Genomic DNA, 46,140 nt, shown 5'->3' on the forward strand with positions numbered 1-46,140 from the left:
ACCGCGCTGGTCATCGGCGCGGCGGTGTACGGCGCGTTCCTGCTGTCCGGTTCGGTCGTGGTGGCGCTGTTCGCCATCGCGCTGGCGGGCTGCGGGCTGCTGACCACGGTCGGCGTGATCGTCGCCATGGACACCTTCGGGCCGGTGTCGGACAACGCCCAGGGCATCGCGGAGATGTCCGGCGACGTGACCGACGAGGGCGCGAAGATCCTCACCGAGCTGGACGCGGTCGGCAACACCACCAAGGCCATCACCAAGGGCATCGCCATCGCCACCGCGGTGCTGGCGGCGACCGCCCTGTTCGGCTCCTACCAGGACGCCATCGGCAAGGCGCTGGTCAAGGCCGGGGAGACGTTCGACCCGACCGCGTTCCTGGTGTTCAGCCCGGACGTGCTGGTCGGCGTGCTGATCGGCGCGGCGGTGGTGTTCATGTTCTCCGGCCTGGCGATCAACGCGGTGACCAGGGCGGCGGGCGCGATCGTGTTCGAGGTGCGCCGCCAGTTCCGGGAGATCCCGGGGATCATGGAGGGCACCGGCAAGCCGGAGTACGGCAGGGTCGTGGACATCTGCACCCGCGACTCGCTGCGCGAGCTGGCCACCCCGGGCCTGCTGGCGGTGCTGGCGCCGATCGCGGTCGGGTTCGGCCTCGGGGTCGGGCCGCTGGCCGGGTACCTGGGCGGCGCGATCGCCACCGGCACGCTGATGGCGGTGTTCCTGGCCAACTCCGGTGGCGCCTGGGACAACGCGAAGAAGCTGGTCGAGGACGGCAACCACGGCGGCAAGGGGTCCGAGGCGCACGCCGCCACGGTCATCGGCGACACCGTCGGCGACCCGTTCAAGGACACCGCCGGTCCGGCGATCAACCCGCTGATCAAGGTGATGAACCTGGTCTCGGTGCTGATCGCGCCCGCCATCGTGGGCTGGTCGGTCGGCGCGGACGCCTCGACCGGGCTGCGGGTGAGCATCGCGGTGGTCGCCCTGGTGCTGATCGTGGTGGCCGTGGTGATCTCCAAGCGGCGCGGCACGGCCATCGCCGACGCGCCCGCGGAGGCGGCCAACCGGCCCTGATCCGCCGCACCCGACCGGGGCTCGACCGGCGCACGCCGGTCGAGCCCCGGTCGGCGTTCCCGGTGCGCGCGTGCGAGCATCGGAGCGATTTCCGGCGCCCCCGGCTGAGGAGTGCTCAATGTCACGTCGCCCCGTTGTCGCCCTGGAACCGGCATCCGCCGCCCCGGGGTCCTGAGCGCCGGGGCCGCCGCGGTGGGGCTGGTCCTCGCCGCCGTGGTCGGGTGCACCGGGACGACCGGCGACGACCCGGCGGCCAAGATCGCCTGGTCGGGTGAACTGTGCGCGGCGGTGACCTCGGCGTCCGCCGTGCTGGCCACCCCGCCCCCGGTTGCCGACCCCGCCGACCCGGCCTCGGTGCGAAGCGCGGTGGAGACCTACCTCACGTCCGTCACCCGGGGTCTGACCGAGGCCGTGGACACCACGACCAGGCTGCGCTCCTCCCCCGTGACCGGCGGTGATGCCGTGGCCGCGGGCGCGGCGACCGCCTACGACGCCGTGCGCGCTCCCCTCGACGCGGCGTTGATCACCCTGCGGGGTGATCCGAGCCCGGGTGCGGCGCTGACCGCGCTGGCCGAGGTGGTGCCCCGGATCACGTCGGCGGTGCCACCGGAACCGCTCCGGGTCGAACCCGATTCGGAATTCACCCGATGGGCGCAGCAGGCACCGCAGTGTGCCGACGTGCCCGCGCTGCGTCGCTGAACCGATTCCGGGCGCTTCCGCCAGTCGAACCCTTGTTCTATTCTGCCTGTCGTGGCGCAGCAGATGTCGATCTTCTCCGCGGAGGTCAGCCACCCCGGCGTCGCCGACCTCGCGGGGCTGCTGTGCGGGCCGGGGCGCACGGCCGTCTTCGCCCGCGCCACCGCCCGGCTCCTCCTCCCCGTCGACGACCAGTGGCGGGCGAACGCCCTGGTCAAAGCCTGCGCCGAGCGCGGGGTGGCGGCCGAGGTCCGAACCTGCGAGGAGTCCGGCGGCCCGCGGTTGAGCACCGCCTTCCGCCGCGACCTGGCCCCGCTGGCGAGCGCCTGGACCGACCCCGCGGGCGGCAAGGCCGTCCCCGACTGCTTCCTCCCCGACGGCGCCGCGCTGCGCATGTGGGTGCTCGCGGCCGGGCGCTGGACCGACGGGGGCTACCTGCTGCCCCTCGACCCGACCGCCCCGCACACCCACGCCCCGCTGGCCGAGGCCCTGCTGCGCTGCGGCCTCCCGGCGACCGCCCCGACCGCGAAGGGCGAGGTCCCGGGCCTGCGCGTGGTCGGCAGGCGCAGGCTGGCCCGGCTGCTGGAACTGGTCGGCCCGCCCACCGGACCGGGGTGCGCCGACCAGTGGCCCGCCGTTTCCCGGATGCGCGCCGTGTCCTGAGCGTGCTACTGGTGGAAAGGGGGTCATACTCGGTCGGCCGATCTCCAGCGCTGGGCAACCTGGAATAGGGCTTTTCCTCATCAGCGTGCACACTGACTGGCTGACGCAGGCTTGGTACGGGGTTCACAGGAAGCGGGACAGCGTGGCAGCGACGAAGAAAAGCGCAGGTACCGGCGGTGCCGAACTGCGGCGGCTGGTGATCGTCGAATCACCCGCCAAGGCCCGCAAGATCGCCTCCTACCTCGGCCGCAACTTCGTCGTCGAGTCCTCCCGGGGCCACATCCGCGACCTGCCGCGCAAGGCCGCGGAGGTGCCGGAGAAGTACAAGGGCGAGTCCTGGTCCAACCTCGGCGTCAACGTCGACCACGGCTTCGAGCCGATCTACATCGTCACCCCGGACAAGAAGTCCACGGTGACCGAGCTCAAGAGCCTGCTCAAGGACGTCGACGAGCTGTACCTGGCCACGGACGGCGACCGCGAGGGCGAGGCCATCGCCTGGCACCTGCTGGAGGCGCTCAAGCCCAAGGTGCCGGTGCGCCGGATGGTCTTCCACGAGATCACCGAGCCCGCCATCATCGCCGCCGCGCAGAACACCCGCGACCTCGACCGCGACCTGGTCGACGCCCAGGAGACCCGGCGCATCCTCGACCGCCTCTACGGCTACGAGGTCAGCCCGGTGCTGTGGAAGAAGGTCATGCCGCGGCTGTCGGCGGGCCGCGTGCAGTCGGTGGCCACCCGGATCGTGGTGCAGCGCGAGCGCGAGCGGATGGCGTTCGTCGCGGCCAACTACTGGGACATCGCCGCGACCATGGACGCGGGCAAGGAGGCCGAGCCGCCCACCTTCGGCTCCCGGCTGCTCTCCGTCGACGGCGTGCGGCTGGCCACCGGCCGCGACTTCGGCCAGGACGGCAAGCTCAAGGCAGGCGCCGAGGTGCTGCTGCTCGCCGAACCCGAGGCCCAGCGGCTCACCCAGGCCCTGGCCGGTGCGCACCTCACCGTCTCCAGCGTCGAGGAGAAGCCCTACACCCGCAAGCCGTACGCGCCGTTCATGACCTCGACGCTGCAGCAGGAGGCGGGCCGCAAGCTGCGCTTCGGCTCGGACCGGACCATGCGCACCGCCCAGCGGCTGTACGAGAACGGCTACATCACCTACATGCGAACCGACAGCACCACGCTGTCGGAGACGGCGATCGACGCGGCCCGCTCGCAGGCCACCGACCTCTACGGCGCCCAGTTCGTGCACCCGACCCCCCGGCAGTACACCCGGAAGGTCAAGAACGCCCAGGAGGCGCACGAGGCCATCCGCCCCGCCGGTGAGGTGTTCCGCACCCCCGGGCAGGTGGCCGGTGAGCTGGAGACCGACGAGTTCCGCCTCTACGAGCTGATCTGGCAGCGCACCATCGCCTCCCAGATGGCCGACGTGCGCGGCACCACCATGACCGTGCGGATCACCGGCAACGCCTCCAGCGGCGAGGAGTGCGTGTTCTCCTCCTCGGGTCGCACCATCACCTTCCCCGGCTTCCTGCGCGCCTACGTCGAGGCGGTCGACTCCGAGGAGGGCGGCGAGGCCGACGACTCCGAGCGCAGGCTGCCGCTGCTGACCAAGGGCCACGCGGTCACCGCGACCGACCTGTCCGCCGACGGGCACAGCACCAGCCCGCCGCCGCGCTACTCCGAGCCCAGCCTGGTCAAGGCGCTCGAGGAGCTGGGCATCGGCCGCCCGTCGACCTACGCCTCCATCATCAACACCATCCAGGACCGCGGCTACGTGTGGAAGAAGGGCTCCGCCCTGGTCCCGTCGTGGATCGCGTTCTCCGTGGTGGGCCTGCTCGAGCAGCACTTCGAGCGGCTGGTCGACTACGACTTCACCGCCGCCATGGAGGAGGAGCTCGACGGCATCGCCGCGGGCACCCAGCAGCGCACCGACTGGCTGTCCGGGTTCTACTTCGGCGGCACCGTCGGCCCGGAGGGCTCGGTGGGCCGCTCCGGCGGGCTCAAGCAGCTCGTCGGCTCCGGTGTGGACAACATCGACGCCAAGGTCGTGAACTCGATCCCGGTGTTCTCCGACGCCGAGGACCGCCCCATCGTCGTCCGGGTCGGCCGCTACGGGCCGTACCTGGAGCGCGAGGTCGAGGGCGAGGCCCAGCCGCAGCGGGCGAACCTGCCCGAGGACCTGCCGCCGGACGAGCTGGACCTGGAACTGGCCGAGAAGCTGTTCGCCACCCCGATGGAGGGGCGCAGCCTGGGCACCGACCCGGTCACCGGGCACGAGGTCGTGGCCAAGGAGGGCCGGTTCGGCCCCTACGTCACCGAGGTCCTGCCCGAGCCGGAGGAACCCCCGGCCCCGGTCGAGGGCGCCAAGAAGACCCGCGCCAAGGCCCCGGCGAAGCCCAAGCCGCGCACCGGCTCGCTGTTCAAGTCGATGTCGCTGGACACCGTCACCCTCGACGACGCGCTCAAGCTGCTCTCCCTGCCGCGGGTGGTGGGCACCGACCCGACCTCCGGCGAGGAGATCACCGCGCAGAACGGCCGGTACGGGCCCTACCTCAAGAAGGGCACCGACTCCCGGTCGCTGACCGGCGAGGACCAGATCTTCTCGGTGACCCTGGACGAGGCGCTCAAGATCTACGCCGAGCCCAAGAAGCGCGGCAGGCAGGCCGCCGCGTCGGCCCCGCCGCTGCGCGAGATGGGCGAGGACCCGGTCTCGAAGAAGCCGATGGTGGTCAAGGACGGCCGGTTCGGCCCGTACGTCACCGACGGCGAGACCAACGCCTCGCTGCGCAAGGCCGACAACGTCGAGACCCTCACCGACGAGCGGGCCAGCGAACTGCTCGCGGAGAAGCGCGCCAAGGGCCCCGCCCCCAAGCGCACCCCCGCGCGCCGCACGACGACCGCCGCGAAGAAGCCCGCCGCGAAGAAGGCCCCGGCCAAGTCCAAGGGCTGACAGACCGCGGCACCCGGGGGTGGACGGTCATGTCCACCTCCGGGATGACCCGGGACCCGGCGCACCCCGGCTACCCTGGGCGCGTCTACGGCGTGGAAAGAGGGTGGCTGTCATCAGCGGCGACGGGGACACCGGGGACGGCAAGCCCCCGGTCGGCGGCGAGGGCTCGATGGCTTACCGGGCGCGCAGCGTGCTGTCCATCCGCCCCTTCCGCAGGCTCTGGGGCGTCACCTACCTGTGCAGCATGGGCGACTGGCTGGCGCTGCTGGCGCTGAGCGGGCTGGCCAGCCAGTTCACCCAGGGCTACAAGGCGCAGAGCTTCGCCTTCGCCGGTGTCGTGCTGACCCAGTTGCTGCCCGGGCTGCTGTTCGCCCCGCTCGGCGGGCTGTTCGCCGACCGGTTCGACCGGCGCAAGGTGATGGCCTTCGCCGACGTCGGCCGGTTCGGGCTGCTGCTGTCGATCGCCCTCGTCGGCTCGACGCTGTGGCTGTTCATCGGCAACTTCCTGGTCGGCTGCTGCGCGCTGCTGTGGATTCCGTCGAAGGACGCCGCGGTGCCCAACCTGCTGCGCAGACCGGACCAGGTGGAGACGGCCAACCAGCTCGGGCTGGTGATGACCTACGGCATCTCGGTGATCAGCGGCGCGGGCCTCTACGCGCTGATCAACGGGGTCAGCACCAACCTCAACCTGCGCTTCGACGACACCGGCCTCGGCATCGTCAAGGTCATCCTGATCCTCACCGCGCTGTTCTACCTGACCAGCGCCCTGCTCATCGCCACCCGCATCCCCGAGCTGTCGCGCCGGGTGGTGGCCAAGCCGGTCGAGCGGGCCGCGGAGGAGACCGCGCCGGAGGTCAAGTCCGGCTTCCTGGCCATGGTCCGCGACGCGGGCCGGTTCGTGCGGAGCACCCCGCTGGTGCGCGGGCTGCTCATCGGCATGGTCGGCGCGTTCGCCGCGGCCGGTGCCCTGGTGGGCTCCGCGCAGCTCTACGGCAAGAGCCTCGGCGGTGGCGAGTCGACGTTCGGCCTGCTGTTCGTCGCGCTGTTCGTGGGCCTGGTGCTGGGCATGACCGGGTCGCCGAAGCTGGCCCGCAGGCTGCCGCGCAACCGGATGTTCGGCATCGCCATCGTGATCGCGGGCCTGTCGCAGCTCATGCTGGCGATCTCGCCGCACCCGGTCGTGACGCTGCCGTTCGTGGTGCTGCTCGGCGCGTGCGCGGGCGCGGCCTTCCTGACCGGGGTGACGATCATCGGCACCGAGGTCGAGGACGCCATCCGCGGCCGGATCAACGCCATCTACCAGTCCATGATGAAGCTCATCCTGGCCGGTTCGATGGCGCTGACACCGCTCCTGGTCGGCCTGGTCCGGCCGCACACGATCACCGTGTTCGGCCGGGACATGGTGGTCGACGGCACCCGGCCGGTGCTGCTCGGCGCGGGGATCATCGCCGCACTGGTCGGCGTGATCGCCTACCGGCAGATGGACGACCGGCGCTCGGAGAGCATCCTGTCCGACCTGCTCTCGGCGGTGCGCGGCAAACCGCGGCGCAGCACCGGGCTGCTGATCGCCGTCGAGGGCAACACGCACTTCGACACCTCCACCCAGGCGCACCGGCTCGCCGACTGGCTGCGCGGGCCCGGCCGCAAGGAGGTCCTGCTCGCCACGGACCCGGTGCTCGACGACGCGAAGCTGCGCGCGGTGCTGTCCGGGGCGCAGCTCTCCAGCGCCCGCGCGCACGCGCTGGTGGCCGCCGCCGTGCGCGCCGACCTGGTGGAACGGGAAATCCGGCCCGCCCTGGACCGCGGCGCGCTGGTGGTCATGGAGCGCTTCGTCGACAGCCCGCTGGCGCACCTGTCCGCCGCGGCCGACCTCGACTCCGCCGAGCTGGAGGGGCTGGCCGACTGGGCCACCTCGCGGCTGCGGCCGGACATCACGATCCTGCTCGACCGCGACCCGGCCGCGCTGCCGCCGCGGCCCGGCAGCGTCGAGCACCACTGGCACGTCCGGGGCGTGCTCACCGACATGGCCGCCGCGGACCCCGACCGGTACGTCGTGGTCGACGGCGACGGCTCGGCCGACGAGGTCGCCGCCCGGGTCGCCGCGGCGGTCTACGTGGCGCTGGTGACCAGGAACGTGCCCGGTTTCGCCGAGGACGAGCCGGTGAAGACACCGGTCGACGCGGGTTGACGCCGGTCGAGGCGGGATGACCCACTGGATTCGTGAGGTGATGGGCTGATGGGCGTCTGGTCCCAGGTCGTCGGGCAGCCGGACGCGGTGCGGGTCCTCGGGACCGCCGCGGTGGCCGCGCGCGGGTTGGTCGACGGCACCGGGACGGCGGCGGGCATGACGCACGCCTGGCTGTTCACCGGGCCCCCCGGGTCGGGCCGGTCGGTGGCGGCGCGGGCGTTCGCGGCGGCGCTGCAGTGCACCACCCCGGGGGAACCGGGGTGCGGGGAGTGCCAGGGCTGCCACACCAGCATGTCCGGCACCCACGCCGACGTGCGGATGGTCGTCCCGGAGGGGCTGTCGATCTCGGTGGCCGAGATGCGCGCCCTGGTGCAGACCTCGGCCAGGCGGCCCACCGGCGGGCGCTGGCAGGTCGTGATCATCACCGACGCCGACCGGCTCACCGAGGGCGCGGCCAACGCCCTGCTCAAAGCGGTCGAGGAACCCCCGGCGCGGACCGTCTTCCTGCTCTGCGCACCGTCGGACCACCCGGACGACGTGTCCGTGACCATCCGCTCGCGCTGCCGGGCCATCGCCCTGCGCACCCCCGCCGCCCCGGCCATCGCCGAGGTGCTCCGGCTGCGCGACGGGGTGGACACCGACACCGCGGCGTGGGCGGCCTCGGTGTCCGGCGGGCACGTCGGCCGCGCCCGCCGCCTCGCCACCGACCCGGCGGCCAGGGACCGGCGGGCCAAGGTGCTGCGCATCCCCCTGCACCTGCGCAGACTCTCCGACGTCTTCGACTGCGCCGACGACCTGGTCAAAGCCGCCGAAACCGACGCCAGCGAAGTCAGCGGCACCCGCGACGAAGCAGAGCGGGACGCCCTCAAGACCGCCCTCGGCCACGGCGGCACCGGCAAGGGAGCGGCGTCGGCCACCCGCGGCAGCGCGGGCGCCATCAAGGAACTGGAGAAGCGCCAGAAGTCCCGCGCCACCCGGACCCAGCGCGACGCCCTCGACCTGGCCCTGGTCGACCTGGCGGGCTTCTACCGGGACGTCCTGGTCACCCACGCGGGCGCCTCGGTCGCGCTCAACCACCCGGACCACGCCGAGGGCTCCGCCCAGGCCGCGGGCTCCTGGACGCCGGAGTCGACGCTGCGCAGGCTCGAAGCGGTGCTCGCGTGCCGGGAGGCGCTGGAGCAGAACGTGAAGCCGCGCATCGCCATCGAGGCCATGGTCTCCGCGATGCACTTCGGCTGACCCTGGCCCGTGTGGACTTAAGGACTTAAGGACTTAAGGACTTAAGGATGTAAGGGCGTACGGAGCGGCGGGCTCCGGCTGGCTGGGCGGTTCGGGTCGCCGATCGGGATGGGCGCGGCTTTGCGGGGAACCAGCGGCACCGCAGAACCGCCGCGGCTGGGGCGTGCCCCGCAAGGCTCATCGGAGCCGGAGGTTGATCGCGGCGAGGTGGGTCGGCCTGGTGGCAGGCGGATCGCTCCGCGCAGCGGGGGCGACATCCCGAACTGCCCGAACCGGTTGAAGCACCACCCAACCACATCGCGCCGCTCGCAGCCCCCTGATCACCAGCTCGCAGGGCACGCCCTGGCCGGAACAAGCTCAGCCGCTGCTTTTCCTCGCGCGCGCGTCACCATCCACAACCCCCACCCTCCCGAGGGGATTCGCGGCCCTTGGGGCCATTCTACCTGCGGGGATGTGGTTTTGGGGTGGTGTGGATCTTGGCTGTGGACAACTCGGGGGCGTGTCCACAGGTGGGGTGGACGGGTTGCGGTCGGTGGGGGCCGTGTGCGGGGTGGGGGACGGGGAGGACCGGGCCGGGGCGCCCCGAACGCGCCCCGGCCCGGGGGCGCTAGTCGGTCGTCTTCCGGCGGCGGGTGGGGAGGGCGGCGACGAGGACGACGCCGAACAGCAGCATGGCCGTGCCGGTCCAGAACAGCGGGACCGAGTGGTAGGCGGCGTTCGTGTAGGCGAGTTGCGGGGTCGCCGAGCCCTGCGGGGCGGGGGCGGGCGGGGCCTGGGGGGCCGACGCGGTGCCGCAGACGACGCCGCCCTCGGGGGCGTAGGCCCTGGCGACCTGCTCGCCGAGGGAGACCTGGGCCAGGGCCGAGGGCAGGTTGGGCAGGCCCAGCGCCTCCGTGGGCAGGACCTGGAGGTCGACCATGCGGGCGGTGGCGCCGAGCTGGTAGCCCTTGAACGGCTGGGTGGCCGCCGCGCCGGTCTGGTTCAGGCCCGCGACCGCCAGGCGGAGGACGCCCAGGTCGAGCTTCTGCAGGTCCTTCGACAGCGCGTCCCGCAGCGGTGAGCCGTCGCCCAGCAGGTTGCCGACGATCGGCAGCTTGCCGAGGTCGCCGAGGCCGGGGAGGTCGTCGGCGCCGGGCAGCGGCAGGCTGATCGGGATGTCGAGCTTGGGGTTGGCCGCGTCGAGCCTGCCCAGGCTCTTGCCGCCCTGGGTGACCTCCAGCACCGGGGCGGTGTACTGCACCGCCGAGGTCGCCGCGTCGCCGGTCGAGGTGACCTGGAGGGTCGGCTGGCTGACCACGTTGATGGAGATCTCGAACGGCGTGCCCGCCAGCAGCTTCAACGCCGCCACCTGGAGGGTCGAGGTCGACTGGACGGCCTTGTTGGGGGAGCCGGGGATGTCGACCAGCTTGACCACGGAACGGGCGGAGAGGGTGTTCGGGAGGCTCAGGACCGAGCCGCCGCCCGCGCTGCCCTGGCCGCCGAGGATGCCGCCCAGGGTGCTCAGCGGACCCGCCAGGTTCTTGAGCTGCTCGACGACGGCGTTGTCCGCGGCCTCGTCGAGGTTCGGGGCGTCGAACGCACCGGTGAGGTCCTTGCCGCCGGGCAGGGTCGGGATGGCGTTCAGGGCGGAGATGCTCGCGATGCTGGTGGAGGCGTCGGAGATCGTGTCGACGCACGGGCCGAGCGCGTCGCTCCAGTTGGCGGAGACCGAGCCGTTGAGCGCGCCGACCTTCACCAGGGTGTCCAGCGGGGTGGACGGCGGGTTGATGCCACCGGTCAGCGGGGCCTCGTTGTTCGGCGGTGCCGTCTGCGCCAGCGAGCCGGGGGCCTGCGGGCTCGACCCCTGCACGGCGATGCCGCCGGGGGAGGCCTGCGCGATGGACTTCTCGTAGGCCAGGTACGCCTCGGAGTTCGCCTGGGCGCTGGCCAGCCCGAAGCCCAGCTCCACCGCGGCCTGCTTCGGCAGCTTGTCCGCGGCACCCGGCAGGATCGCCTTGGTCGGGGTCGAGTTCGGCAGCACCCGGATCACCGCCAGCCCGGTCCCGGCGTCGCCCACCGCGTGCCCGAGGGGCTGCGGCGAGGCGGGCGCGGACGCGGGCGGGGCGCCGGGGTTGCCCGGCGCGGGCACCGGCGTCGTCTCCACCTGGGCCGCGGCGGGCCCCGCGGCCAGAGCGAGTACCGACGCGGCCACCGGCAGGGCCAGGACCGCGGGCAGACGTCGACGCATGGTGCCGTTCCTCCTACGAGCGGGTTCTGCTGTCACCCGGGTCGCCGGGCGCACACCCGGTAAACGACGGATACCCCTGCTGGTGACGCGGCAGGGTGCCGGTATAGTGGGTCACGAGCACGCCGCCTTAGCTCAGTCGGCTAGAGCGATTCACTCGTAATGAATAGGTCAAGGGTTCGACTCCCTTAGGCGGCTCGCAGGTCAGAGGGGTTGTCCCGGTTCACCCGGGACAACCCCTCTGTCGTTCCCGCCTCTGTTCGCGTTGACGACCACTGCTGGATCGCAGGTGAGCCGATGCCCCGGTGGCAGATGCGCTGTGGGCCTTTCTCTCGAAGGCTGCGGCGCCTCCGTGCAGAGAAGGTGGAGTGACCTGGGGCACGTTGCTGGTGCTGGGTGTCGGATTCTCGCTTCGATCGGTAATCCGGCAACCTCTTTACTCCCTTCGTGCTCATGGCGACTGTCTTCGAGTTCACGTCGGTACCGCGGGAGGGCTCCCATGCAGGCGGCTGTGGCGGGCAGGTGGCTGCCCGGGACGTTCCTGGCCAGGCTGGGCCCGGTGGCGCCCGCGTTGCTGGACCTGGGCAGGTCGCGCGTGCTGGGGGCGGGCGAGCGACTGATCACCCAGGGGGACGACAACACCAGCGTCTTCCTGCTCGAGTCCGCAGACCGGGACTCGGCAGCGTGCGTGAAGGTCACCGCGACCACGCCCAATGGAACCGAGAGCCTGCTCGGCATTCGACTGGCGGGTGACATCGTCGGTGAACTCGCGGCGCTGCGGGACGACGGCAGGCGGTCCGCGACGGTCACGACGTGCACCGAGACCGTTGTGCACGCCGTGACGCACGAGCGGTTCCTCGGTTTCCTGCGCGCCGAGCCGGTGGCGTGGGAGGCGCTGAGCCGCGTGTTGGCCGACCGGCTCGACTGGGCCAACCGCCGCAGGCTCGACTTCGGTGGCTACGTCGTGCGGGTCCGCCTGGCGCGGGTGCTGCTGGAACTGGCCGAGCGGCACGGCCACGGCGCGGTGGGCGGCATCGCTCTCGGTGTGAAGCTGTCGCAGGCGGAGCTGGGCAGGCTCATCGGTGCTGGTGCCGATGCCGCCGCCGGGGCGGTGGCCGAACTGCGCCGGGCGGGCGTGCTCAGCACCGAGTACCAACGGCCGACGATCACCGACCTCGCCGGGTTGCGCGAGCTCGCAGGCGAGAACTGAGTCGGAATCCGTATTTATCCGTAGTTCCACACCGGCTCTGTCCCCACACTTCTCCCCACACCCCCACTGCGCGAGGACACCGACGTGACCGAACCCTTTCATCGACGTGTGCTGCTGAGCCTGGACGCCCAGGCATACGGCTCACGTGGCGACCACCAGCAGTTGGAGCTGCAGCGCGCGTTGACCCAGGTCGTCGCCGAGGCCGCCGGGCGGGCCGGGGTGGACCTGGCCGCCGCGGACCGGCAGGCCGCGGGCGACGGCATGCTGATCATCCTGGCGCCGGGCTCCTCGGAGGTCGCACCCGTGGACGCGTTCCCCCGCGAGTTGGTCCGGGCGCTGCGCGACTACAACGGCGGCGACCGCGGCGACTCCCCCCGGTTGCGGTTGCGGTTGGCCGTCCACCAAGGACTCGTTGCGACGGGCGACAACGGGTACCCCGGTGCGGGTGTCGTCGTGGTCGCCCGGATGGTCGACAGCGGACCCGCACGCGCCGCGTTGAAGGCGGCCTCGGCCGCCGACCTGGTGCTGCTGGTCTCCCGCACGATCTACTTCGACCTGGTCGTCCAGTCACACACTTCCGTGCAACCACAGGCGTTCCGCCAGGTCGAGTACGAGACGAAGGAGGGCGCGGAAGTCGCGTGGTTGTCCGTCCCCGGTGGCGACGCGCACGCGCTCGACCTCTCCGGTGAGAGCTCGGACGCCTCGGGTGCCGGTCATGCGGGCACAGCCGCCGAAATCCCCGCGAGCGTCGACGCCGCCGCTCCCACCAAGGCGCGCGTCGTGGTCAACGGTGGTGTGCACGGCGGGAACGTGGTGCAGGGCACCCTGCACGGCACCGCGTTCAACTTCGGCATCCAGACCGGTGATCGCCATGACGGCTGAACCGGAACCACCCGACCAGCCCGTCGAAGACCCACCGCCCGACAAGGAGGCGCCGAACACCCTCGAGCACCCTGGCGCGCTCCACTCGGTCCGCAACACCATGAGCGGGACGTTCTACATGAACGCCGCCAACTTCGGTGTTGACGGTGTGTCCGCCAGTCCGTTGACCAGGGCCACCGGCCGGGTCCAGGAGTCCGTCGTGCGGGCGGCGCTCGACCGCTTCGTCACCCCGCCCCGCTTCGACGCGGCGCTCGGCAGGCTGCACCGGGATCGAGTGGTGGTCTTGCGCGGGCTCCGCGGCAGCGGCAAGCGCACGGCGGCGCTGACCATGCTCCGCGAGGTCGGCGCGAGCACCCTCTACGCGTTGTCCCCGCAGGTGACGCTGTCGGAGCTCGCCCAGCGGGACTACGACCGGGGCGCGGGTTATCTCGTGGCCGACCGTCGGGTGGCAGACGCCGACGACTCCGACTTCGACTGGGGGCTGGTGCGTGACCGGGTGCAGGACGAGGGCGCGTACCTGGTGGCCACCGTTGGCAACGAGGCCTCCAACCCCGCCGACGGCACGACGCACGTCGACTGGGTGATGGTCGAACCCGAGCGGGTGCTGCGGGCGCACTGGCCGCACGAGTGGCCCGAAACCCTCCACGAGGTTCTGTGCTCGGTGAACCGGGTGTCCGACGTCATCGAGCTGGCTCGCCGCCTCGCCGCGGGCGAGTCACCGGACGCCGCGGTCACGCACCTCGACGGCAGGGCGGGTGACGTGGTGGCCGACTGGTTCGCGGCGGGACCGACCCGGCGGCAGGTCCTGGAGGTCGCCGCGTTGGCGTTCGCGGTCGGCACGGACGAGCGCACCTACGAGTCCATGCTGCACAAGCTCGTGGAGCACTACGAGCACCACGATCCCGAAGTCCGCCCGGGCGAGTTGGCCGCCGTCGAGGATCGGTTGCGGCAGCGTAGGAGCACCCTGTTCAACGAGAACGAATTGGTGTCCGCCGTACGCTACCGCGACCAGTACGGCGCCGAGCAGACCGCGCTGTGCTTCACCGTCCCCGCCTACCACCGGCACGTCCTGGCCCAGCTGTGGGCGAGGCTGGACGTGCGGTTCTGGGACGCGGTGCGGGACTGGCTCAACGGTGTAGCGGGGCGCCACGGGGACCCGGTCGCGGTCGGACTGGCGGAGCTGGCCGACGTGTCCTTCGGGGAGGCGTTGCCGCTGCTGGAGCGGTGGGCGGGCGGTGAGGTCGGGGCGGGTGGCCAGCACACGGCCGTGCAGACCCTGTGGGCCATGGCCTACCGGGAGCCGTTGGCGTCCGCGGCGTTGCGGGTGGCGACGTCCTGGGTGACCAGGGGCAGCCCGGCTCGGCGCTGGGCCGGGGCGATGGCCTTCAGCGGCGACATCGGCGTCCGGTACCCGCACGACGCGGCCAACCGGTTGTGGCAGCTGTGCGTGCAGTCCCACACCGCCTCGGGCAACGTGGAAATGGTCTTGGCCGCGTTGTTCAGCAGGCTGGTCCACGACACCGCCGACGCCGGGATCGTGCTGTCCGTGCTGCGCACCAAGCTGCGCCGTTTCAGCCGCAGCAGTGCCGATCGGCGCCTGCTGGTGATCGCCATCCGGGCCACCCTCGCGGTGCTGTCCGCCCGCGACGGACGTGCCGCATTCGTGGAATTCCTGGTGTCCGCACCGGACCGGATCGATCTCGTGGCCGAGCTGTGGGCGTCGGTCCTGTGCTACCGCCCCACCCGGCTCGCCGCCCTCACCGCCCTGCGCCAAGCCCTCGACACCGCGGGCCCGGACGCGCTCGACATCGCCGAGCGGCTCGGCCGTGCGCTGGGCGCCACCCTGCCCCCTGACGAACCACCCGCGCTGCGCAGCGACTTCCAAACCCTCGCAGCGCGGAAAGGGGTGCCCATCGGGCCCGTGCTCGCTGCCTTGCTGACCGTGCTGACCGAATTCCCCACCGGAGCTTAGGAACTGGACATGGCACAGCCCTACCCGATCGTCCGACAGGTAGTACTCGACCCCCTCCCGCGCAAGCGGATGTTCGGCCGCGGCCGCAGTGGTCGCACCACCGACGAGATCCCACACCTGGCTGCCCACCACCGCTTGGTCTACCGGGTACGGGGTGACTACGTGGTCGACAACTTCACCATGCCCCTGGATTCATCCACCGTCGTGGACGCCTCGCACGTGTCCGTCGTGGACGTGGCCCGGGACGTGGCGGTGGTCGTGAACCTGACCATACCGTCGCAGGACGCGTCGTCGTTCACCGTGCTCGCCACCTTCCTGTGCTCGGTCACCGACCCGCTCTCGGTGGTGCGCAGCGGGGCGCAGGAGGCCGCGGGCATGCTGCGCGCCTACCTGCGCGGTCACCAGCGGCTGTTCGAGCTGGGGCTGGACTACCCGATCTCCCGGATCAACGAGATCCGGCGCAAGCTCAGCACCCAGGTCATGGCGTACCTGGAGGTCACGCCGCCGCAGTTCCCCGGGGTGGAGGTGGCCCTCGCCAGCGTCGAGGTGATGACACCGGAGGAGCTCTCAGCCCTGGAGCAGTCGCGGCGCGAGGTGGCCGCACAGCACGCGTTGGAATCCGAGCGGCTGCGGACCCAGCACGACATCGTCACCACCCAGCTGTTGCAGGAGCAGAGCTTGCGCGCCGACCGCGAGCTCTGGGACTCCCGGCTCGCCGCTGAGGGCCAGCAGCGGGAGCTGGAGATGGATGCCGAACGACGCGAGTACGAGCTGTTCCAGCAGGCGAAGGCTGCCGAGGCGATCGCGGACGACCCGGTACGAGCGCTGGCGCTCGCCTACTCGAGCAAGGAGATCACCGCCAAGGAACTCGCCGACGGCCTGGCCGCGATCCACGAGACCCGGCGGCAGGACCGGCTCACCGAGGCCGAGGCCGAGCGGGTCGAGCGGCGCCGGGAGACCGAGTGGCAGCGCGAGCGCGAGCGGTTGAGGATCGCGGCGCACCGCGAGGACAGCATCAAGCGGGCCGAGTGGGTGCGTGCTGACCGGAAGATGGACCGCGAGGACCAGCGCCAGCAGTTGCACGCCAAGCTGGCAGTGATCAAGGAGCTGGCCGAGCAGGGCCACCTCGCCACCGCCAACCTGCGGTTGGACTCGGTGGTCAACTCGATGCTGGCGGTTCCCGCCGCACCGGAGCAGGAGGCCCCGGCCCTGCCGGAGCCCGACCGGGATCGATCCCCGGCAAACGGCTTCGCGGGCCTGGACCGCGAAGCCGACGAGATGGTGAGGGAAGAAGATGCCGACTGATCTCGCGTCCCCGCCCGAGCTGGACCCGCGTCCCGTCCGGTCGTCGCTGACCAATGAGGCGATGCCGGGGTTGTACCGGCCGGTCCGGCCCGCTCGGGGTCTCCCGGTGGTGCTGCGCAGGCTGGTCGGCGTCAAGGAGGACATCCTCGACTGGGTGCCGGAGGAGCGACCCCGCTACACCCGGCTGGGGCTGATCGTGCTCAACACCGGAGTGCTCGCCGGGTTCTCGATGACCATCGCCATGGCGACGGTCGGTGCGGTGTCCCCGTGGCTGCTGGTGCCGCTCGGCCTGTTCTGGGGCTTGATCATCATCACTGTCGACAGCTGGCTGATCACCAGCACCAACGGGAGCAGCCGCCACGGGCGGTTGCGGGTCTTCGCGCCTAGGTTGGTGCTCTCGGTGCTGCTCGGCCTGGTGATCGCCGAACCGCTGGTGCTCTGGGTGTTCGGCTCCTCGATCACCGCCGAGATCAAGGAATTCCGGAAGGCGGAGGTCGAGGGCTACCAGAGCACGCTGCGGGTGTGCAACCCGGCCACCGGTGGGCTCAACCAGGACCCGGCCTGCGACGGGTACCGCTTGAACCCCGGTGACACGCCGCAGGCGCTGGAGTCGCAACTCGAAGAGGCCACCGCCATCCGGGACCGGGCCAAGGGCGTGCTGGTCGACCTGGACGCCAAGCACGCCGAGCTGGAGCGGCTGGCGCGCGACGAGTGCGCGGGCCGAGCGGGGCCGGGCCTGACCGCCGTGCCCGGTGAGGGCGGCGAGTGCCTCCGGAACCGGGCCAAGGCCGACCAGTTCCGCGTCGACAACCAGATCGAGAGGCTGCACGTCGAGCAGCTCGGTCTGGAGCAGAAGGTCACCGACCTCACCGACCAGGTCGCCCGCTCCCGCGCGGGCGCGGCGGTGCGGATCGGCGAGGACATCACCGCCAAGGTCGAGGAGAAGCGGGCCAACCTGGTCGGCGTCGACATCCTGGACCAGGTGAGCGCCATGGGGCGCGTCGCCGACCGCGACCTGTTCGCCGAGGTCGCCCAGTGGGTGCTCCGGCTGCTGCTGGTCGCGCTGGACTGCCTGCCGGTCCTGACCAAGCTCATGGGTGGGACGACCGCCTACGACGAGCAGGTCACCCGGCAGTTGGAGGGTGCGAAGCGGTTGCACGACAAGCACATGCACGTCCACGAGAACCGCGATGGTGTTGACCTGGAAATCCAGATGCGGCAGTCCGACCGCAAGCTGCGAGACAGGATCGCGGCCATGACCGCCACCGACCGGGCCAACTCCGCCCGGCGCCGGATCGACGAGGCCGCCGAGATCGACCGGCTGGCAGCTGAACTGGAACGCCGGGGAGGGCGCTGACGGCCGTGGTGGGGCGGGCAGGTCCATGTGCCCGCCCCACCACGGCGGGGATTACCGGGCTGACGCGTAGGCGGAGGTGGCGGCGGGGTACTGGCTGGCCCAGGCGGGCAGGGCCGACACGGTGCGGCGGATGCGGTCGGACTGACGGGCGAAGCGGCAGTCATCCATTGTGGACCGATTTACGGATGGGCGGGTGGACAGGTGGTGCCACAACGGTTCGGGGAACCACTTGGTGGGTGGCGGTACCGCGCCGATGAGTGAGTGCAGAACGTCCTGTATGGGATGGTTTGCCGTCAGGGTGGCGGTTTTCTCCTCGACGTAGGCGCGGAAGTCCTTGTGGTCGCGGGGCATGGTGTGGTCGGGGATGCCGAGGATGCGGCCGAGATGGCGCCATTCGCGGTGGAGGGTGTGCAGTCGGGTGGACTCGGCGTGGGCCCTCGCGCCGCCGTAGGTGAGGCGGAGGCGGAGTTCACCGTGTCCCACAGGCGCGGCCACGGGGCGTGCCGGAAGGTGAGGTGGTTGGCGGCCGCGTCGACGGCCGGGTGGGCCACCTGCACGAGCAGCACCCGGCCGCCGCACAGCGCCGTGCGGGCGTCCGCCATGACGCGCCAGGTGACGGAGGCGGGACCGAGGGGCCCATGGGGTCGTTCCCGTGGCAGGCCGTCGTCGGTGTCACTACCGCGAGCCGGTGCGCCCGGATAGCGTCCCCGGGTGACCGACGACCTGTTCACCGACGCCATCACCGACATCGACGAGCTGCGGGAGCTCTACCCCGAACCCGCGGGGCAGGGCAGGGGCAAGGAGATCGACACCGTCGACGACATGGCTCGGTGGCTGATCGCGCTGGCGCCGCTGGTGTTCGTGGCCAGCGCCGACGCCGACGGCCGCTGCGACGTCTCGCCGCGCGGTGGGCCGCCGGGGTTCGTGTCGGTGCTCGGTGACGGGACCGTGGTCGTCCCGGACGCCACCGGCAACCGGCGGATCGACACCTTCCGCAACGTCGTGGTGACCGGGCGGGTCGGTTTGGTGTTCATCATCCCCGGGCGCGGGCAGACGCTGCGGGTCAACGGGGCGGCGTGCGTGAGCAGGCGGCCGGAACTGCTCGCGTCGCTCACCGCGGTCGGCAAGGCGCCCAGGGCGGCGCTGGTGGTCCGGCCGGACGAGGTGTTCACGCACTGCCCGAAGGCGTTCGTCCGCTCCGCCCTCTGGGACCCGGCCTCCTGGCCCGACGCCACCGCGCAGCCGACCCCGGCCGAGGTCGTGCACACCCACCTGCGCGACCCGGGCATCAGCCTCGCCGACGTCGAACGGGACATGGTCGACAGCCTGCGCAACCGCCTCGCCTGAGGCCGCGCCTCAGGACGCCCGGCGGCGGGCCGACCACGCGGTGGCCAGGACCAGGGCGGCCGCGCCGAGGGCGCCCGCGACCGCGGCCCCGGTGGCGTACCCCGCGGACGGCTCGCGGGCACCCAGGGTGGAGACGAACAGCCACACGCCCAGGCCCAGCACGGCGCCGAGCGGGAGCGCGGCGACCGGGGCGGCCGGGCGGCGGTGGCCGCGGCGGAGGGTGCGCATGACCGATTCGAGGTAGGCCAGGGCGAACAGGGCCAGCAGCAGGCTGCCGCCGCCCATCGCGCTGGCGATCGGGGTCTGCGGCGGTCGGACCGCGAACCGCTGGGGTTCGCCCGTGCCGGTGTCCAGGGTGCCGGTGGCGGCGCCGCCGACGAGCCAGCGGGTGAGCGGCCGGGGTTCGACGGTGGCGGTGAAGGTGCCGTCCGGGTTCGGGGTGACCGGCACCTCGACCGTGTCCAGGTCGACCCCGGCGGCGCTGAGGGTGAACCGGAGGGTGGCGGGGGCCGGGGCGCCGGTGACGGTGAACGGCCTGCTCAGGTCCAGGGAGACGGGGGTCACCGCGGGTTTGCCGTCGATCGCGAGGGTGTCGGCGGTGCCGGGGTGGGCCAGGGTCTCGGGGGCCAGGAACGGCAGGGCGAGCATCACCAGCAGGGCCACGGCGGCGACCAGGCCGGGGAACAGGGGGGACCGGCCGGGGCGGCCCAGCACCTCGGCGGCCGGGCGCAGGTCGGCGGGCCGGATCGCCCTGGTGGGCTCCGGGGCGGCGGTGCCGCGGACCGGTCGGGTGACCGCTGTCGGGTTGTCCGGGCCGGGTTGGTCGGCGATCGAGCCCAGGACGCGCGGGCCCAGGTGCACCGGGATGCCCGCTCGTTCCAGCCAGCCGCGGCCGAACACGGCGGTGGCCGCGGCGCCGAGGTCGACGGCGAACGCCTCGGCGTCGCGGTAGCGGTGCCTGGGGTCCCTGGCCAGGCTGCGCATGACCACTGTGGACAGCGGGGCGGGCACGCGGGGCAGCGGCCGCGGGTCGGTGAACATCCGCTGGCGCATCATGCTCACCGCGCCCCGGGTGCGGTCGAACGGCAGGTCGCCGCAGAGGAGTTCGTAGAGGACCGTGCCGGTGGCGTAGAGGTCGGCCGCGGGCGACAGGGCGTTGCCCATGGCCTGTTCCGGGGCGATGTAGGCGGGGGTGCCCAGCACCTCGCCCGCGTGCGTCATCAGGGTGGCGCCCTCGCTGACGACCTGGGCGATGCCGAAGTCGGCCACCTTCACCACCCCGGCCGAGGTGAACAGCAGGTTCTTCGGCTTCACGTCCAGGTGCAGCACCCCGGCGGTGTGCGCGGCGTGCAGCCCGGCCAGCGCCGCCAGCGCGATCGCGCACGACTGCTCGCCGGTCAGCCCGCGTCCGCGGAAGGCGTCGTGGACCGTGCCGCCGTCCAGCTTCTCCATCACCAGCAGGTTGTCGGTGCCGGTCTGGACGTAGTCGTAGACCGGGACGATGTGCGGGTGGTCCAGGCCCGCCAGCACCCGCGCCTCCCGGTCGAACCGGGCGTTCACGTCGGGGTCGCCCGCCACCGCCGCGGGCAGTTGCTTGATCGCCACCTGCCTGCCCAGGGAACGGTGCACCCCGGAGAACACCACGCCCATGCCGCCGGAGCCGATGACCGGTCCCACCTGATATTGCGGCAGCGCCGCCGCCAACCCGGCCGGAGCGCTCATCGGGTCCACTCCCGGGTCAGCGCCACCGTCGGGCCGTCACCGGTCGGGTCCGGGGAGCCCGCGGGGGCGGGGTGCGGGGTGAGGAAGCCGAGCAGCAGGCCGATCAGCGCGGCGCCGAGCACGATCGGGATCTCCACCTCGGGTTCCGGCGGCACCAGCCGCAGCACCGACAGCGTCACCACCGCCACCAGCCCGGTGCCGACCCCGGCTGGCAGGAACCGCAGCGCGCGCCGGAACCTGTTGGCGGACAGGCGGTGCTGGGCCAGCGCCAGCAGCGCGCCGGTCCAGGCCAGGGCCGTCAGCACGAGCAGCGCGACGCCGAAGACGCCGTAGACCGACCAGAACGACCCGCGCACGTCGACCACCGTGTCCGAGCTGGCCAGTTCCACCCGGTCCTCGCTGAGCAGCGCCACCGTCGTCGGCAGCAGCCCGATCGCCTGGCCGTCGAGGTCGCGCACGTCCAGCGGGAAGGTGCGGGTGACCTGCCCGCGTGAGGGCACCTCGAACGGGACCGTGGTGTCGTAGGAGAAGAACGTCAGCGCGAGCGCCACGCCGGTGATCCGCACCAGGCGGACCTCCTGCTTGGCGGCGCCGGGGTTGCGCACGGTCAGCGAGACCTCGACGGGCCTCGCCGGGTCGAAGGTGACGGTGCGCCCGGTGATGTCCTCACCGTCCACGGTGACCACCACCCGGAGCGGATCATCCGACCCCTGGGCGGCGGCCGGGGCGGCGCCGAAGGCCAGCACCGTCACGAGGGCAACCGCCGTGCCGACAAAACGTCCCATGGGATGACTCCGGTTCAGGCGGGCCCGATTGACGCGGAATGCTACAGCGACGCAGGTCGTCGCCGGGGCGTTCCATCGAGCGAGGGAAGTGGTCGTGCGCACTCTGGGAATCGTCCCTGTGGGAATCGCTTCAGCGGGCGTCGCCGTGATGGTCGTCGGCTTGTCGGGCGGCCCGGCGCAGGCCCAGCCCGTCGAGCGGGCGCAGCAGCCGACCTTCTCCTCCTCGGTCAGCCCCACCTCCGGCCCGGCGGGCACCGCCTTCACCGTCCACTGGGGTTCCAACGCGGGCGCCCTGTGCAAGACCGTCACGTTCAGCACCGCGCTGACCACGATCCCGCCCACCCCGTACCCGAACCTCCAGGTCGGCGTCGTGGCCCCCGCCTCGGCCACGCCGAACACCTACGCGATCACCCTCACCTGCGACAGGTACACGTCGGTCACCCGCTTCACCGTCACCAAGCCCACCACCACCGCGCCGACCACCCCGCCGGTCACCACGACCCCGCCACCCGTCGTCACCCCGACCACCCCGCCGCGGGTCACGACCCCACCGGTCGCCACGACCTCGCCGCGCACCACCACGACAACCGCCCCGGTGACCACGACCACTGTGCCGACCACCACCACGACCACGGCGCCGACGACCTCGACCACGCTCCCGCCGATCACCACCGCCGACGCCCCCGAGGGGGACCTGCGCCTCGACCGGGAGAGCGTGCAACCCGGCGACGACCTCTCCGCCGAGGGCGAGGGCTGCACCCCGGGCGCCCCGGTCGTGCTCACCTCGGGCGGTCAGCGCGTCGGCTCCACCACGGCCGACGCCACCGGCGGCTTCACCGCCGGGGTCGAGTTCACCAGGGTCGAGCCGGGCAGGCACACCATCACCGCCGAGTGCGGTGTCGTGCTCACCGGCGCGGTCGACCAGATCGTCACCAGCTCGACCGGCGGCAGCTCCGGGACGCTGGTGGTGCTGGTGTTCTTCGTCCTAGTCGGCGCCGCCCTGGTCCGCTTCGCGTAGGGCGGCGCGGACCGCGCTCCAGCGGGCCGGGTCCGGCGCCCCGGACGTGGTCAGGGTGAACCGGTCCACGACGTCGCCGAAGCGGCGCCGGACCTCCGCCGCCGCCTCGGCCGGGGAGCCGACCACGGCGAAGGCGTGCAGGACCTCGTCGTCGACGAGGCCCGCCATCTCGGCCCACCGGCCGCGCTTGGCCAGCGCGTTGAGGTCGTCCTGCAACCCGCCCCAGCCGTGCAGCTCCAGCACGCCCCGGTAGGCGGGGGTGGAGCCGTAGAAGGCGATCTGCCCGCGCACCTCGGCGACGGCGGTGGCCAACTCCTCGTCGGTGGCGCCGGTGGCCACGAACGACGGACCGCTGACCTCGAAGCCCGCCAGGGGCTTGCCCGCCCTGGCCCGGCCGCGCTCCAACGCGGGCAGGGTCACCTCGCGCAGGTACCGCTCGGTGGAGAAGCCGTGGCAGAGCACCCCGTCGGCGACCTCGCCAGCCACCTCGGTCATCCGCTCGCCGACGGCGGCCAGGAGCACCCGGGGGTTGCCGTGCGGGTTCGGGCCGGGGTTGAAGAATGGTGTCAGCAGCGTGTGCCGGTAGAACTCGCCGGTGAACGAGAGCCGGTCGCCGGACTCGAAGGCCGCCCAGATGGCGCGCACGGCCAGCACGAACTCGCGCATCCGCGCCGCCGGGGCCGACCACGGCATCCCGAACCGCTTGGTGATGTGCGGCTTGACCTGCGAGCCCAGCCCCAGCACGAACCGGCCGCCGGAGTGCAGGTGCAGGTCGTTCGCCGCGACCGCCACCGTCATCGGGTTGCGCGCGAAGGCCACCGCGATGCCGCTGACCAGCTCGATCCGCTCGGTGCGCTCGGCCGCCACGGCCAGCGCGACGAACGGGTCGAGCCGCGTCTCGGCCACCCAGGCCCCGTCGAAGCCCGCCCGCTCCGCGGCGACCACCGCGTCCGCGGCCTGGGACACGGTGTCGGCGTAACCACCCGAATCGAGCTTCACACCGCCGACATTACTGTGACCCCCATGCCGATGTTCTCGTTCGAAGGCAAGAGCCCGCGCGTGCACCCGACCGCGTGGATCGCCCCCACCGCGACGCTGGTCGGGGACGTGACCGTCGAGGCGGGCGCCTCGGTCTGGTACGGCGCGGTCATCCGCGCCGACCTCGGGCCGGTCGTGCTGCGCGAGGGCGCCAACGTGCAGGACAACTCCGTGATCCACACCAACACCGACGGCTGCGAGGTGGGCCGCAACGCCACCATCGGCCACCTGTGCGTGGTGCACGACTGCACCATCGGCGAGCAGGCCCTGATCGGCAACGGCGCCACCGTGCAGGACGGCGCGGTCATCGGCGCGCGGGCCCTGGTCGCGGCGGGAGCGATGGTCGGGCCGGGCACCCACGTGCCGCCCGAGGTGGTCGCCATGGGCGTGCCCGCCAAGCGGATGGTCCCGCTGGACGGGGTGCCGAAGCTGTTCGTCGACCACAACGCCGACATCTACCGCGACCTGGCCCGCAGGCACGCCGAGGGCGCCGAACCCGTGTGAGGTCGGCGGTGCCCCTGGCGCGGTGCCGGTGGTCAGGGGTATCAACGGGTGCTATGGCGGAACTGGAGCTGCGGCACCTGCGGGCGATCTGCGCCATCGCCGAGGAGGGCAGCGTGTCGAAGGCGGCGATCCGCCTCGGCGTCACCCAACCCGCGCTGACCGCGCAACTGCGCTCCATCGAGCGGCTGCTCGACGGCGAGCTGTTCGTCCGCTCCGCGCACGGCTCGGTGCCGACCGAGCTGGGCCGCGGTGTGGTCCGCTCGGCGCGGGTGGTGCTGGAGGACATGGCTGTGCTGCTGGCCTCGGCGCGGTCGCACCGGTCGGACCCGGCCGAGGCGCCGCTGGTGGTCGCCGCCACGCCGATGCTGTTCGCCAGCGCGCTGATCGCGGAGCTGCGCGCGTGGGTCCGCTGCTCGCAGCTCCGCACGGAGATCGACTCCTCCGGGCCCGCGCTGCTGGACCTGATCTCGTCGAAGCAGGCGGACCTGGCGGTGTTCGAGCGGTTCGAGGGCATGGACAACCGCGCGCTGCGCGACGTCGAGGTGCGCACGATCGTCGAGGAGCCGCAGTTCGTCGCCCTCAGCTCCGACAGCCCGCTGGCCTCGCGCGACGAGGTCGACCTCGCCGACCTGGCGGGCCTGGACTGGGTGGTGCCGCCCCCGGACCAGGACTGCATGCGGCTGCGCTTCCGGGCCGCGTGCGAGGCGGTCGGGTTCACCCCGCGGATCACCCACCACGTCACCGAGGGCCGCACGGCGATGGCGCTGGCCGCGGCGGGCGCGGTGTGCCTGGCGCAGCCCGCGTCGCTGGGCGGGCCGGGGTTCGTGATCCGGCCGCTGAGCGGGTCGGTGCTCACGCTGCCGGTCGTGCTGGTGATCCGGCTGGACGGTCCGCTGGGCGCGCGGCGGCAGGAGGTGTTCTCCTGCGTGGCGCACGCCTACCGGTCGATCGTGGACCGCAACCCGACCTACGCCCGCTGGTGGGCCGAGCACCCCGAGGCGCACGCCGAGCTGGACGTGGCCCTGCGCCTGCCACGCCCCAGCTCGCCGTCGTAGCGCCTACTGCTTGTTCGGCTTCAACGTCCAGACGACGTCCATCAGCGCCGTGGTGACGCCCTCGGCGTTGGTGATGGTGCAGGCGACGGTGAACTCGGGGCGGGTGCCCGCCTCCAGTTCCGCGACGACCTCGGCGGCCGGGCGGGTCAGCACGGCCTCGGCGGTGAGGGCGCCGAGGGCCAGCTTCTTGTACTGGATCTCCGACTTCACCACCAGCGGCGTCGCGCGGGACATGACCTGGTTGAAGGCGGCCAGGCCGACCGCGCCGGAGGCCGTCTCGGCGAGGCCGAACATGACCGCGGCGTGCGGTCCGCCGACGTGGTTTCGCTGCGACTCGACGTCGGGGAGGGTGCAGACGACGCGGTCGGCGGCGACCTCGGTGAACTCGACGCCCGCGGTGCTGACCCAGGGGACGGACTGCTTCATCGCGTCGGCGACCCACGCGTACTCGGTGCTCATGCCCCGAACATTACTCGCCGGTAACATAGCTGCGCCAGGTGCTATCGTGGGAACCCAGGGCCGTGACTGGCGTGCAGCGGGTGGAATCGACCACCGGGGAGCGGTCCTGGGCGGAGGACGGCACCGAACGCCTGGGTGTTCCGCGCGACGACCAGCCGCGCGCAGAAAGGCCCGCCCGTGCACCAGCCCGACGTCCCCGCCCTCACCGCAGCCGACCCAGACGTGGCCGCCCTCGTGCAGGGCGAGGCCCAGCGCCAGTTCGAGAAGATCCGGCTCATCGCCTCCGAGAACTACGTCTCCCGGGCGGTGCTGGAGGCGACCGGCACCGTCCTGACCAACAAGTACTCCGAGGGGTACGCGGGCAAGCGCTACTACGAGGGCCAGCAGTTCGTCGACCCGATCGAGACGCTGGCGGTCGACCGGGCGAAGGCCCTGTTCGGCGTCGACCACGCCAACGTGCAGCCCTACTCCGGTTCGCCCGCGAACCTCGCCATCTACCTCGCGCTGGCCGAGCCCGGCGACACCGTGATGGGCATGGCGCTGCCCGCGGGCGGGCACCTCACCCACGGCTGGTCGGTCTCGGCGACCGGTAAGTGGTTCAACGCCGTGCGCTACGGCGTGCGCCGCGACACCGGGCGGGTCGACCTCGACGAGGTGCGCGAGGTGGCGCTGCGGGAGCGGCCCAAGCTGATCTTCTGCGGTGGCACGGCGATCCCGCGCACGATCGACTTCGCCGGGTTCGCCGAGATCGCCCGCGAGGTCGACGCGGTCCTGGTGGCCGACATCGCCCACATCGCCGGGCTGGTCGCCGGGGGCGCGCACCCCTCGCCGGTGGGGCACGCGCGGATCATCTCCACCACCACGCACAAGACCCTGCGCGGGCCGCGCGGGGCGATGCTGATGTCCGACGCGGAGTTCGCCAAGCCGCTGGACAAGGCCGTCTTCCCCGGGTTGCAGGGCGGGCCGCACAACCACACCACCGCCGCGATCGCCGTCGCCCTGGGCGAAGCGGCGCGGCCGGAGTTCCGCGACTACGCCCACGCCATCGTCGCCAACGCCAAGGCGCTGGCCGAGGCGTTGGTCGAGCGCGGTTTCGACCTGGTCTCCGGGGGCACCGACAACCACCTGATCCTGGTCGACCTCACCGCCAAGGGGGTGGCGGGCAAGCCCGCGGCGAAGGCGCTGGACGCGGCCGGGATCGAGCTGAACTACAACACCGTCCCGTTCGACCCGCGCAAGCCGTTCGACCCGTCCGGCATCCGGTTGGGCACCGCCGCCATCACCACGCGCGGCCTGGGGGTTGACCAGATGCCCCAGGTGGCCGAGTGGATGGATCGCGCGGTGCGCGCGGGGGCCGAGGACGACGCCGCCGCGGTGGCCGCGGTGGCCGCCGAGGTGCGCGAGCTGCTGGCCGGGTACTCGATGCCCGGTTGGGCCTGACCTGCACGAATAGTCCGCTTCGCCCCGGCGCCGCCCGGCGCCGGGGCTGCGAGCGGGGTCACAGGAAACCGAGTTGCCCCGCGGCGGCGTCCCGGTGCATGCTTGTATCCACCAACTAATTGGGTGTTGCAAGCAACTGGGGGTTCACCATGGTCGCGCCGAAGCCGGACGCGGTGGCCGCCGAACCCACCCCGCCGAACGTGGAGCGGGGCACCCGGCTGGCCAACGCGTTGTTCGGCTTCGGCAAGCAGCAGGCGAGCTTCGCCGCCCGGATGAGCAAGACCGGGATGGACCGCTCGGCCATCGTCCTGCTGAAAAGCCTTCTCCACCTCGGTCCGAGCCGTTCGCGGGCGCTCGCCGAGGCGATCCACTCCGACCCGTCCACGGTCAGCCGCCAGGTGGCGGCGCTGGTCAAGGACGGGCTCGTCGAGCGCCGCGCCGATCCCGAGGACGGGCGGGCCAGCCTGCTGGCCGTCACCGACCGCGGGGTGCGGCTGCTCGAGGAACAGCGCGCCCGCTACGCGCTGTCCATCGCCCGCATGGTCGCGCACTGGGAGCCCGACGACCTCGACCGGTTCGTCGAGCTGTTCGAGCGGTTCCTGGTCGACCACCAGACCCACCTGCCTACCTTGATCACCGAATGCGCCGCACCGGCGCGTTCCGAAGGGGAAACCTGATGTCCACCACGGTTTCGGATGCCGCTCCCGGGCAACTGGGCCACCGGCAGATCATGACCGTCCTTTCCGGACTGCTGCTCGGTATGCTGCTGGCCGCGCTCGACCAGACCATCATGTCCTCGGCGATGAAGACGATCGCCGACCAGCTCCACGGCCAGACCATCCAGGCCTGGGCCACCACCGCCTACCTGATCACCGCCACCATCTCCACCCCGCTCTACGGCAAGCTGTCCGACATCTACGGCCGCAAGCCGATGTACCTGACCGCGATCAGCGTCTTCCTGCTCGGCTCGGTGCTCTCCGGCATCGCGAACTCGATGTACGAGCTGGCCGCGTTCCGCGCGGTGCAGGGCCTCGGCGCCGGTGGCCTGATGTCGCTGGCGCTGGCGATCATCGCCGACCTGGTCTCCCCGCGCGAGCGCAGCAAGTACCAGGGCTACTTCATGGGCGTCTGGGGACTGTCCAGTGTGGCCGGTCCGGTCGTCGGCGGGTTCTTCGCCGGGCTGGACAGCTTCGGCGGGTTCGAGGGCTGGCGGTGGGTGTTCCTGATCAACATCCCGATCGCGCTGGTCGCCCTGGTCGTGGTCGCCCGCTACCTCAACGTCCCGCACAAGCGCGTCCCGCAGCGGGTGGACTACTGGGGCGCGGTCACCCTGACCGTCGGCCTGGTGCCCCTGCTGATCATCGCCGAGCAGGGCCGGGAGTGGGGCTGGGCCTCCGGCCGGGCGTTCCTGATGTACGGCGTCGGCGTGCTGGGCCTGGCCGCGTTCGTCGCGGTGGAGAAGCGGATGGGTGACGCGGCCCTGCTGCCGCTGCGGCTTTTCCGCCGCCCGATGTTCAGCCTCACCAACGCCGTCAACTTCATCATGGGCGTCGGCATGTTCGGCATGATGATGTCGCTGCCGCTGTACCTGCAGATCGTCAAGGGCGCCACGCCCACCGCCTCCGGGCTGATGACGCTGCCGATGACCTTCGGCATCCTGGTCGCCGCCATGGGCTCCGGCGCGATCATCACCAAGACCGGGCGCTACAAGAAGTTCCCGATCATCGGCCTCGGCGTGCTCACCGCGTCCATGTTCGCCTTCGCCACCATCGGCGTGGACACCCCGCTGTGGCTGATCATGCTGATCATGGTCGGCGCCGGTGCCGGGCTGGGCCTGAACATGCAGACGCTGGTGCTGGTCGTCCAGAACGACGCGCCGCCCAAGGACATGGGCGTCGCCACCTCGTCGGCGACCTTCTTCCGGTCCATCGGCGGCACCGTCGGCACGGCGGTGTTCCTGTCCATCCTGTTCAGCGTCGTCGGCGACCGCATCACCGACGCGTTCGCCTCGGCCCGCACCGACCCGGCGTTCCTGGCCGCGGCCGCGCAGAACCCCGGCTTCTCCCCCGCGACCGGGGTCGACCTGAACAACACCGAGTTCCTCACCACGCTGGACCCGGCGCTGGCCCGACCGATCCTGACCGGGTTCGCCAGCTCGCTGGACACGGTGTTCCTGGTCGGCGGCTTCACCGTCCTGGTCGCGTTCGCGCTGATCTGGTTCCTCAAGGAGGTGCCGCTGTCGATGAAGTCCGGCATCGAGCGCGCCGCCGACGCGGAAGCCGACGCGGCCGCGCCGGTCCCGGTGGCCATGCACTGACCCGGCACGCGAAAGGGCCCCGCACCTCCCGAGGTGCGGGGCTCTTCCCGATTCAGAGGCCGACGGTGAGGGTGGCGGTGTAGCCGGAGCCGGTGTCGCCGGTGACCTCCGCGAGCTGGGTGTCCCAGCCGTCGCTGAACACGTTGTCCCTCTCCAGGGAGGACCGGCTGAGGTTGCGGACGCTCTGCGAGTAGCCGTCGGTGGCGTAGACGGCGGTGCAGGCGGCTTCCGGGAGGGCCAGCTGCGAGGTCTTCACCGGGTCGCCCGCGGCGGTGGCCTCGACGAGGGACGCGTAGACCTCGAAGTGGATGTGCGGCCAGCGGCCGGAGTACGCCGCCGGGAAGATGCTGGTGAAGCTGACCCTGCCGTTGGCGTCCGCCTCCTGCACACCGCGCAGGTAGTTCTCACCGGTGAGCCCCCGCGCGTAGAGGGAGTAGTTGCCCTCGCGGTCGCAGTGCCACAGGTAGACCGCGGCACCGCTGAGCGGTTCGCCGTTGTCGACGAGTGCCAGCTCGACCTTGAGCGGGACGCCCTGGGCGGTGGTGGTCGAGCCGCCGAAGCTCGACCGGATGTCGGAGCGGACGATGCCGGACTCGGTGAGGACGTTCGGGCCGTTGGTGCCATCCCCGGGGTAGGGGCCCGCGGTCTCGTCGGGGATCTCGGCCACGTCGGCGGTGCTGGTCGCGGGGGTCGTCGTCGCGGGGGCGCCGGTGCCCGCGGTGGCGCAGCCGGCGAGCACGGCCAGGCCCGCACCGCCGAGGAGCGCGAGCATCCGGCGGCGGCCGAGGGTGGCCATGTCGAACGCGAGGCCGCGGTCGTGGTCGGTGGCCTGGGTGTCTTCCCGGTTCGGGTGCATGACCACAGGCTGCGCGCGGACCCCGGGACCCGACTGGGGAAGGGCTGTGCTCCGGCTGTGCGCGGCTCTGCGATAGTTGCGCCCGGGACCACTGGGGGGAACGTGCGCGTCGTGCTGTCGATCTTCCTGGTCGGCGGGCTGGTCATCACCGCCGCGTGGTTCCTCGGCGCGCAGCCACCCCCGCCGGTGACCGCCCCGGCCCCGGTCATCACCCCGGCACCGGGCTGCCGACTGGGCGGTGGGTCCACGACCGTGCCGGAACCCACCAAGATCCTCACCCGCCGGGTCGACGCCGCGTGGACGCGCATCGAGACCTGGCTGGCCGTGCACGCGCCGCGCACCGCGGCCCGCTGGAACGCCCCCGCGCCCGCCGCCGCGCTGAGCGCGTTGCAGCGGGAGGTGGGGGTGGAACTGCCCGGCGACCTGGTCGCGACCCTGCGCAGGCACGACGGGTCGAGCGCGGGCGGGTTCGTGCTGCCGCTCGCCTACCGGCCGATGTCGGTGGGGGAGATCGCGGGCCACACCAGGCGGATGTGCTCCGGCCCCGGTCAGCCCGGCTGGGACGGCCGCTTCGTGCCGTTCGCGGTCGACGGCGGGGGCGGCCTGCTCTACCTCGACCAGCGCGGAGCGGGCTCGCTCGGGGAGCAGTTCGACGAAGGACCCGGACCGGGCCGCTGGCCCACCGGGCTGTCGGAACTGCTGGAGCAGACGGCCGACCTGCTGGAGGAGGGCACCGGCCCGCTCGCCGACCGCTACCGCCCGGAGGTCGACGCGGGCTGGCTGCGCTGGCGGATCAGGTAGTACGGCTCAGGTGGTGCGGCGGGTCGAAGCAGGGCCCCGGTCATCGACGCGCGGGGCCCTGTCACCACCGGTCCTCAGTGCAGGGTGAGGCCCGACTCCTTGAGCCGCTTGTACGAGCGCTCGATCTCCGCCTCCGCCTCGGCCCGGCCGACCCAGCTCGCGCCCTCGACGCTCTTGCCCGGCTCCAGGTCCTTGTAGACCTCGAAGAAGTGCTGGATCTCCAGCCGGTGGTACTCGGCCAGGTGGTGGATGTCGCGCAGGTGCTCGGTGCGCGGGTCGTTGGCCGGGACGCAGAGGACCTTGTCGTCGCCGCCCTTCTCGTCGGTCATCCGGAACATGCCGATCGCCCTGGAGCGGATCAGGCACCCGGGGAACGTCGGCTCCTGGACCAGCACGAGTGCGTCCAGCGGGTCACCGTCCTCGCCGAGGGTGTTCTCGACGAAGCCGTAGTCCGCCGGGTACTGCGTCGCGGTGAACAGGGTGCGGTCGAGTCGAATCCGCCCCGTCTCGTGATCCACCTCGTACTTGTTGCGGACCCCCTTGGGGATCTCGATCGTGACGTCGAACTCCACGCCGTCCCTCGCTCGTCTCGGCTGCGTTTGTTACATCACTAGTGTGGACCACACCGGACTGGCGGCAGGCACCGATCCCGACGGATGCGGTGTGACGTTCGCAGGACACCAGGGGAGGACCACGCGTGCCCGAGCAGGACCCCACCGTCGGGCAGCAGTCCGACGCGCACCGGCGGCAACCTGATGACCTGCCGAAACGTCCCCCAGAGGTGCCCGACGACACCCCCGCCTGGCCCGGCGCCGACGACACCGCCTGGCCCGCCCAGGACGACGACACCACCCCCGCGGTGCCGGACGAGCCCACCCCGCCCACCCCGAACGCCGCCGGGAGTGACGAGCCCCACGTCCCGGCACCCGGTCCGACACCCCCGGCAGCCGTCGCACAGTCGGGTGAACCTGCGGGCAACCCCCCACAACCGACCGCCTGGCCCACCACGGGCGACGACGAACTGACCGCCGCAGAGCCCACCGAGCCCGGGTCCGCCGAGCGCCCCGCGCAGGCAGGGGACACCGGGCAGGCAGGTGTTCCGACCGGCCAGGAGACCCCCGGTCCCGACCAGACCCGGCCCGACGCGGCTGCTGACCCGAGCACTCCCGGCGCCGGCCCCGACGCGGCCGGTGCCGAGCGGGACAGCGCTCCCCCCGGAACCGCGTGGCCCGAGGCCGAGCCACCCACCGAGGAGCGACCGCGGTCCGGCGAGCCGGAAACCGCGGCCCCCACCGCCGCCGAACAGGCCCCCACCGAGCCGAACGCGGACGCCGCCCCCTCGGCCGCCTCCCGACAGGCGGCCGGAGACGAGCAACCTGCCGCAGTCGAAGACGCGGAATCCCGCACCGACCAGGGCGAGGACAGCTCCGCCGCGGCAGGCACCGACCAGGGCGAGAGCGATCCCGCTGGGGCGGAGCGCACCGAACGCGGCGAGCACGATCCCGCTGCGGCAGAGCGCGGCGAGAGCGGCCCCGCCGCAGAGCGCACTGAGCCCGGCGAGAGTGGTCCCGCTGCGGTGGAGCGCGCTGAACAGGATGGGAGCGCCCCCGCTGGGGCGGAGCGCGTCGAACGCGGCGAGGACGATCCCGCTGCGGTGGAAGGCGATGAGCGGGGCGGGAGCGATCCCGCCGGGATGGAACGCGGCGAAGGCGACCCCACCGCCGCAGAGCGCATCGAACGCGGTGAGAGCGGCTCCGCCGCCGCAGAGCGCATCGAACGCGGTGAGAGCGGCCTCGCCGCAGAGCGCACCGAGCCCGCTGCACCCGCCGGAACCGCTGAGCCCGCCGAGTTCACCGAGCCCGCTGAGCACGCCGACGAACCCGAGCACGACCGGAACGCCGAGCGAGCCGAGGCAGCCGAGCAATCGCAGGACACCGACCCGGCCGACGAGTCGGCCGCACCGAACGCCGAGCCAGACCGCGCCGAGGTCGGAGAACCGACCGCCGAGCAGCCCTCGTCACCCGAGGACGCCCACCCCGACCTCCAAACCCCGGCGGAAAACCGCCCCGCCCCCCAGGCCCCACCTGACGCCCAGACCGGATCGGACGCCCAGACCACCGCCCCGGCCCCCGCCACCGGAACACCTGGCGAAACCGAGCACCCCGCCGCCCCCCACACCGACGACCGTTCCGGTGCCGAGGAGCCGCGCCCGCCGTCCTTCTCGTTCAACTGGGAAACGACGACCCCGGTCGATGGCCTCGACGACGAGCCCACCGTCCACCGCGTCGGCCCCGACGACATCGCGGACGCCTACGCCCTGGTCGACGACCTCGACGACAACGCCCTCGACGACCACGAGGCCTACCTCCACGACCCCGACGCGCCCCCACTCGACAACCGCCGAGCAGGCGAACCCGACCACCACCACCCGACAGCCGACCACCCACGCGGCACCCACCCGGCCGCCGACGAGCAGCGGGCAGACGAACACACCCCCGCTGAGCGGACGACCGCCGCCCCCGACCACGACGCGCACCAGCGCGACCTGCCCGACGAGGCCGGTCATGCGACGAGCGACCACCCGCACGACATGCACCACAATGCCGACCTGCCCGACGTCGGCGCCTACCCGGCGGAGACCTACCCGCACGAGGTCCACCGGGATGCCGATGGGGGCGAGCGGTCCGGTGAGGGTGGCTACGCGGCGGCCCACCCCCACGACGTGCACCGGGATGCCGGAGGGGGCGAGCTGCCCGGTGAGGGCGGCCACCCGCTCGACGCGCACCGGGATGCAGACCGGAGCGAGCTGCCCGACGTCGGCGCCTACGCGGCGGAGGCCCACCCGCACGAGGTGCACCGGGATGCCGATGGGGGCGAGCGGTCCGATGAGGGCGGCTACGCGGTGGGTGACCACCCGCACGACGTGCGCCACGATGCCGACCGCAGCGAGTTGCCCGATGACGGCGGCTACGCGGCGGCCCACCCGCACGACACCAGCCGGGACGAGGACCAGCACGACCAGCACGCGGACCTCCCCGACCCGGCGGAGCTCCACGGGCAGGAGCCGGGCGGTGGCACCGCCGAGCTGCGGCGCCCGGATGTCGAGCCGCCCACCCGGTTCACCCGGCCGGTCCCCCCGGACCAGCGGCCCGAGCCGCCGACCCGGTTCGTCCCGCGTCCCGACGCGGACCGCACCGCGCCCAACCCCCGCCCCACGCCGCCGCAGGGCGACCGCACGTCCGAGCTGAACCGCCCCGGCTGGTCCCGCGTGCCCGGCACCGTCGGGCCGCACGGCGGGCGCGGTCCCGCCGGGCTCGCCCCCGGCCGCGGCGGTCTCCCGGGTGGGCGGCCGCGCGCTCCCGAGGAGGGCCCGGCCGAGCGGACGCAGCTCACCGGCCTCCCGGTGACCCGCCCGGACGGCCCCCGGCCGCAGCCGGAGAGCCCGGCCGAACGCACCCAGGTCACCGGCCTCGCCCCCCTCGGCCGGGCGCAGGCCCCGGGCAGGCCCGCGCAGCCCACCGGCCTCCCCCAGGACCAGCCGCCCGGCCGCACCCAAGAGCAGGGGCGCACGCCCGACCACCCGACCACCCGGACCCAGGACCAGCCCCGGGTTCAGGACCGGCCAACCGGCGCAGAGGACCGGACCAGGGTCCAGGAGCGGCCGGACGGCACCGGTACGCAGGACCGGATCAGGGCCCAGGACCGATCAGGCGGCGCTGGCACGCAGGATCGAACCAGGGTCCAGGAGCGGCCGAGTGGTGCCGGTACGCAGGACCGGCCGGGCGGCACCGGTACGCAGGAGCGGATCAGGGTCCATGATCGGCCCGGCAGCACCGGTACCCAGGACCGGCCCGCGGAGCGCACGCAGGTGATCAGCCTCGCCGCCCTCTCCGCCGACCCGAAACCGGTCGCCCCCACCGGAACCGCCACGGCCGCCGGAACCGCCACGGCCGCCGGAACCGCCACAGCCGCCGGAACTGCCGCGCCCGGCGGAACCGCCGAGTCCGGCGCCACCCGCGCCGAACCCCGCCGGGTGCCGCCGCGACCCGGCTCGGGGGTCGAGGACCCGCCCAAGCCCCGGCGCAGGCGCGGCCTGCTCGTGGCCGTCACGGTGGTGGTCGTGCTGGCGCTCGGCGCCGGGGTCGTCTACCTCGTCCCCGGGGTGGCCGACAAGCTCGGGATCAGCGGCGGCACGCCCGCCGTGGACATCGCGCCGCCCGCGGCGGCCGTCCAGTTCACCCCGACCCTCAGGGGCCCCGGTGGCGGTGTCCCGGCGCCCACGGCGGCCGGGGTGCAGGCGGCGCTCGCCGGTCCGGCGGGCAACCCGGCCCTGGGCACGCTCACCGGGACCGTCGTCGACCCGACCACCGGTGAGGTGCTGTTCTCCCGGAACGCCGACACCCCGCTCGTGCCCGCCTCCACCACCAAGGTGCTGACCACGGCCGCCGCGCTGCTGGCGATCCCGCACGCCGAGCAGTTGACCACCCGGGTCGTGCAGGGCGACAAGCCCGGCACGGTGGTCATCGTCGGTGGTGGGGACGTCACGCTGTCGTCCCTGGCGCCCGGTGAGAGTTCCGTGTACCCGGGTGCGGCACACCTCGGCGACCTGGTCAACCAGGTGAAGGCCACAGGTCCCGTCGACACCGTGCTGCTCGACCTCGACCGGTACACCGGTGACCCGCTCGCGCAGGGGTGGTTGCCCGGTGACGTGGGCGCCGGGTACATCTCGCCGATCGTCCCGGCGATGCTCGACGGCGGGCGGGCGGACCCCACCAAGGCCGTGTCCGCGCGGTCGGCGAACCCGGCGCGCACGCTCGCGGAGCAGTTCGCCGAGCGCATCGGGGCGACCGTGCCCGCGAAGGCCGTGGTGAAGGCCCCCGAGGGGGCGCGGGTGCTCGGCGAGGTCCGTTCGGCGCCGATCGTGGAGCTGGTCGACAACGCCCTGCAGCGCTCGGACAACGTGCTCGCCGAGGCGCTCCTGCGCGAGGTCGCCCGCGCGGTCGGCAAGGAGGTGTCGTTCAGGGGCGGCACGGCGGCGGTGATCGACACGTTGAAGCAGAACGGTTTCGACACCTCCGCGGTGCAGCTCAGCGACGGCAGTGGAATGTCCACTTTGAACAAAGTGACGTCCACCCTGCTCGCCGACGTGCTCAAGGTCGCCGCCTCCCCCGACAGCGGTGACCCGCGCACGGCGAAGCTGCGGCCGCTGCTCGGCGGGCTGCCGGTCGCCGGGGGCAGCGGGACCCTCGCGCGGCGCTACCAGGGGCCCGCGGAGACCGCGGGCAAGGGTTGGGTGCGGGCCAAGACCGGCACCCTGTCCGGGGTCAACTCCCTCGCCGGGGTGGTGCTCGACTCCGACGGTCGGCTGCTGGTGTTCGCGCTCATGTCCAACGGCTCCGACCCGGGCGCCGCGCAGCCCGCGCTGGACGCCGTGGCGGCCACGTTGCGCGGTTGCGGTTGTCGGTGAGGGCCGTTCGGCTCGGGTAGCTTCGGGGGTGTGAACGCGACCAGCACGGACGTGGCCGGAGCCGGGGTCTCGCCGATCGACTGGGCGGTGGCGGTCTCCACCGCCCGCAGGCTGGCCCGTCCCGGGCCGGTCGTGCCCAGGAGCGAGGCCGACGCCTCGGTGGCCCGGCTGCGCTCGATCACCGCCGAGGCCGAGGGGCACGTGCGCGCGCTGACCGGGCTCGGCGACGGGTTGCCGCTGCTCGACGGCGACGTGGTCGACCGCGACGGTTGGATCGCCGCGGCCGCCGCGAGCATTTCGGCGCTGACCGACGGCGCCCTGCCCGCGCGGTCGGGCCGGGTCGTCGCCGGTGTGCTGTCCGGGACCGCCGGGGTGCAGGCCGGGGCGGTGCTGGCGTACCTGAGCAGCCGCGTGCTGGGGCAGTACGACCCGTTCGCGGGGGACTCCGGGCGGTTGCTGCTGGTCGCGCCGAACATCGTCGCCGCGCGGCGGTCGCTGGAGGTGGACGCGCAGGACTTCGACATGTGGGTGTGCCTGCACGAGTGCACGCACCGGTTGCAGTTCACCGCCGTGCCGTGGCTGCGGGACTACTTCGCCGAGCAGGTCGCCACCTTCGTCGGGGGGCTCGACGACTCCGCCGACAACGCCCTGTCGCGGCTGCCGGAACTGCTCAAGTCCGCCAGGGCCAAGCCGGACCCGACGTCGTCCGCCGGGCCGATGGGCGTGCTGGAACTGCTCCAGTCGCCCGCCCAGCGCGCGGTGTTCGACCGGCTGATCGCGCTGTCGACCCTGCTGGAGGGCCACGCCGACCACGTCATGGACGCCGTCGGGCCGCTCGTGGTGCCCAGCGTGGGGACCATCCGCCAGCGGTTCACCGCCCGGCGCAAGGGCGGAGGTCTGCTCGACCGCGTGCTGCGCAGCCTGCTGGGCATCGACGCGAAGATGAAGCAGTACGCGGTCGGCGCGAAGTTCACCACCGAGGTCGTCGAGACCGTGGGGATGCGGGCGTTCAACACCATCTGGACCTCCCCGGAGACGCTGCCGCTGCGCGCGGAGCTGAGCGACCCGCAGGCCTGGGTCCGCCGCGTCGCCCCGTGAGCCGTCCGCACCCGGCGGTCGCCGAGACCCGGGTGGCGGTGCGGGCGCTGCTCGACGGGTGCGGTGACCGGGTGTTCGTCGCGGTGTCCGGCGGGGCGGACTCGCTCGCGCTGGCCGCCGCCACCCGGCACGTCGCCGACCGGGTCGAGGGGCTGGTCGTCGACCACGGGTTGCAGGCGGGTTCGGCCGAGGTCGCCGCGCGCGCCGCCGACCAGCTCGAACACTTGGGCCTCGACGCCGTGCACGTGCTGCCCGTCGTGGTCGAGGGGCGCGGCGGGGTGGAGGCGGCGGCCAGGCGGGCCCGGTACGCGGCGCTGCGCGCGGCCGCCGGGGACGACCTGGTGCTGCTCGGCCACACCCGCGACGACCAGGCCGAGACCGTGCTGCTCGGACTCGGCCGCGGCTCCGGGCCGCGCTCCATCGCCGGGATGCGCGCCCGCGACGGCTCCTGGGGCCGCCCGTTCCTCGGCGTCGCCCGCGCCACGACCGAGCTGGCCTGCGCCGCGCAGGGCCTCACCCCCTGGCAGGACCCGCACAACAGCGACCCGCGGTTCACCAGGGTCCGGCTGCGCCACGAGGTGCTGCCGCTGCTGGAGGAGGTCCTGCAGGGCGGCGTGGCCGGTGCGCTCGCCCGGACCGGCGCCCAGCTCCAGGACGACCTGGCCGCCCTCGACGAGCTGGCCGCCGACCTCTACACCCCGTCGCCGGACGGGCTGGCCGTCGACCGGCTCGCGGGCGCCCCCGCCGCGCTGCGCAGGCGGGTGCTGCGGCGCTGGCTGACCGACGCGGGCGCACCCGAGCTGACCGACGCCCACCTGCGGGCCGTCGACACCCTGATCACCCGCTGGCGCGGCCAGCGGGGCATCGCCGTGCCGGGCGGTTTGGTGGCTCGCCGCGCACGTGGCAGGCTGACCTGCGACCGGTCGGAGAGCTGAGAGGACACCCGTGTACGACGGCGACATCGCCTCCGTGCTCATCACCGAGCAGCAGATCAGCGAGAAGATCTCCGAACTGGCCGAGCAGGTCGCGAAGGACTACCCGGAGACCGGTGCGGACCTGGTGCTCGTCGGGGTGCTCAAGGGCGCGGTCATGTTCATGACCGACTTCGCCCGCGCGCTGCCGGTGCCGGTGCAACTGGAGTTCATGGCGGTCAGCTCCTACGGCTCGGCCACCTCCTCCTCCGGCGTCGTGCGCATCCTCAAGGACCTCGACCGCGACATCGCGGGCCGCGACGTGGTGATCGTCGAGGACATCATCGACTCCGGCCTGACGCTGTCCTGGCTGCTCAAGAACCTGGCCTCGCGCAACCCCCGCTCGCTGGAGGTCTGCACGCTGCTGCGCAAGCCGGACGCGGTCAAGGTCGAGGTGCCGGTGAAGTACGTGGGCTTCGAGATCCCCAACGAGTTCGTGGTCGGCTACGGCCTCGACTACGCCGAGCGGTACCGCGACCTGCCCTACATCGGCACGCTGGACCCCAAGGTCTACAGCTGACGACCGGGTAGCACGGGTCACGCCGCGGGGGCTTGACCGACGGGAACCCGGTCCGGTCGCCGGACGTTGACGTCAACGGGCAGCCCAACCGCACTTCGTCCGGTGGGGGTGCCCGAGCGGGCGGTACTCTGGGAGGACCGGAGGCCCCGTCCGGTGGGGCAATGGTCGTCATTGCCCTCACAGGCAAGTCAGGGAGGGTGGAGGCCGCCACCGCGGCCGTAAGTGCATGGACCGCAAGCGCCTGCTACGCAACCCGCTGCTGTGGATCTTGGCAGTGTTGCTGATCTACTTCGCCGTCAGCATGCTGTTCGACGACACGCGCGGGTACACGACCGTACCCACCTCCAAGGCCGTCGCCGAGATCAGCAAGGGCAACGTCAAGACCGCCGAGCTGGGCGACAAGGAGCAGCAGCTCAAGCTCACCCTCCGCCAACCCGTCGAGCAGGACGGCCAACAGGTCACCCAGGTCCTGACCCAGTACCCCGCCGGGGCCACCGGGCAGATCTACCAGGCCCTGATCGGCGCGGACGGCACCGAGTTCAAGACCGCGGTGACCCAGGACTCGTTCCTCACCCAGATCCTGATCTTCATCATCCCGCTCGGCCTGCTGTTGCTGCTGCTGATGTGGATGATGAACAACGCCCAGGGCGGCGGGAACCGGGTCCTCAACTTCGGCAAGTCCAAGGCCAAGCAACTGCCCAAGGACATGCCCAAGACGACGTTCGCCGACGTCGCGGGCGCCGACGAGGCCGTGGAAGAGCTCTACGAGATCAAGGACTTCCTGCAGAACCCGAGCCGCTACCAGGCGCTCGGCGCGAAGATCCCCAAGGGCGTGCTGCTCTACGGCCCGCCGGGAACCGGCAAGACCCTGCTGGCCAGGGCCGTCGCCGGTGAGGCCGGGGTGCCGTTCTACTCGATCTCCGGGTCGGACTTCGTGGAGATGTTCGTCGGCGTCGGCGCCTCCCGGGTGCGCGACCTGTTCGAGCAGGCCAAGCAGAACTCCCCGTGCATCATCTTCGTCGACGAGATCGACGCGGTCGGCCGCCAGCGCGGCGCGGGCCTCGGCGGCGGGCACGACGAGCGCGAGCAGACCCTCAACCAGTTGCTCGTCGAGATGGACGGCTTCGACGCCCGCGGCGGCATCATCCTGATCGCGGCCACCAACCGGCCCGACATCCTGGACCCGGCGCTGCTGCGCCCCGGCCGGTTCGACCGGCAGATCCCGGTGTCGGCCCCGGACCTGACCGGCCGCAAGAAGATCCTGCAGGTGCACTCCAAGGGCAAGCCGATCGCCCCGGACGCCGACCTCGACGGCCTGGCCAAGCGGACCGTCGGCATGTCCGGCGCCGACCTGGCCAACGTGCTCAACGAGGCCGCGCTGCTCACCGCCCGCCAGAACGGCACGCTGATCGACAGCGCCGCCCTGGAGGAGTCGGTCGACCGGGTCGTCGGCGGTCCGGCGCGCAAGAGCCGGATCATCTCCGACAAGGAGAAGAAGATCACCGCCTACCACGAGGGCGGGCACGCGCTCGCCGCGTGGGCGATGCCCGACCTGGAGCCGGTCTACAAGCTGACCATCCTGCCGCGCGGGCGCACCGGCGGGCACGCGCTGGTCGTCCCCGAGGACGACAAGCAGCTCATGACCCGCTCGGAGATGATCGCCCGGCTGGTGTTCGCGCTCGGCGGCCGCTCGGCCGAGGAGCTGGTGTTCCACGAGCCCACAACCGGTGCCTCCAGCGACATCGACCAGGCCACCAAGATCGCCAAGGCGATGGTGACCGAGTACGGCATGAGCGCCCGGCTCGGCGCGGTCCGCTACGGCCAGGACCAGGGCGACCCGTTCCTGGGCCGGTCGATGGGCCACGGCGCCGACTACTCCCTCGAGGTCGCGCACGAGATCGACGAGGAGGTGCGCGCGCTGATCGAGGCCGCGCACACCGAGGCGTGGGAGGTGCTCAACACCTACCGCGACATCCTCGACTCGCTGGTCGAGGAGCTGCTGGAGAAGGAGACGCTCACCCGCAAGGACCTGGAGCGGATCTTCTCCAACGTCGAGAAGCGGCCGAGGATCACCGCGTTCAACGACTTCGGCCAGCGCACCCCGTCGGACAAGCCGCCGATCAAGACCCGCCGCGAGCAGGCCATCGAGCGCGGCGAGCCGTGGCCGGAGGACAACGAGCGCGAGTCGGTGCCGACGCCGGTGGCGGCCATCCCCGGCGCGGGTGACCTCCCCGGTGGCCCGCCCCACTCCAACCCGGGGCTGCCGCCGACGAACGGGACGCCCAACGGGACCCCGCCGCCCTACGGGCAGCCCGGACCCAACGGGACGCCCCCGCCGTACGGGCAGGCCTACCAGCCCGGCCGCAACTCGGGACCGCCGCACTACGGCGCCCCGCCCGGGTGGACCCCGGCCACCGGGCCGCAGGGCGGGCCGCCGCAGCAGTGGCAGCCCGGCCAGGGTGGGGGTCAGCCGCCGCGGGGTGACGATCCCAACGGTCGGGAGCGGGACTCCGACGGACGCGGCAACGGTTCCTAATGCGATGGTGGCGGCGTGTGGCCGCCGCGATCGACGGAGGTACCGATGACCACAACGAACAACGGGGCTGGGACGGCTGCCGTCCCAGCCCCGGCTTTCGACCCGGCCCGCGCCGAGAACGCGGTGCGGGAACTGCTCCTCGCCTGCGGTGAGGACCCCGACCGCGAGGGGCTGCGGGAAACCCCGGCCCGCGTGGCGCGGGCCTACGCCGAGCTGTTCGCCGGTCTCTACACCGAGCCCGACGCGGTGCTCGACAAGACCTTCGACGTCAGCCACGAGGAACTGGTCCTGGTGACCGACATCCCGATGTACTCCACCTGCGAGCACCACCTGGTGCCGTTCCACGGCGTCGCGCACGTCGGGTACATCCCGGCGCTGACCGGCCGGGTCACCGGGCTGTCCAAGCTGGCCCGGCTGGTCGACCTCTACGCCAAGCGCCCGCAGGTGCAGGAGCGGTTGACCTCGCAGGTGGCCGACGCGGTGATGCGCAAGCTGGACGCGCGCGGCGCGATCGTGGTCATCGAGGCCGAGCACCTGTGCATGGCCATGCGCGGGGTCCGCAAGCCCGGCGCGCGCACGGTCACCTCCGCGCTGCGCGGGCAGTTCAAGACCTCGGCCTCCTCCCGCGCGGAGGCGATGCAGCTAATCAACGGGCGCAGCCGGTGACCCTCCCCGACCCCGGCCGCTGCGCGGTGGTGGGCGTGCTGAACGTGACGCCCGACTCGTTCTCCGACGGCGGCCGCTACCTCGACGTGGACGACGCGGTCCACCACGGCCTCGCGCTGTGGCGGCGCGGGGCCGACCTGGTCGACGTCGGCGGCGAATCCACCCGGCCCGGGGCGGCCAGGGTCGACGCGGCGACCGAGTCCGCGCGGGTGGTCCCGGTCGTGCGCGCGCTGGCCGCGGCCGGGGTCGCAGTCAGCGTCGACACCACCCGGGCCAGGGTGGCGGAGGCGGCGGTCGAGGCCGGGGCGCGGGTGGTCAACGACGTGTCCGGTGGGCTGGCCGACCCGGACATGGCGAAGGTCGCCGCCGCGACAGGGGTGCCGTGGGTCCTGATGCACTGGCGCGGGCACAGCCGGGACATGGACTCCCTCGCCGAGTACACCGACGTCGTCGCCGAGGTCCGCGCCGAACTGCTCGCGCAGGTCGACGCCGCGGTCGCCGCCGGGGTGGCCACCGACCGGATCGTGCTCGACCCCGGGCTGGGCTTCGCCAAGAACGGCGCGCACAACTGGGCGCTGCTGCGCCACCTCGACAGCCTGGTGGGGCTGGGCTTCCCGGTGCTGGTGGGAGCATCCCGCAAGCGTTTTCTCGGCACCCTGCTGGCCGCGCCGGACGGCACCCCGCGCCCACCGGACGGCCGGGAGGACGCCACCGCGGCGATCACCGCCCTGGCCGCCGCGGCCGGGGCCTGGGGGGTGCGGGTGCACGACGTCGACCGATCACTGGACGCGGTGGCCGTGGTGGCCGCCATGACGGGGGCTGCCGGATGACCGACCGGATCACGCTGACCGGCCTGCGCGTGCGCGGGCACCACGGCGTCTTCGACCACGAGCGCCGCGACGGCCAGGAGTTCGTGGTGGACATCACGCTGTGGTTGGACCTGGCCGAGGCCGCCGCCACCGACGACCTGACCAAGACCGTGCACTACGGCGAACTGGCCGAGCGCGCGGCGAAGGTCGTCTCCGGTCCGCCGCGCGACCTGATCGAAACCGTCGCCGCCGAGATCGCCGACGCCGAGATGACCGACGACCGGGTGCACGCCGTGGAGGTCACCGTGCACAAGCCGTCGGCGCCGATCCCGCTGTCGTTCGCCGACGTGGCCGTCACGGTCCGCCGGTCGCGCCGCTCCCGGGGCGGGGCGCGGTGAGCCGGGCGGTGCTGTCGCTGGGGTCCAACCTCGGCGACCGGCTGGGACACCTGCGGTCGGCGGTCGAGGCCTTCGCGGCCGAGCTCGTCGCCGTGTCACCGGTCTACGAGACGGCCGCGTGGGGCGTGACCGACCAGCCGGACTTCCTCAACGCCGTCCTGGTCGTCTCGTCCCCCGACCTCGACGGGTGGGGTTGGCTGCGCCGCGGGCAGGCGGCGGAGGACGCGGCAGGCCGGGTCCGCGAGCAGCGGTGGGGGCCGCGCACGCTCGACGTCGACGTGGTCACCGTGGACGGTGTGACCAGCGACCACCCGGAACTGCTGCTGCCGCACCCGGGCACCGCGGAGCGGGCGACCGTGCTGGTCCCGTGGCTCGACGTCGAACCGGACGCGGTGCTGCCCGGGCGCGGCCCGGCGCGGGACCTGCTGTCCGCCCTGGACACCTCGGGCGTGCGGCGCCGGGACGACCTGGAGCTGCGGTGAAGGCGACGAAGGCGGCCGACCTCATCCCATCGGGTGCAATCGGCGCCCTGATCGGGTATTTCGGTTGTCGGCTCCTCTACGGTTCCCTCCCGCCGCTGCCGACCCTGGCCGGGCTCACCCTGCTCGTGCTCGCCGCCGTGGAGGCCGTGCTGGGGTACTCGCTGCGCTCGCGCATCCGGGGCAAGGGCGGCAAACCGGTGCAGGCGCTCGCGGCGGCCCGCGCCGTGGCGCTGGCGAAGGCGTCGTCCCTGCTCGGCGCGATCATGCTCGGCCTCTGGCTGGGCGTGCTCGGGTACGTGCTGCCGGAGAGCTCGCGGGTGTCGGCGGCCAAGCAGGACGTGCCGAGCGCCGTCGTCGGCGCCGCCTGCGCGGCGATCCTCATCGGCGCGGCGCTGTGGCTGGAGCACTGCTGCCGCACCCCGGACGACCCCTACCCCGATGATCGGCGATCAACAACGTGAGATCCATTTGGTCTCGTCGAGGTAACGGCCCGGTACGGTAGGGCGCATGACCGGCCGGACCGACACCTTCGACGAGCGGGACAGCGCCCCCACCGCGCGCCTGCTGCTCGTCGCGGCGCTGGGTCTGGCCCTCGCCTCCACCGCGGTGCTCGTCTTCAGCGATTCCCTCAAGTGGATGCGGCTGGGGGTCGTCGCCGCGCTGTGGGCCGCGCTCGCGGGGGCCTTCCTCGCCGCCCGCTACCGCAGGCAGGCCGGGGACCGCGCCGAGCGGGCGGCGGACCTGCAACACGTCTACGAGCTGGAGCTGGAACGCGAGGTCGCCGCCCGGCGCGAGTTCGAGCTGGAGACCGCGGCCGAGGCCGAGCGCGCCGCGCAGGAGAAGGCGGGCACCGACCTCGCCGAGCTGCGCGAGGAGCTCAAGGCCATGCGCGAGCACCTGCAACAGCTCCTCGGCGGCGGCGAGGTCCTCGTCGAGCGCTTCGCCCTGCACGCCGAGGCCACCCGGATGCGCGGCGTGGCCGAGGAGAACCGCGGCTCGAAACCCCTGCGCCGCATCACCGCCGCGGGCGACGCCTCCACCGAGATGATGGGCCGCGTCGGCAAACCCCCGGTCGAACGCCCCGACGGCTGGTTCGAGGGCGACCGCATGGACCCGGACTGGCAGCCGTCGTGGGACAGCGACGAGCAACCGGCGGTGGTCTCCGGCCAGGGCAGCCGCCCGGTCACCGCCCGCAGGCGCACCGTCCCGGAAACCGCCCGCCAGCAGCCCGCCGCCGAACCCCCCCGCAGGCCCACCACCCGCCAGGCCCCACCCAACCGCACCGAGTCCCGCCCCCGCGCCGACGCCTTCCCCCCGGTCGCCAACCCCGGCGGCGGCAGACCCCTGCGCACCGACGAGGCGGAACGCCTCCGCGAACCGGACCCCCGCCGGACCCCCGGCGCCCACCCCACCAGGCAGGGCGCCGCGTTCCCGGCCGAGCAGGAGAGCTCCCGCCCCGTCGGCCAGGACACCCGCCGCGCCCAACCCGGGTCCCCGGAGCAGGACCAGCGCCGCCCCCAGCAGAGCGGCGCCTTCCCGTCCCAGCCGGAAAACGCCCGAGGCGAACCCGCACCGGGCACCCCCCCCACACCAGACCCGCGCCGACAACAAGCCCCACCCGACCCCGAAGCCCCCCGCCGCGACGGCGCCCCGCGCAGGCAACAGGCCCCGATCGACTCCGACAGCGCCCGCCGCGAACCGCCCACCAGCGCGTTCCCGGCCCAAGACCCCCGCCGCCAGCAGGCGACCAGCGCCCACCCGGAGTCCGCTCGCCCCGACCAGCGCAGACAGACCGCCGCGGCGTTCCCCACCGAGCCCCACCCCGACCAGCCCCGCCGCGCCCCGGACCCGACCCGCGCCGCGCCCGATCAGCCCCCCGCCACCCGCCGCCCCGCCCCCGCCGATTTCCCCGCCGACCCCGGCCGCAGGCACCCGGCCGAGCAGGCGCCCGGCTCCCACCCACCCCCCGACCCCCGCAGGCAGGCGGCGGGATCAGGCAGGTACACCCCGTCCGGCACGTTCCTCCCCGTGGAGCGCAGGCCGGAGGAGTCGGTGGATGCCGCAGGCCGTCGCCGCGCGCCCACGGGGACGTTTCCCGCTGTG

The 46,140-nt window shown here is 73.0% G+C and carries 38 protein-coding genes, 1 tRNA gene, 1 pseudogene and 1 riboswitch (1 of these 41 running past the window's edge); of the genes and pseudogenes, 31 read left to right on the forward strand and 9 right to left on the reverse strand.

Annotated elements, in window-relative coordinates:
* The 6 genes from UO65_RS25635 to UO65_RS25660 all read left to right on the forward strand — a co-directional run.
* On the forward strand, positions 1–1,068 hold the final stretch of the coding sequence (locus UO65_RS25635) for a sodium-translocating pyrophosphatase (protein WP_035287274.1). Its footprint begins 1,218 nt before the window's first position; the window shows 1,068 of its 2,286 coding nt (coding positions 1,219–2,286); its start codon lies off the left edge, out of view; its stop codon occupies positions 1,066–1,068.
* Between the two features lie 192 nt (positions 1,069–1,260).
* The gene (locus tag UO65_RS33680) at positions 1,261–1,767 is read left to right on the forward strand and encodes a hypothetical protein (protein ID WP_052021763.1); all 507 of its coding nucleotides are present in this window, start codon (positions 1,261–1,263) and stop codon (positions 1,765–1,767) included.
* Between the two features lie 51 nt (positions 1,768–1,818).
* Entirely contained in the window at positions 1,819–2,427 is a 609-nt protein-coding gene (locus UO65_RS25645; protein WP_233427839.1) for a hypothetical protein, read from the forward strand.
* A 142-nt stretch (positions 2,428–2,569) separates the two neighbouring features.
* Entirely contained in the window at positions 2,570–5,371 is a 2,802-nt protein-coding gene (gene topA, locus UO65_RS25650) for a type I DNA topoisomerase (protein WP_035287277.1), read from the forward strand.
* A gap of 169 nt (positions 5,372–5,540) precedes the next feature.
* Positions 5,541–7,559: a bifunctional MFS transporter/dTMP kinase gene (locus tag UO65_RS25655; RefSeq protein ID WP_084176265.1), complete on the forward strand. Its 2,019-nt coding sequence runs from the start codon at positions 5,541–5,543 to the stop codon at positions 7,557–7,559.
* A 48-nt stretch (positions 7,560–7,607) separates the two neighbouring features.
* A complete protein-coding gene (locus UO65_RS25660) occupies positions 7,608–8,798 on the forward strand; it encodes a DNA polymerase III subunit delta' (protein ID WP_035287279.1) in 1,191 nt (396 codons plus the stop codon).
* A 607-nt stretch (positions 8,799–9,405) separates the two neighbouring features.
* On the opposite strand, the gene UO65_RS25665 is transcribed toward UO65_RS25660, so the two are convergent.
* The gene (locus UO65_RS25665; RefSeq protein ID WP_200873464.1) at positions 9,406–11,025 is read right to left on the reverse strand and encodes a hypothetical protein; all 1,620 of its coding nucleotides are present in this window, start codon (positions 11,023–11,025) and stop codon (positions 9,406–9,408) included.
* A gap of 121 nt (positions 11,026–11,146) precedes the next feature.
* Between UO65_RS25665 and UO65_RS25670 the strand changes: the two genes are divergently transcribed.
* The 6 genes from UO65_RS25670 to UO65_RS25695 all read left to right on the forward strand — a co-directional run bounded on the left by UO65_RS25670 (position 11,147) and on the right by UO65_RS25695 (position 17,748).
* Positions 11,147–11,220 (forward strand) — tRNA-Thr (locus tag UO65_RS25670).
* 301 nt (positions 11,221–11,521) lie between these two features.
* On the forward strand, positions 11,522–12,232 hold the full coding sequence (locus tag UO65_RS25675; RefSeq protein WP_035287282.1) for a Crp/Fnr family transcriptional regulator: 711 nt from the start codon (positions 11,522–11,524) through the stop codon (positions 12,230–12,232).
* Positions 12,233–12,316: 84 nt separating this feature from the next.
* Complete coding sequence (locus UO65_RS25680) at positions 12,317–13,114, forward strand: hypothetical protein (protein WP_152552266.1); 798 nt, start codon at positions 12,317–12,319, stop codon at positions 13,112–13,114.
* Positions 13,104–15,086: a hypothetical protein gene (locus tag UO65_RS25685; protein WP_052021765.1), complete on the forward strand. Its 1,983-nt coding sequence runs from the start codon at positions 13,104–13,106 to the stop codon at positions 15,084–15,086. The genes UO65_RS25680 and UO65_RS25685 overlap by 11 nt, the downstream gene beginning before the upstream one ends.
* 9 nt (positions 15,087–15,095) lie before the next feature.
* Positions 15,096–16,391 (forward strand): coiled-coil domain-containing protein, encoded by a 1,296-nt coding sequence (locus UO65_RS25690; RefSeq protein ID WP_146241134.1) that lies wholly within the window; start codon positions 15,096–15,098, stop codon positions 16,389–16,391.
* Positions 16,381–17,748, forward strand: coding sequence for a DUF4407 domain-containing protein (locus UO65_RS25695; protein WP_052021766.1), 1,368 nt, complete (start codon positions 16,381–16,383; stop codon positions 17,746–17,748). Before UO65_RS25690 ends, UO65_RS25695 begins: the two co-directional genes overlap by 11 nt.
* 51 nt (positions 17,749–17,799) lie before the next feature.
* Here the strand turns inward: UO65_RS25695 and UO65_RS25700 are convergent, their stop codons facing one another.
* The gene (locus UO65_RS25700) at positions 17,800–18,243 is read right to left on the reverse strand and encodes an oxygenase MpaB family protein (RefSeq protein WP_324608984.1); all 444 of its coding nucleotides are present in this window, start codon (positions 18,241–18,243) and stop codon (positions 17,800–17,802) included.
* A 29-nt stretch (positions 18,244–18,272) separates the two neighbouring features.
* Positions 18,273–18,497 (reverse strand): annotated as a pseudogene (locus UO65_RS39055) (hypothetical protein); the annotation flags it as partial.
* On the opposite strand from UO65_RS39055, the gene UO65_RS25705 reads away from it, so the two are divergent.
* Positions 18,460–19,095: an MSMEG_1061 family FMN-dependent PPOX-type flavoprotein gene (locus UO65_RS25705; RefSeq protein ID WP_035287294.1), complete on the forward strand. Its 636-nt coding sequence runs from the start codon at positions 18,460–18,462 to the stop codon at positions 19,093–19,095. The pseudogene UO65_RS39055 and the gene UO65_RS25705 sit on opposite strands and share 38 nt — an antisense overlap.
* A 9-nt stretch (positions 19,096–19,104) precedes the next feature.
* On the opposite strand, the gene UO65_RS25710 is transcribed toward UO65_RS25705, so the two are convergent.
* A complete protein-coding gene (locus UO65_RS25710) occupies positions 19,105–20,817 on the reverse strand; it encodes a serine/threonine-protein kinase (protein WP_035287392.1) in 1,713 nt (570 codons plus the stop codon).
* Positions 20,814–21,602 (reverse strand): hypothetical protein, encoded by a 789-nt coding sequence (locus UO65_RS25715; RefSeq protein WP_052021767.1) that lies wholly within the window; start codon positions 21,600–21,602, stop codon positions 20,814–20,816. The genes UO65_RS25710 and UO65_RS25715 overlap by 4 nt, the downstream gene beginning before the upstream one ends.
* 118 nt (positions 21,603–21,720) lie before the next feature.
* Between UO65_RS25715 and UO65_RS38340 the strand changes: the two genes are divergently transcribed.
* Entirely contained in the window at positions 21,721–22,620 is a 900-nt protein-coding gene (locus UO65_RS38340; RefSeq protein ID WP_233427840.1) for a hypothetical protein, read from the forward strand.
* Here the strand turns inward: UO65_RS38340 and UO65_RS25725 are convergent.
* Positions 22,588–23,619, reverse strand: coding sequence for an LLM class F420-dependent oxidoreductase (locus UO65_RS25725; RefSeq protein ID WP_035287297.1), 1,032 nt, complete (start codon positions 23,617–23,619; stop codon positions 22,588–22,590). The genes UO65_RS38340 and UO65_RS25725 overlap by 33 nt on opposite strands.
* A gap of 24 nt (positions 23,620–23,643) precedes the next feature.
* Between UO65_RS25725 and UO65_RS25730 the strand changes: the two genes are divergently transcribed.
* Complete coding sequence (locus UO65_RS25730; RefSeq protein WP_035287300.1) at positions 23,644–24,162, forward strand: gamma carbonic anhydrase family protein; 519 nt, start codon at positions 23,644–23,646, stop codon at positions 24,160–24,162.
* Positions 24,163–24,215: 53 nt separating this feature from the next.
* Entirely contained in the window at positions 24,216–25,217 is a 1,002-nt protein-coding gene (locus UO65_RS25735; RefSeq protein ID WP_035287303.1) for a LysR family transcriptional regulator, read from the forward strand.
* Positions 25,218–25,220: 3 nt separating this feature from the next.
* Here the strand turns inward: UO65_RS25735 and UO65_RS25740 are convergent, their stop codons facing one another.
* A complete protein-coding gene (locus tag UO65_RS25740; RefSeq protein ID WP_035287306.1) occupies positions 25,221–25,676 on the reverse strand; it encodes a DUF4442 domain-containing protein in 456 nt (151 codons plus the stop codon).
* Positions 25,677–25,728: 52 nt separating this feature from the next.
* Positions 25,729–25,820, forward strand: a riboswitch (ZMP/ZTP riboswitch).
* A 33-nt stretch (positions 25,821–25,853) separates the two neighbouring features.
* Between UO65_RS25740 and glyA the strand changes: the two genes are divergently transcribed.
* From glyA to UO65_RS25755, 3 genes are all read left to right on the forward strand, one after another.
* Entirely contained in the window at positions 25,854–27,116 is a 1,263-nt protein-coding gene (gene glyA / locus UO65_RS25745; RefSeq protein WP_035287405.1) for a serine hydroxymethyltransferase, read from the forward strand.
* A 149-nt stretch (positions 27,117–27,265) separates the two neighbouring features.
* Positions 27,266–27,793, forward strand: a complete 528-nt coding sequence (locus UO65_RS25750) for a MarR family winged helix-turn-helix transcriptional regulator (RefSeq protein ID WP_052021768.1) — start codon at positions 27,266–27,268, stop codon at positions 27,791–27,793.
* Positions 27,793–29,433 carry an MDR family MFS transporter gene (locus UO65_RS25755; RefSeq protein WP_035287309.1) on the forward strand — a complete coding sequence of 547 codons (1,641 nt, stop codon included), beginning with the start codon at positions 27,793–27,795 and terminating at the stop codon, positions 29,431–29,433. Before UO65_RS25750 ends, UO65_RS25755 begins: the two co-directional genes overlap by 1 nt.
* A 52-nt stretch (positions 29,434–29,485) precedes the next feature.
* Here the strand turns inward: UO65_RS25755 and UO65_RS25760 are convergent, their stop codons facing one another.
* The gene (locus tag UO65_RS25760) at positions 29,486–30,289 is read right to left on the reverse strand and encodes an intradiol ring-cleavage dioxygenase (protein ID WP_035287411.1); all 804 of its coding nucleotides are present in this window, start codon (positions 30,287–30,289) and stop codon (positions 29,486–29,488) included.
* A gap of 102 nt (positions 30,290–30,391) precedes the next feature.
* On the opposite strand from UO65_RS25760, the gene UO65_RS25765 reads away from it, so the two are divergent.
* Positions 30,392–31,090 carry an SMI1/KNR4 family protein gene (locus tag UO65_RS25765; RefSeq protein WP_152552269.1) on the forward strand — a complete coding sequence of 233 codons (699 nt, stop codon included), beginning with the start codon at positions 30,392–30,394 and terminating at the stop codon, positions 31,088–31,090.
* Between the two features lie 74 nt (positions 31,091–31,164).
* On the opposite strand, the gene UO65_RS25770 is transcribed toward UO65_RS25765, so the two are convergent.
* On the reverse strand, positions 31,165–31,662 hold the full coding sequence (locus UO65_RS25770) for an inorganic diphosphatase (protein WP_035287313.1): 498 nt from the start codon (positions 31,660–31,662) through the stop codon (positions 31,165–31,167).
* Between the two features lie 125 nt (positions 31,663–31,787).
* Here UO65_RS25770 and dacB point away from each other — a divergent pair, with 125 nt between their 5' ends.
* From dacB to UO65_RS25840, 11 genes are all read left to right on the forward strand, one after another.
* Positions 31,788–36,557, forward strand: coding sequence for a D-alanyl-D-alanine carboxypeptidase/D-alanyl-D-alanine endopeptidase (gene dacB, locus UO65_RS36995; protein WP_052021770.1), 4,770 nt, complete (start codon positions 31,788–31,790; stop codon positions 36,555–36,557).
* 30 nt (positions 36,558–36,587) lie between these two features.
* The gene (locus UO65_RS25790; RefSeq protein WP_052021771.1) at positions 36,588–37,655 is read left to right on the forward strand and encodes a zinc-dependent metalloprotease; all 1,068 of its coding nucleotides are present in this window, start codon (positions 36,588–36,590) and stop codon (positions 37,653–37,655) included.
* Positions 37,652–38,590 (forward strand): tRNA lysidine(34) synthetase TilS, encoded by a 939-nt coding sequence (gene tilS, locus UO65_RS25795; RefSeq protein WP_035287322.1) that lies wholly within the window; start codon positions 37,652–37,654, stop codon positions 38,588–38,590. Before UO65_RS25790 ends, tilS begins: the two co-directional genes overlap by 4 nt.
* Before the next feature lie 10 nt (positions 38,591–38,600).
* Positions 38,601–39,146, forward strand: coding sequence for a hypoxanthine phosphoribosyltransferase (hpt, locus tag UO65_RS25800; protein ID WP_035287325.1), 546 nt, complete (start codon positions 38,601–38,603; stop codon positions 39,144–39,146).
* Between the two features lie 226 nt (positions 39,147–39,372).
* Entirely contained in the window at positions 39,373–41,682 is a 2,310-nt protein-coding gene (gene ftsH / locus UO65_RS25805; protein WP_035287328.1) for an ATP-dependent zinc metalloprotease FtsH, read from the forward strand.
* Positions 41,683–41,727: 45 nt separating this feature from the next.
* Positions 41,728–42,348, forward strand: a complete 621-nt coding sequence (gene folE / locus UO65_RS25810) for a GTP cyclohydrolase I FolE (protein ID WP_035287331.1) — start codon at positions 41,728–41,730, stop codon at positions 42,346–42,348.
* Positions 42,345–43,178, forward strand: a complete 834-nt coding sequence (gene folP, locus UO65_RS25815) for a dihydropteroate synthase (RefSeq protein ID WP_456049226.1) — start codon at positions 42,345–42,347, stop codon at positions 43,176–43,178. The genes folE and folP overlap by 4 nt, the downstream gene beginning before the upstream one ends.
* Positions 43,175–43,555: a dihydroneopterin aldolase gene (folB, locus tag UO65_RS25820; RefSeq protein ID WP_035287334.1), complete on the forward strand. Its 381-nt coding sequence runs from the start codon at positions 43,175–43,177 to the stop codon at positions 43,553–43,555. Before folP ends, folB begins: the two co-directional genes overlap by 4 nt.
* Positions 43,552–44,037, forward strand: coding sequence for a 2-amino-4-hydroxy-6-hydroxymethyldihydropteridine diphosphokinase (gene folK, locus UO65_RS25825; protein WP_035287337.1), 486 nt, complete (start codon positions 43,552–43,554; stop codon positions 44,035–44,037). Before folB ends, folK begins: the two co-directional genes overlap by 4 nt.
* Entirely contained in the window at positions 44,034–44,498 is a 465-nt protein-coding gene (locus UO65_RS25830) for a DUF3180 domain-containing protein (RefSeq protein ID WP_035287340.1), read from the forward strand. Before folK ends, UO65_RS25830 begins: the two co-directional genes overlap by 4 nt.
* Positions 44,499–44,544: 46 nt before the next feature.
* Positions 44,545–46,140, forward strand: a 1,596-nt coding sequence (locus tag UO65_RS25840) for a DUF6779 domain-containing protein (RefSeq protein ID WP_052021772.1), incomplete at its 3' end; no start/stop codon positions are given.

The organism is Actinokineospora spheciospongiae (assembly GCF_000564855.1).
GTDB lineage: Bacteria > Actinomycetota > Actinomycetes > Mycobacteriales > Pseudonocardiaceae > Actinokineospora > Actinokineospora spheciospongiae.

What these genes read in the sequence shown, in the direction of transcription:
- ftsH (WP_035287328.1), top strand. Translation starts at nt 39,373, where the DNA reads ATGGACCGCAAGCGCCTGCTACGCAACCCGCTGCTGTGGATCTTGGCA.
- UO65_RS25755 (WP_035287309.1), top strand. Translation starts at nt 27,793, where the DNA reads ATGTCCACCACGGTTTCGGATGCCGCTCCCGGGCAACTGGGCCACCGG.
- UO65_RS25710 (WP_035287392.1), bottom strand. Translation starts at nt 20,817, where the DNA reads ATGAGCGCTCCGGCCGGGTTGGCGGCGGCGCTGCCGCAATATCAGGTG.
- UO65_RS25740 (WP_035287306.1), bottom strand. Translation starts at nt 25,676, where the DNA reads ATGAGCACCGAGTACGCGTGGGTCGCCGACGCGATGAAGCAGTCCGTC.
- UO65_RS25660 (WP_035287279.1), top strand. Translation starts at nt 7,608, where the DNA reads ATGGGCGTCTGGTCCCAGGTCGTCGGGCAGCCGGACGCGGTGCGGGTC.
- UO65_RS25665 (WP_200873464.1), bottom strand. Translation starts at nt 11,025, where the DNA reads ATGCGTCGACGTCTGCCCGCGGTCCTGGCCCTGCCGGTGGCCGCGTCG.
- UO65_RS25715 (WP_052021767.1), bottom strand. Translation starts at nt 21,602, where the DNA reads ATGGGACGTTTTGTCGGCACGGCGGTTGCCCTCGTGACGGTGCTGGCC.
- folE (WP_035287331.1), top strand. Translation starts at nt 41,728, where the DNA reads ATGACCACAACGAACAACGGGGCTGGGACGGCTGCCGTCCCAGCCCCG.
- UO65_RS25685 (WP_052021765.1), top strand. Translation starts at nt 13,104, where the DNA reads ATGACGGCTGAACCGGAACCACCCGACCAGCCCGTCGAAGACCCACCG.
- UO65_RS25735 (WP_035287303.1), top strand. Translation starts at nt 24,216, where the DNA reads ATGGCGGAACTGGAGCTGCGGCACCTGCGGGCGATCTGCGCCATCGCC.
- UO65_RS25730 (WP_035287300.1), top strand. Translation starts at nt 23,644, where the DNA reads ATGCCGATGTTCTCGTTCGAAGGCAAGAGCCCGCGCGTGCACCCGACC.
- UO65_RS25675 (WP_035287282.1), top strand. Translation starts at nt 11,522, where the DNA reads ATGCAGGCGGCTGTGGCGGGCAGGTGGCTGCCCGGGACGTTCCTGGCC.
- UO65_RS25655 (WP_084176265.1), top strand. Translation starts at nt 5,541, where the DNA reads ATGGCTTACCGGGCGCGCAGCGTGCTGTCCATCCGCCCCTTCCGCAGG.
- folB (WP_035287334.1), top strand. Translation starts at nt 43,175, where the DNA reads ATGACCGACCGGATCACGCTGACCGGCCTGCGCGTGCGCGGGCACCAC.
- UO65_RS25750 (WP_052021768.1), top strand. Translation starts at nt 27,266, where the DNA reads ATGGTCGCGCCGAAGCCGGACGCGGTGGCCGCCGAACCCACCCCGCCG.
- UO65_RS25695 (WP_052021766.1), top strand. Translation starts at nt 16,381, where the DNA reads ATGCCGACTGATCTCGCGTCCCCGCCCGAGCTGGACCCGCGTCCCGTC.
- UO65_RS25760 (WP_035287411.1), bottom strand. Translation starts at nt 30,289, where the DNA reads ATGCACCCGAACCGGGAAGACACCCAGGCCACCGACCACGACCGCGGC.
- UO65_RS25690 (WP_146241134.1), top strand. Translation starts at nt 15,096, where the DNA reads ATGGCACAGCCCTACCCGATCGTCCGACAGGTAGTACTCGACCCCCTC.